Genomic DNA, 57,218 nt, shown 5'->3' with positions numbered 1-57,218 from the left:
ATGTAGTCGGCCGTGGCGCGATCCATGCCGGCCGCGCCGCCCGCGACACCGCGGAAGATATTGCCGCCGCCGATGACCACCGCGACCTGGACGCCGAGCTTCACGATCTCGGCAATGTCGTTCACCATCGCCTCGATGGTGGAGCGGTTGATGCCAAAGGCATCGTCGCCCATCAGGGCTTCACCGGACAGTTTCAGAAGGACGCGCTTGTAGGCTGGCATGTTTACCCTCGGGCAGGAGCAAGTCGCTCGTTTGGGACTGAACACAAATGAGACGATTGATTTTTTGACACCGGCGGCGCGGATCGCGCGCCACCGGCGGGAGAAAGCCGGTTTTCGGGGTCGCCCCGCCCTGGCGGCAGGCGACAGGAAGACGACCGCGAAAACTGACTGCTGCAGTCAACGTGCTGCAAAGTGCAATACGCATCACTGCGCTACTTATGCAGAGGGGCACCTTGCGGCGCCCCTGCGGCATTATAGGCGCCCGGACCGTCCCACAAGGGCCGGCCGGCGCGCCCCTGACATCAGCCCTTCTGGGCAGCGGCCACCTGGGCGGCCACTTCAGCGGCGAAGTCGTCCTGCTTCTTCTCGATGCCTTCGCCCACGACGTACAGGGTGAAGCCCTTCACGGTCGTGTTGGCAGCCTTGAGCATCTGCTCGACGGTCTGCTTGTCGTTCTTCACGAACGGCTGGTTGAACAGCGACACCTCCTTCAGGTACTTCTGCACCGAGCCCTCGACCATCTTGGCGGCGATCTCGGCCGGCTTGCCCGACTCGGCAGCCTTCTGCTCGGCGATGCTGCGCTCCTTGGCGATCAGGTCGGCGGGGACCTGCTCGGCCGACAGCGACACCGGCTTCATGGCGGCCACGTGCATGGCCACGTCCTTGGCGGCGGCTTCGTCGCCGTCGAACTCGACCATCACGCCGATACGGGTGCCGTGCAGGTACGAAACCAGCTTGCCGCCGTTGGCGTAACGGACAAAGCGGCGGATCGTCATGTTCTCGCCGATCTTGCCGATCAGGGCGGCACGGGTGGCTTCCACGCTCACGCCGTCGATTTCCAGCGCCGACAGGGCAGCCACGTCGGCCGGGTTCTGCTTGGCGATCAGCTCGGCAACCTTGGCCGTGAACGCCAGGAAGTCGTCGTTCTTGGAGACAAAATCGGTCTCGCAGTTCAGTTCGACCAGGGCGCCGGTGGTGCCGTCGATGAACGAACCGACCACGCCTTCAGCGGTCACGCGCGATGCGGCCTTGCTGGCCTTGTTGCCCAGCTTGACGCGCAGCAGCTCTTCGGCCTTGTTCAGGTCGCCGTCGGCCTCGGTCAGGGCCTTCTTGCATTCCATCATCGGCGCGTCGGTCTTCGCGCGCAGTTCTGCAACCATGCTTGCGGTAATTGCCGCCATTTGTCACTCCTTGAATGGTTCGCGCCGGGCCCCGGCAGTCGCCCGCGGCACCCGGTCGGTGGGTCTACAGCGCACCCGCGGCAGATATTGCCTGCGGCGGATGACAACAATTCAAATTCGAAAAAAGGGGGCGCCAGATGTGCCCCCTTTTTTTGCCCTGCTGCCGAAGTACCCCGGCTTGCGCCCTGCGCGCTGCCCGGCATGCCGGGCGGCAAGCGATGCTTGCTGTCTTATGTTGACGTGCGCGCTATCGGGTTCCTTTCAAACAGCGGGCCGGAGGCTATCAGCCTTCCTGCACTTCGACGAATTCGTCGTCGCCGCGGGCGGCTTCAACGACTTCCTGCACCGCGTTGGCACGGCCTTCCAGGATCGCGTCAGCCACGCCGCGCACGTACAGGGCCACAGCCTTGCTCGAGTCGTCGTTGCCCGGGATCACGTAGTCGATGCCGTCCGGCGAGTGGTTGGTATCGACCACGCCGATCACGGGGATGCCCAGCTTGTTGGCTTCGGTCACGGCAATCTTGTGGTAGCCGACGTCGACCACGAAGATGGCGTCAGGCACGCCGCCCATGTCCTTGATGCCGCCGATCGACTTTTCCAGCTTGATCATCTCGCGCTCGAACATCAGCGCTTCCTTCTTGCTCATGGTTTCCAGCGCGCCGGCTTCCTTGGCGGCTTCCATGTCCTTCAGGCGCTTGATCGAGGTCTTGACCGTCTTGAAGTTGGTCAGCATGCCGCCGAGCCAGCGGGCGTCGACGTAGGGCATGCCGGCGCGGCCTGCTTCTTCAGCCAGGATTTCGCGCGACTGGCGCTTGGTGCCCACGAAAAGGATGGTGCCGCGATTGGCTGCCAGCTGACGCACGTACTTCATGGCGTCCTGGAACATCGGCAACGTCTTTTCGAGGTTGATGATGTGGATCTTGTTGCGATGGCCGAAGATGAAGGGGGCCATCTTCGGGTTCCAGAAGCGGGTCTGGTGGCCGAAGTGGCAACCGGCTTCCAGCATTTCGCGCATGGTAACGGACATGTGATTCTCCAAAGGGTTAGGTCTGAAGCCCGCCCCGACATTCCTGAAAAGGAACACCCCGGATAGGCGGGCCAGCGATTTCCAAAAACGATTTCCAAGAAACCGTGCAGCAGATGCTGCAAAATACCGGCCTGGCGGATGCAATGCTGCGCCGCAATCAAGTCAGCCCGCTATTCTAGCAAGAAAAGCATCGGGCGCTCAAGCCGCCCGGATCGCAACCGCAGCACCCGCGTTGGAGAGGCGCCGTCCAAAAGCGCCTCGGCACAGGCTGCTATCAGGCTCCGATGGTGCGATAATCCGACATTGACCTTTCGAATTCGGCGCGGCCAGTGGCCCCGCCATCACTTTTGGCGACGCAGCATGAGCATTTACCTGAACACCGCCGAAGACATCGCCCAGATGCGCGTGGCTTGCCGCCTTGCCTCCGAAGTCCTCGACTACATCACGCCCTTCGTCCAGCCGGGCGTCACCACGGGCGAGCTGGACCGCCTGTGCCACGCCTACATGCGTGACGTGCAAGGCACCGTGCCGGCGCCACTGAACTATGCGCCCCCCGGCTACCCGCCCTTCCCCGGCGCGATCTGCACCTCGGTCAACGACGTGATCTGCCATGGCATTCCCGGCGAGCGCGTGCTCAAGAGCGGCGACGCGGTCAACCTGGACATCACCGTCATCACCAAGGAAGGCTACTACGGCGACACCAGCCGCATGTTCATCGCCGGCGAGGGCTCGATCCTGGCCAAGCGCCTGGCGCAGGTGACATACGAATGCATGTGGAAGGGCATCGCCCAGGTACGCCATGGCGCGCGCCTCGGCGACATCGGCCATGCCATCCAGGTGCACGCCGAAGCCGCCGGCTACAGCGTGGTGCGCGAATACTGCGGCCACGGCATCGGCAAGAACTTCCACGAAGACCCGCAGATCCTGCACTACGGCCGAGCCGGCACCGGCGCCGAGATCAAGGCCGGCATGATCTTCACCGTGGAGCCGATGATCAACGCCGGCAAGCGCGATATCCGCACCATGCCCGACCAGTGGACGGTCAAGACCCGCGACCGCAGCCTGTCGGCGCAGTGGGAGCACACCGTGCTGGTCACCGAGACCGGGTATGAAGTGCTGACGGTCTCCGCCGGCACACCGGCGCCGCCGGCCTTCATTACGGAATCCGTCGCGGCCTGAGGTCGCACACCAGCCAGGGCGCCTGAGCGGCGCCCTTATTTTTCCAGCCGTGCCCACGAACCACCCCGCCCTCTCCATGGACACCACGCCGGAACTTCTGCTGGCCACGCGCGTGCGCGAACAGCTCAAAGCCGACAAGCAGGTCCTGTTTGCCGACTTCAATACCAGTGCCAACGTCGGCACGCTGATCACGCGGCTGCGCCGCGCCGTCGACGCCGCGCTGGTAGAGGCGTGGCGCGGGCTGCAGATGCCCGCGGGTGCGGCGCTGGTGGCGGTGGGCGGCTACGGCCGCGGCGAGCTGCTGCCCTATTCGGACGTCGACGTGCTGCTGCTGCTGCCCGCCGATCCCGACCAGGACACCACCGGGCGGCTGGAGCGCTTTATCGGCCTGTGCTGGGACCTGGGGCTGGAGATCGGCTCGTCGGTACGCACCGTGGACGATTGCATCGGCGAGTCGCGCCAGGACATCACCATCCGGACCTCGCTGCTGGAGGCGCGGCTGGTGACCGGGAGCCGCAAGCTGTTCGAGTCGATGCGCACGCGCTACCTCGCCGACCTGGACCCGGCCGCGTTCTTCCAGGCCAAACTGCTGGAAATGCGCCAGCGCCACGCCAAGTACCAGGACACGCCCTACGCGCTCGAGCCCAACTGCAAGGAAAGCCCGGGCGGCCTGCGCGACCTGCAGGTGATCCTGTGGATGACCAAGGCCGCGGGCCTGGGCGACAGCTGGAAAGAACTGTTCGAGCGCGGCCTGCTGACGCAGCGCGAAGCGCAGGAACTGGCGCGCAACGAGCGCCTGCTCAAGACCATCCGCGCGCGCCTGCACCTGGTGGCGGGCCGGCGCCAGGACGTGCTGGTGTTCGACCTGCAGACCGCGCTGGCGGAATCCTTCGGCTACCGCCAGACCACCAACAAGCGCGCCAGCGAGCAGCTGATGCGGCGCTACTACTGGGCGGCGAAGGCAGTCACGCAGCTCAACAGCGTGCTGCTGCTGAACATCGAGGCGATGCTGTTCCCGAGCGAGTCGCAGGTCACGCGCGTGCTCAACGAACGCTTTGTCGAGCGCCAGGGCATGCTGGAGATCACCAGCGACGACGTGTATGAGCGCGATCCGCACGCGATCCTGGAAACCTTCCTGCTGTACCAGCGCACGCCCGGCGTGAAGGGCCTGTCGCCGCGCACGCTGCGCGGGCTGTACAACGCCCGCACCGTGATGACCGCAAGCTGGCGCAACGACCCGGAAAACCGCCGCCTGTTCCTGGCCATCATGCAGGAGCCGCAAGGCATCACTCACGCGCTGCGGCTGATGAACCAGACCAGCGTGCTGGGGCGCTACCTGATCAACTTCCGCCGCATCGTCGGGCAGATGCAGCACGACCTGTTCCACGTCTACACCGTGGACCAGCACATCCTGATGGTAGTGCGCAACATGCGCCGCTTCGCCATCGTCGAGCACACGCACGAGTTCCCGTTCTGCAGCCAGCTGATGGCGAGCTTCGACAAGCCGTGGGTGCTGTGGGTGGCGGCGCTGTTCCATGACATCGCCAAGGGCCGCGGCGGCGACCATTCCAAGCTCGGCACGCAGGACGCGCGCCGCTTCTGCAAGCAGCATGGCATCGCGCGCGAAGATGCCGACCTGATCAGCTGGCTGGTCGAGCACCACCTGACCATGAGCCACGTGGCGCAGAAGCAGGACCTGACCGATCCGGAAGTGGTTCATGCCTTCGCGCGCGTGGTCGGCAGCGAACGCTACCTGACCGCGCTGTTCCTGCTGACGGTGGCCGATATCCGCGGCACCAGCCCCAAGGTCTGGAACGCGTGGAAGGGCAAGCTGCTGGAAGACCTGTACCGGATCACGCTGCGCGTGCTCGGCGGCGCCAGGGTCGATTCGCACTCGCTGTGGGCGCAGCGCAAGGAAGAAACCATCTCGACGCTGCGGCTCAAGGCGTTCGATCCCGAGCTCGGCAAGCGGCTGTGGGCGCAGCTCGACGTGGCCTTCTTCCTGCGCCACGATGCGCGCGATATCGCCTGGCTCACGCGGCACCTGTACGACAAGGTCGACAGCCCCGCCCCCGTGGTGAAGGCACGCATCTCGCCTGCGGGCGAAGGCCTGCAGGTGGCTGTCTACGTGCAGGACCAGCCCGACCTGTTCGCGCGCATCTGCGGCTATTTCGAGCGCAAGGCGTTTTCGATCCAGGACGCCAAGATCCACACCACCCGGCACGGCTACGCGCTGGACACGTTCCAGGTCACGGACCCCGGCATGGCAGGAAATGACAACTACCGTGGCAACTACCGCGACATCATCGCGCTGGTGGAGCACGAGCTTTGCGAAAAGCTGCGCCAGCAGGACGCCCTGCCCGAGCCCACGCAGGGACGCCTGTCGCGCCAGTCGCGCAGCTTCCCGATCAAGCCGCGCGTGGACCTGCGCGCGGACGAGCGCGGCCAGTATTACCTGCTGTCGCTTTCCGCCAACGACCGCACCGGCCTGCTGTACGCCATCGCCCGCGTACTGGCACGGCATCGCGTGTCCGTGCATTCGGCACGCATCAACACCCTGGGCGAACGCGTCGAAGACGTGTTCCTGGTAGACGGCAGCCGCCTGGCCGCCGACAACCGATTGCAGATTCAGCTTGAACAGGACTTGCTCGCCGCCCTCGCGATCTGAGGCGGCGGACAGCATCAACGATATGACCGACAGCAATTCGCCGAAGCGCAAGACGCTAGGCATCAAGGCCGCAAGCGATACCGGCACGGCCGCGCGCAAGACCGGCAACCGCCCGGTGCGGGTTTCGGACCTGAACCGCAACCGCGTGCGGGCCGTGACCGAAGGCATCAAGCGTGCGCAGCAGAATGACGGCGGCAAGAGTGCCGGCCGCCGCGCGCCAGGCGAAGCGCAATCGGGCGGCGACGTGCGCAAGCCGCGTCCGCCGCGGCCCGCTGACGGCGAGCGCCAGGCACGGCCGCGCCGTGCCGAAGGCGAAGCGCGCCCGCCTCGACGTTTTGGCGACGACGACAATCGTCCGCGCCGCTACGGCGACGATCGTGGTGAGGCTCGTCCGCGCCGCTTCGAAGGCAATGAGTCGCGTCCGCCGCGGCGCTTTGGCGACGACGACAACCGTCCGCGCCGCTATGGCGACGATCGCGGCGAAGCCCGCCCGCGCCGCTTCGAAGGCAATGAATCGCGTCCGCCGCGGCGCTTCGGCGACGACGACAACCGTCCGCGCCGCTATGGCGACGACGAAAACCGTCCCCGTCGCCCTGCCCCCACCGGCGAACGCCGCCACGAAGGCTCGGCGCCGGCGCGCCGCTTCAGCGATGCCGCGGACCGCATCCGCACCGCCGGCACCGCCCGGCCGCAGGCACCGGCCCCGCGCCCGCAGCAGGCCGCCCGCGCCGATGCCGCGCCCGAGGCTACCCATGACGACGGCCTGGTGCGCCTGTCCAAGCGCATGTCCGAACTCGGCTTGTGCTCGCGCCGCGAAGCCGATGAATGGATTCCGCGCGGCTGGGTGCTGGTCGACGGCAAGCCGGTGACCGAGCTGGGCAGCCGCATCCGCCCGGATGCCGAAATCGAGATCCTGCAGGAAGCGCGCTCCGAACAGGGCGAGCGCGTCACCGTGCTGCTGCACAAGCCGGTGGGATACGTCTCCGGCCAGGCCGAGGACGGCTACGAGCCCGCCGCGGTGCTGTTCACCGCCGAGAACCAGTGGGAAGGCGACCCGTCGCGCAAGCGTTTCGCGCCGTGGCAACGCAAGAGCCTGGCGCCCGCCGGCCGCCTCGATATCGACTCAACCGGCCTGCTGGTGCTGACGCAGGATGGCCGCGTCGCGCGCGCGCTGATCGGCGAGGATTCGAACGTCGAGAAGGAGTACCTGGTGCGCGTGGTCTGGCACGGCCCGCAAGGTGCGGTCGAGCGCAATGTCAGCGAGGCATTCCCCGCCGACCAGCTCGAGCTGCTGCGCCACGGCCTGTCGCTGGACGGCGTGCTGCTCAAGCCGGCCAAGGTCAGCTGGCAGAACGAAGAACAGCTGCGCTTTGTGCTGCGCGAGGGCCGCAAGCGCCAGATCCGCCGGATGTGCGAGCAGGTCGGGCTGGAAGTGGTTGGCCTGAAGCGCGTGCGCATGGGCCGCGTGGTGCTGGGCGACCTGCCGCCGGGGAAGTGGCGGTTCCTGGGGCAGTTCGAGAAGTTCTGATGTGAAAAAAGCGGCCGCGATGGCCGCTTTTTTTGACAGACTTTGGCAAATTGCCACAGCCTCATGTCTGTACCGATTGCGTGCTCCCTCTCCCGCTTGCGGGAGAGGGGAGCAAACCGGCAGCAGGCGATCACTCGTCGCTATTGGCCGGCAAATCCGGAAACAGGATCTCGGTAAACCCAAACCGCGAAAAATCCCGGATCCGCATCGGGTAAAGAATGCCCTGCAGGTGGTCGCACTCATGCTGCACCACGCGCGCATGGAAGCCCTCGGCAACCCGCTCGATCCGGTTGCCCATGAGGTCGTACCCGCTGTATTTCAGCCGCACATGCCGCGGCACCACCCCGCGCAGGCCGGGCACCGACAGGCACCCTTCCCAGCCGTCTTCCAGCTCGTCCGACAGCATCTCCAGCACAGGGTTCATCAGCACCGTCTTGGGCACCATCGGCGCATCCGGATAGCGCGGGTTGCGGTCGAAGCCGAAGATCACCACCTGCAGGTCCACGCCGATCTGCGGCGCGGCCAGCCCCGCGCCGTTGGCGTGGTCCATGGTGTCGAACATGTCTTCGATCAGCGTGCGCAGTTCGGGCGTATTGAAACGCTCGACCTTCCGCGCCACCTGCAGCAGGCGCGGATCGCCCATCTTGAGAATCTCGCGGATCATGGCTGTTTCCCCGGTCTAATCCTGCGCGGGCGCGGCGCCCGCTTCTGCCAGCAACGCGAGCATGCCGGCCTCGTCCAGCACCGGCACGCCCAGCGCCTCGGCCTTGTCCAGCTTGCTGCCGGCTTCGGCGCCAGCGACCACATAGTCGGTCTTCTTCGACACCGAGCCCGCCACCTTGGCGCCCGCGGCCTCTAGCAATTCCTTGGCGTCCTCGCGCGACATCGTCGGCAGCGTGCCGGTCAGCACGAAGGTCTTGCCCGACAGCGGCGCCGGCGTCCTGGCGGCCGGCTCGCTCTCCGGCCAGTGTACGCCTGCGGCGCGCAGTTGTTCGATGACCTCGACGTTATGCGGCTCGCCAAAGAAGTGCGCGATCGACTGCGCCACCACCGGGCCGACGTCGTTGACCTCGAGCAGCGCGGCTTCGTCGGCGGCCATCAGCCCGTCGAGCTTGCCGAAATGCCTGGCGAGATCCTTGGCGGTGGCCTCGCCCACGTGGCGGATGCCGAGCGCGAAGATAAAGCGGTTCAGCGTCGTCTCGCGCGACGCCTCGATCGCCGCGACGAGGTTGGTCGCCGACTTGTCGGCCATGCGCTCCAGCGCCGCCAGCTTGGCCACGCCAAGCTTGTACAGGTCGGCCGGCGTGCGCACGATGCCCTGGTCCACCAGCTGCTCGACCACCTTGTCGCCCAGCCCTTCGATATCCATGGCACGGCGCTGCGCAAAATGCAGCAGCGCCTGTTTGCGCTGTGCCGCGCAGATCAGGCCGCCGGTGCAGCGCGCGATCGCCTCGTCTTCCAGCCGCTCGATATGCGAACCGCACACCGGGCAGGCCGTCGGCATCACGAAGGCGCGCGCATCCGCCGGACGGCGCTCGGCCACCACCGCCACCACCTCCGGGATCACGTCGCCGGCGCGGCGCACGATCACGGTGTCGCCGATATGGACATCCTTGCGGCGGATCTCGTCCTCGTTATGCAGCGTGGCATTGGTCACGGTCACGCCGCCGACGAACACCGGCTGCAGCCGCGCCACCGGCGTGATCGCGCCGGTACGGCCGACCTGCACCTCGATGTCCTCGACGATGGTGGTCATTTCCTGCGCCGGGAACTTGTGCGCCAGCGCAAAGCGCGGCGCGCGCGAGACAAAGCCCAACCGGTCCTGCTCGGCCAGCGCGTTGACCTTGTAGACCACGCCGTCGATATCGTATGGCAGGTCATCACGGCGCTCGCCGATATCGCGGTAGAAACCGAGCAATCCCTGCGCCCCCTTGACCACGGCGCGTTCCTTGCACACCGGCAGGCCCAGCGCATCGAAGCCGTCGAGCATGGCGCTGTGCGTGGGCGGGCGGTCCACGCCCTGCAGCTCGCCCAGGCCATAGGCGAAGAACGACAGCGGCCGCTTCGCGGTGATGCGCGGATCGAGCTGGCGCAGGCTGCCGGCAGCGGCGTTGCGCGGATTGACGAAGGTCTTTTCGCCGGCTTCCGCCTGGCGCGCGTTGAGCTTGTCGAAATCGCGGCGATACATGAAGACCTCGCCGCGCACTTCCAGTACCGCCGGCGCCTGGCCGCGCAGCTTCAGCGGGATCGCCTTGATGGTGCGCACGTTGACGGTCACGTCCTCGCCGGTCTCGCCGTCGCCGCGGGTGGCGGCCTGCACCAGCCGGCCGTCTTCATAGCGCAGCGACATGGCCAGCCCGTCGAACTTCAGCTCGCAGGAGTACTCCACCGCGTCAGCCGCGCTGAACAGGTCGGCCTCGCCCGCCGCGGGTGCGGTGCGGCCCAGGCCCTGCGCGCAGCGGCGGTCGAAGTTGAGCACGTCGTCGTCGGCGAACCCGTTGTTCAGCGACAGCATCGGCACGCGGTGGCGCACCGTGTCGAAGGCGGCCAGCGCCTCGCCGCCGACGCGCTGCGTGGGCGAATCCGGCGACTGCAGCTCGGGATGCTCCAGCTCGAGCGCCATCAGTTCGGCGAACAGCGCGTCGTACTCGGCATCCGGGATGGTGGGCGCGTCCAGCACGTAGTACTGGTAGCTGTGGCGGTTGAGCTCGTCGTGCAGCCAGGCGACGCGCCTGGCTGCGGCTTCGGGCGGCAAGCCGCCGGCGGGCGCGGAGGCTTCAGCCTGCGCGCCGCGTGGTTTTGCGGTCATGGCAGGCTCCGGCTAGACGCTGAACAAGCGCAGCGCCACCGGCGAGCCGGCCGGCATGCCGCGCGCTTCCAGCTTCTGGTACAGCGTTTCCAGCTGGCTGAAGATGGCGATGAACGAGGCTTCGGTCAGCGGGCGCATATTGTCGTCGACCAGTTGCGCGCCCATGCGCTGGGCCAGCGTGTTGCCGTATTCGCAAACCGTCTTGAACGGCCTGGCGCCCTGGTCCGCCAGCGGCACGTCGAGCAGCAGCGTGATCTGGCGCCCGGACTTGACGGTCAGGTCGTCGCGCAGGAAGTTGGTATCGCCGAACTGCAGCGTGAACAGCGGGCGCTGCACGCCTTCGGCATTGGCCTGATAGCGGATAAAGCGCGTGCCGTCGCGCGACAGCACCAGCCCGTCCTGCGTGGCCACGTTCTGCACGTAGGCGGCCGACCACGGCGCGCCGTCGGAAATCACATTGACGCCCAGCTGCACGTCGCTGCCGGCGGCAAAGCCATCCAGTTCGCGCGCGTTGGCCACGGTCTCGCTCATGTCGGGCAGGTCGGCGGAGGCGTCGAGCGCCTCGGCCAGCGATTCCACCGCGGTGATGAACTCGGAGAACTCCAGCGCATTGAGCGGGCCGCTGCGGTTGGCCAGCTGCACGCCGACCTGCAGGTCTTCGTACTGGTGGCCGGCGGTGACCGGTTCCCAGGCATTGGCTTCGGCGCGCAGACCCTCGATATGGACCTGCTTGGTGCCGGCACGGCGCAGCCGCCCGGTCAGCGGCAGGATGCGGTCGCCGGAGGCCTTGCGCTCCAGGTGCAGCGGCACGATGCAGTCGATCAGCGGATCGACCACGGCCGGCGCGGGCTGGCCGTCGGGAACGGCGGCGAGCGGGGCCGGAACCGGGGCCGGGATCGGTGCCGGCGCTGGGGCGGGTACGGGCGCCGCAGCGGGTGCCGGCGCATCGGCCACCGCGGGGCCCGTCGCCGGGGCGGATTCGGCCTCGGCGTCGCCGGCCGCGGCGCCGGGCTCGGCCTGCACCACGCCGGCAGCCACCGCGACTTCCTCGGCCACGGCCTCGTCAGCATCGGCGGTGCTGGCCGCGGCCGCGGCCGCGGCGGCCACGTGGTTGGGCTGCGACGATGCTGCCGGCGTGCCCGGCGCCAGCGTCGGCTCGCGCCGCTGCACCGACTCGGCGTTGGCCTCGTGCAGCCGCGCCGCGGTCTCCGGGGCAGTGGCCTGGCCGACCACCGGCTCGCGCATCGGCGGCAGGTCGTCCTCGGGGCTCAGCTCGCGCGGACGGCGCGCCTTGCGGATCTGCCACTGGTTGTAGCCAAACAGCAGCACCAGGAATACCAAACCCGCGACGATCAGCGCGGTCTGCAGGTCCATGTTCAGCTTCATGCTGCAATCTCCAAAGCGCCCATGTTGGTCACAGCATTGTGGTCTCGGGGCTCCTGCTTACGGCTCATGCTGCCTCCGCCATCGAAACCGCCGCGTCCATATCCACGGCCACGATCCGCGAAACGCCTTGCTCCTGCATGGTCACGCCAATGAGTTGATGAGCCATTTCCATGGCGATCTTGTTATGTGAGATGAAAACGAATTGAGTCTTGTCCGACATGCGCGCCACCATGTTGGCGTAGCGCTCGGTGTTGGCATCGTCCAGCGGCGCGTCCACCTCGTCCAGCAGGCAGAACGGCGCCGGGTTGAGCTGGAACATCGCAAACACCAGCGCAATCGCGGTCAGCGCCTTCTCGCCGCCCGACAGCAGGTGGATGGTCGAGTTCTTCTTGCCCGGGGGCTGCGCCATCACCTGCACGCCGGCGTCGAGGATTTCCTCGCCGGTCATGATCAGGCGCGCCTGGCCGCCACCGAACAGCGACGGGAACAGCTCGCCGAAATGGTGGTTGACCTGGTCGAAGGTGCCCTGCAGCAGCGCACGGGTTTCCTGGTCGATCTTGGCGATCGCGTCTTCCAGCGTGTTGATGGCGTCGTTCAGGTCGGCCGACTGCGCATCGAGGAAGGTCTTGCGCTCGCGCGCCGCCGCCAGTTCCTCGAGCGCGGCCATGTTGACCGGGCCCAGCGCGTTGATGGCGTTGTTGATGCGCGTGACTTCGCCCTGCAGGTACGACGGCTTCAGGTCGCCGGTGAGCTTGTGCGCCAGCCCGGCTTCGTCGACCTGCGCCGTGGTCAGCTGCTCGCTGAACTGCTCCTGGTTCAGGCGCGCGGCCTGCTCCTTGAGCTGCAGCTCGGTGATGCGGTCGCGCAGCGGCTGCAGGCTGCGCTCGGCGGCCAGGCGCTGCTCGTCGAACTGGCGCAGCTGCGCCGACAGCGCATCGAGTTCGGTGCGCGCGACGGTGAGCCTGGCTTCCTTCTCGGCGCGCAGTTCCAGCGCATCCTGCAGGCCGGTATGCGCGGTCTGCTCGTTGATGGTTTCAAGCTCGGCGCGGGCGTTCTCCAGCGATTCGGCGATGCGCTCGGCCTGGTCCGCCGCGACCTGGATATTGCGGCGCAGTTCGTCGATGCGGCTGGACAGGTTGCGCTCGGCAAAGAGCGCTTCCTGCGCCGCGCGCTCGAAGTCACGCAGCTGGTGGCGCGCGGCCGACAGCTTGCTGTCCAGCGCCTCGAAGGCCATCTGCTGGTCTTCGTGCGAGGCCTGCATCTCGGCCAGCGCGGCGTCGTGCTGCTCGAAGCTGGCTTCGGATTCTGCACGGATCGCGCGCTGCTCTTCGATCTGCGCGTGGATTTCTTCCAGCTCCTCGCGGATCTGGCCGCTGCGCGCGGAATAGCGCTCCATCGCCTGCGACAGCTTGAGCACGTCCATCTGCAGCGCATGCACGCGGCGCGTGGCCTGCTCGGCGCGCGTGCGGGCCTCGCCCAGCGCCTGGCTGGCCTGCGTGTACGCAGCCTCGGCACGTACTGCCTGGGTCTTGGCTTCGTCAGACAGCAGCGCCTGCGCACGCGCCTGCTTCTGCAGGTTTTCGATTTCCTGCTCGCGCGCCAGCATGCCGGCCTGTTCGGAATCGGCGGCGTAGATCTGGATCGCGTTGCGGCCCACCAGGTGGCCTTGGGCCACCACGAACGACGCGCCTTCGGGCAGCGTGCCGCGCGTGGCCAGCGCCTGCGCCATGTCGGTGGCGACGAAGATATCGGCCAGCCAGTCCTGCATCACTGCGCGGATGCCCGGCTCGGTGATCTGCACCAGCGACATCAGCGGACGCAGCCCCGCCGGCGTTTCGAGCGGACGGGCCGCGGCCGGGGGCGAGTAGAACGCGAGCTTGGCCGGCGGCGCGTCGGTCAGGAAGGCCTTGACCCAGTCCAGGTTGGAAATTTCCAGCGCGTTCAGCTTCTCGCGCAGCACGGATTCCAGCGCGTTTTCCCAGCCCGCCTCGATATGGACCTTCTTCCACAGGCGCGGCAGCTCGGCCAGCTCGTGCTTCGCCAGCCAGGGCTGCACCTTGCCGTCGGTCTGCACGTTCTCCTGCAGCTGGCGCAGCGCATGCAGGCGCGCTTCCAGCGACGCGATCGCGGCGGCTTCACTATGCACGCGCGCCTGCGCGGCGCGGCGCTCTTCATCGAGGCGCGGCACGCTTTCTTCGGCATCGGCCAGCACGGCCTGGGCTTCCTCGACCAGCGCCTCCTGCTCGGCCAGCTCGGCGCGGCCCTGTTCCAGCCGGGTTTCATCCGGACGGTCCAGGCCCTTTTCCTCGGCCGACAGGCGCTCGCGGCGCTGCTCCAGCTGCTGCAGCATCTGGTCGGCGCTGCGCTGCTGCGCGGCTTCGAGCTTGAGCGCCTGCTCGGCCTGCATGATGCCGGCGCGCTGCTCGTTGAGCAGCTGCTGGGCATCGCGCCACTGGCCTTCCAGCGTCGGCAGCTCGTCGTTTTTGTGCGCCACCGCCTCCTGCGCCTCGACCGTGCGGCCCTCGGCCACGGCCAGGTTCTCTTCGGCCTGCGCCAGTTCGTCGGTGGCCTGCTCGGCCTTGCCCTGCCACTGCTCGCGTTGCGCCGTCAGCGCGGCAATCTGGGCCTGCACGCGGTTGCGCGACTCCACCACGTAGCGGATCTCGGCCTCGAGCTTGCTGACCTCGGCATTGGCTTCGTACAGCGCGCCCTGCGCCGCATGCATGCCGTCGGATGCGGCATAGTGCGCGGCGCGCATGGTTTCCAGCTCGGCCTCGACATGGCGCAGCTGCGCGGTCTGCGCTTCCAGGTCGATCTGGGCCTGCTCGATGGCGCGCTGGTGGCGTTCCTGCTCGACCTGCGCCTCGCGCTTGCGCAGCAGCCACAGCAGGTGCTGCTTTTCTTCGCCATCGGACTGCAGCGTCTTGAAGCGCTGGGCGACTTCGGCCTGGCCTTCCAGCTTTTCCAGGTTGGTGCCGAGTTCGCGCAGGATGTCCTCGACGCGGGTCAGGTTTTCGCGCGTGTCGGACAGGCGGTTCTCGGTCTCGCGCCGGCGCTCCTTGTACTTGGACACCCCCGCGGCTTCTTCCAGGAAGATGCGCATGTCATCGGGCTTGGCCTCGATGATGCGCGAGATCATGCCCTGCCCGATGATGGCGTAGGCGCGCGGGCCCAGGCCCGTGCCCAGGAAAATGTCCTGGATATCGCGCCGGCGCACCGGCTGGTTGTTGATGTAGTAGGACGAGGTGCCGTCGCGGGTCAGCACGCGCTTGACCGCCACTTCGGCGTACTGGCTCCACTGGCCGGCGGCGCGGCCTTCGGCGTTGTCGAACACCAGTTCGACGCTGGCCCGGCCGGCCTGCTTGCGCGCGGTGGAACCGTTGAAGATCACGTCCTGCATGGACTCGCCGCGCAGCTCCGAAGCGCGTGACTCGCCCAGCACCCAGCGCACCGCGTCGATGATGTTGGATTTGCCGCAGCCGTTGGGACCGACGATGCCGACCAGTTGGCCCGGCACCTGGAAATTGGTGGGATCGACGAATGACTTGAAGCCCGCCAGCTTGATCGAGGATAGTCGCACGGTTTCTCGTGTGGTATCGGCCGCCAGCGGTCCGTCTTGGGTACCGCGCGCAGCCTGGTATCGGGGCTATAGCAATGTTCAGAAGCCGGGCTGCGCGGGAGCCGGCGCGGCGTGCCGCCTGCGCCTCAAAATACCCCCCCGGCCCGAGAATTGGGGCTAATCATACCATCGCAGATGCCTTCGCCGGCCCGTTTGGCGGTTGCCCCGGCGCCATATTCCTACCCCGATTTCCCTTGCTTTTCCGTCCCTTACAGGGGATTCCGCAAGCACTTTGGCATTCATCGGCGGCGTGCCCGGCCGGCACGCCTGTGACGTGGCCGGGAAACTAATTAGGGTAAATGCTAGTCTCTGCACTGTCGGCGTGATCCCGGATTCGCTCCGGGAGCCGCGCACCATGAAAGCCCCCCCGAAGCCCTGCCCTTGCGGCAATTTCCAGGAGGACCAAGCATGCGTGAACTGTCGGCGGCCGCCCGGCCGTGGTCCATCAGCGACATCAATAACCGGCAATCGAGCTAGAGCGCGTCCGCGGTGACCGCCGCCTGTTCTACCCTGCTGGTGTCTGCCTCGTTTATCGAAAGTGGCTCCGATGGGCCTCGTAGGCCTTGAGGTGGCTGTACGCGACTTGCAGCAGCGACAGCGGGCCACGGTAGTACGCACTGTCAAGCACACGCTGGCTGGCTGCGTCCGTCCCATCACGTGCTGCCGCACCAAATGTCCGTTGCACTTTGCATTGGGCAGCCTGCGTACTATGCTTCAGCGACAACCCATAGCATCCTGCTGCGCCTTGCATGTCCGGGGGGAACAACAAGAGTGAGCGCACCGCATGGCGCTGAAAGGCGGGGAAACAGCATGTGTTTCTTTCTTCGCAAAGCTTGCTGCATGCAACTGGCAGTACTCAGCCTGTTCAGCGTCCCCACCTTTGCCTATGAAGTCGCCCCGGTCAGCGGGGGCGGCAAGATCGAAGGCAAGGTCACTTTCCAGGGCACCGTCCCGATCCGCAAGATCATCCCCACCAAGGACCGCGAAGTCTGCGGCGGCCCGCGCGATGAACCACAGATCCGCGTGGGCGCCGGCAAAGGCGTCCAGGATGCCGTCGTGTACCTGAAGGAAGTGCCCAAAGGGAAGGCCTGGGGTACCCCCGACAAGATCCCGGTGCTCGACCAGGAACACTGCATTTTCAAGCCTGCCGTGCAGGTGATCCGAGCCGGCAAGCTTGAAGTCACCAGCTCTGATCCGATACTGCACAATACCCACGGCTTCTACGGACAGCGCACGGCATTCAACCTTGCGCTACCTGAGAAAGGGGTCAAGATCACGCGCGAACTTCCGCGGCCCGGGCTGGTCCGGGTCGAGTGCGACGCGCACGGCTGGATGCTGGCCCACATCTATGTCGCCGATAGCCCGTACTACGCGCTGACCGGCGAAGACGGCAGCTTCCGCATCGACGACGTTCCACCAGGCAATTACACCCTGGTTGCCACGCAGTACTACACCGGCGATACCGAGACGCCAGTCACGGTAGCCGGCGGCCAGACCGCGAAACTCTCGATCGAACTGAAAAAGAAATAGCGCGTTCAGTTTCGCCGCTGCCAACTTCATCATCCCCCGGGGGGCGGAGGACCGCCAGATGAACTCATTCCAACTCGAACGACGCGAGTTGCACCGGACCCTGGCCGGTCCGGGCGATCGCCCGGAAGGCGCAGCAGTATGGACGCGCCGCACATTCCTGCACCAGGCGCTGCTCAAAGGCGTTGCGGGCGCCGCCGCATGCGGGTTCTTCCCGCTCCTGAACACTCTTGAGGTGGCCTACGGGCAAACCGGGCAGAGCTTCCGCTTTGCCTGGGTCTCCGACACGCACCTTTATCCAAGGGAGCTCAACTCCCGCTTCGTGGAAAAGACGGTGCGCGCCTTCAAGGAAGTGCAGGCGATGAATCCGCCGGCTGACTTCATGATCTTCGGCGGCGACCTGGCGCAGCTGGGCGATCCTGTCGAGCTGCAACTCGGCGCCGAACTGCTGAAGGAAGTGAAGGTCCGCAAGGTCTTCATCCCGGGCGAGCACGACTGGTACCTCGACATGGGGTCGACCTGGAACAAGACCTTCGGCAACACGCCCTGGACCTTCGACCACAAAGGCGTGCGCGTGATCGGCCTGAATACGGTCGCTGCCGCACCTGACTTTTGGACGGCACGCAAGATGACGCCGAAAGAGCGCATGGGACATATGGCCACGCTCGACGGCACTCTGGGTGGTGCCTGGTCGGCGATCGGCGAAAAGCAAATGCGCTGGCTCAACAGCACGCTGTCGAACTGGCCCAAGAGCAGCCCGGTCATCCTGTTCACGCATACGCCGCTGTACGAGTACTACCCGCCTTGGAATTTCTGGATCCGCGACTGGCGCGAGGCGCATGAAATCCTCAAGCCCTACGCCAACGTCACCAATATCCACGGTCATACGCACCAGGTGCTCTACAACGAGATCGGCAAGGTGCGCTCGATCGGCATGCTTGCCACGTCGTGGCCATGGCCCTACGCGCCGGAAGGCGTGCCGCTGCTGACCAAGCCGATGATTCGCGCCGATCCGGGCGATCACTTCGACGGCGTGGGCTGGAGCACGCTGACCATGACCCCGCAGGGACGGGTGGAGAACGAATACAAGATGTGGCGCAAGACGGTCTTCGCCGACCAGCCGGCGGATTCCGGCACTGAGGACAACCGCAACCAGGTGCTCAGCCCGCGCGTGGCCGACCGGATCTAGCCCGGCCGGCACCCCTGATCCGGCGCAGAAATGCGTGAGGAGCGAATGATGAAGAACGACAAATGGCATGCCCGGGCCCTGGCGGCTGGGGTAGCCGTGTTGCTGCTGCTCGGCTACGACAGCGACCAGCCGATGGCGCACAAGGAACCCCACACGGCAGATCAGCTGAAAGCGTTTGAAGAGGTGTTCATGGAACAGGTGAAGGTCGGCGACCAGCTGTTCCACGGCGATTCCGGTGCGCAGCAGCGGCTGAACGTCAAGCTGTCGAACACCGGTGTTGCCTGCGCCATGTGCCACCCGTATGCGTCGGACACCCATCCGCATGAGTTTCCCAAGTTCCAGGAACAGATGAACGAGTTCGCCACGCTGCGGGACATGATCAACTGGTGCATCGAGAAACCCAACGAAGGCGAGAAGATCGACCCCAACGGGCCCGCCATGAAAGCGCTCGAGGCGTACATCTACTACTCGAACCGCAACAGCAAGCTCGATCCAGGCAGGCACTGAGCGCGTGGCCGGCTGCGATAACGAAGGGAGATAAAAGCATATGACTGCCGCCCGCGCGACATCGGACCCATCCGAAGCATTTCCTGACCTGGATTCGCTGATCGACCGCGGGCTTATTCTCAAGTGGCTCTACTGGGGATTGTTCTGGCTGATGTTCACGCCCAGCATCGGCGTGACCATCTCCAGCCTGTTCAACTTCCCAGACTACCTGGGGACCTCGCAATACCTGACTTTCGGCCGCTTGCGGCCGATGCATGTCAATGGCGTGATCTTCGGCGCCTTCTCCACGCTGTTCATCGGCTTGTGCTACTACCTGCTGCCGCGCCTGTGCGGCGTGCCGGTATGGAAAGGCCGGTGGGGACACTGGCTGGTATGGGTGTGGAACCTGGGCCTGGTTGCCGGCATGGCGTCGCTGATGCTCGGCTACAACCAGGGCCTGGAGGCCGGCGAATTCCCGCTTGCGATCGACGCCATCATCTTCTTCGTGGTGACGGTCACCACCGTGCAGTTCCTGATGACGATCGCGCACCGGCGCGAGCCGCAACTCTATGTGGCAGTGTGGTACCTGATCGGCGCCTTTGTCTGGACCGTGATGAACCTGGTACTCGGCAGCTTTATCCTGCCGTACACCATCACCGGCATCAACAGCGCCGCCTTCCACGGCCTGTTCATCCACTACATCGTGGGGCTGTGGATCACGCCTGCCGGCTACGTGCTGATCTACTATTTCCTGCCGGCGAGCGTGCAGAACCCGGTCTACAGCCACAAGCTGTCGCTGGTGGGGTTCTGGTCGCTGGCGCTGTTCTATCCCTTCGTCGGCATCCACCATTACCTGTACAGCCCCATCGCCGACTGGGCCGAGACGCTGGCGATCATCACCTCGATGCTGCTGATCGTGCCGGTCTGGACGGTATTGCAGAATTTCTTCGGCACCATGATGGGCCGCTGGCACACCTTTACCCAGAACCTGACCGCCAAATTCCTGATCATGGGTTCGCTGATGTACCTCGCGGGCTGCTTCCAGGGCTCGACCGAGGCCCTGCGCGCGATCCAGCAGCCAACGCATTTCAGCGATTTCGTCATCTCGCACTCGCACCTGACGGTATTCGGCACCTTCGTGGTGTGGGCCATCGGCGGCACGGTCTACGTGATACCCAGGCTGGTGGCGCGGCCGCTATGGTCGGCGCGGCTCGGCAACTGGTCGTTCTGGCTGATCACCTTCGGCATCAGCCTGATGGGACTGGACCTGACCATGGCCGGCCTGCAGCAGGGCTACATGCTGATGGCGGGCGTGGAATGGCTGGACTCGCTGGTAGCCATCCGGCCCTACTGGCTGGTGCGCACGACTGCCGGCATCTCGATGGACATCGGCATGTCGCTGCTGGTCTACAACCTGATGCGCACCGTGATGGCGGCCGAGCCCGCCACGGCACCGAGCGCCACGGGCGCCGCACGCGGAGCGTCAACATGACCCCGCGCCGCCCCGATGGCCGCTATGGCCTGCGCTTCTATGCACTGATCGCGGGGTTCGGCTGCCTCTCGCTGGCCGCCTTCGTGCAGGGCGTGCTGCCGATGCTGGAGCCGCAGTCGCGCACCGACAAGGTCACCCAGGTGGTGCGCACCGACCTGGGCGAACTGAAATGGACGGAAGCACGCGCCACCGACTACACGCCGCTGCAGTTGCGGGGCCGCGAGGTCTATACGCGCGAAGGCTGCTGGTACTGCCACTCGCAGTTCGTGCGCCCGGTCACCGGCGAGACCCGGCGCTGGGGCCCGGTCTCCCAGGCCGGCGAATACGCGTTTGACCTGCCGCACCTGTTCTCGACGCGGCGCATCGGCCCGGATCTCTCGCGCGTCGGCCTGAAGTTCAGCGATGCCTGGCACCTGGCGCACTTCTGGGATCCGCGCATGTTGTCGCCCGACTCGATCATGCCGCGCTTCACCGCGCTGTTCTCCGAGCCGCACACCGCACGGCTGGTGACCGACCAGCAGGGGCGCCGCACCGTCGAGAACACGCCCGCGACCCGGCAGCTGTTCGATTTCGGCAGCAGCAAGACCATCACGCTGACGCCCAACCAGGCCGGCCTGCTCTATGTCCCGGAGCGGGGGAAGTACCCCGTGATCCTGACCCCCAACAAGGAATTCACAGGCGAGACCGTGATCCTGATCGCCGACACGGAAGACCTGCGCGCGCTGGTGGCCTACCTGCAAAAGCTGGGCACCAACCGCGGCAAGTGGCGCGACCGCTTCGAGCCGCAGCAGATGGAGGCCTCGCAGACGAGCATCCCGCGTTCGGAGGAGTGGATCGCGCACGGCAAGAACGTGTATGAGCGTCGCTGCCTGGGCTGCCATGGCGTCAAGGGCGATGGCAACGGACCGGCCGCCGCGTTCATGCAGAAGGACCGCCCGCGCAATTTCACGCTGGGCGTGTTCAAGTTCCGCCTCACGCCGTCGGGCTCCATGCCGGATGACGGCGACCTGCTGCGCACCATCACGCGCGGCGTGCGCGGCACCGCGATGCCGAGCTGGCACGAACTTCCGGAAAAAGACCGGCTGGCGGTGATCCAGTACATCAAGTACGTACTGGCGGCCGACCGCAGCAATCCCGACAAGCCCTACTTCTACTTCCTCGAAGAGCCGCCGCTCGCGCCGATCTTTATCGGCGTGCCGCCCAAGCCCTCGGCCGAAATGATCCAGCGCGGCAAGCAGGCCTGGGACCGCGCCAAATGCTGGGAATGCCACGGGCGCACCGGCAAGGGCGATGGCGAAAAGGCGGCCGGACTCGAGGACGATTTCGGCTTCCCGATCCCGCCGGCCAACCTGACCACCGGGCAGTTCAAGTCCGGGGCATCGGTGAAGGACATCTTCCGCACCATGAGCACGGGGCTGTCCGGCACGCCGATGCCGTCGTTCAGCGACACGGTGTCCGAAGACGATCGCTGGGCGTTGGCCTACTTTGTCCTGTCGCTGTCGGCCTACACCGATCCCCTGACCGGCCAGCCGCTGCCGATCCCGCCCGGGCAGAAAGCCGCGCTGAACGACCCCGGCCTGCGCGCCGACGAATCGCGCCACGCCTATCGCGCGCCGGCGGCGGGCCAACCGGGACAGCCCGGCCAGCCAAGCACCTATGCCGGCGAGGCGTGGGCCAGGCGGCATGGTTTCGCATTTGCCGACGAGCGCTAGCCAGAGGGAACGAGCATGGCCGAACTCACCTTGCTGCAATTCGTGGTGGCCTTCTTCATGAGCCTCGGCGCGGTCTGCGTGTTTATCTGGGCCGTGCTGTCGGGGCTGTTCGAAGACGTCGAAGCCATCAAGTACAAGGCCTACCGGGCCGAAGTCAAGGACGACGAAGCGGAGGCATCCGGCCATGAATGATGAACGCGACAGCCCGCCCGCCGTGCCGGAAGAGCCGCATCACCGGCAGACCCAAGACTACGGCGGCGGCCATATCCAGGCGCGGCATGGCCGCATCAATGTGTGGCTGCTGGTGGTCTACCTGGTGTTGTTCGTCTGGGCGTTGTACTACGGCTATGCCTACTGGGGCGGGCTCGGGCCAGGGCTGGACCTGACGCGCTAAGCCAACCGCCCGCCGACCGTCCGCCATACCATCGGAGCCGACCATGATACCGAGACTGCTGCTCGCGCTGGCCCTGCTGAACCTGGCCTTCCTGTTCGGCGAACTCGCGCTGAACGTGCTCGGCCTGCAGTTCCTATAAGCGGAGCCGGTCATGACCCTTGCCGAAGCGATCGCCTTCTGGATCTTCGTCATCATGACGGTTGGCTTCTTTGCCTGGGTGGCCTACCTGGCGTTACGCAAGTAGCGGGAGAGGCCATGAGCGACCTGTGGCTGGTCTTCCTGGCAGGCGTCGCCGGCAGCATGCACTGCGCCGGCATGTGCGGCGGCTTTGCCTGCGGCCTGGGCCCCGCGCCCGGCGGACGCGTTGCCACCTTGCTGCGGCACCTGGGCTACAACCTGGGCCGCATCGGCAGCTATGCGTTCCTTGGCACGCTGGCCGGCTATCTCGGCATGCTGCTCGTCGGGCACTCCGGTGAAAGCAGCATGGCCAGCATGGTGCAGCGCGGGCTGGCCATCCTGTCCGGGCTGCTGATGCTGCTGATCGGGCTGAACCTGGCCGGGCTCATTGGCCGAGGCGGCCATGCGCTGGGCGGTGGGGGCGCGCAGTGGCTGGCGCAATCGCTGCGCACCTTGCTGCGCCGGCCCGGACCTGGCGCGCCGCTGGCATTTGGCGTGCTAAACGGCTTTCTCCCCTGCCCGCTGGTTTACGCCTTTGCCGCGCAGGCGGCGGCCAGCGGAACCGCACTGGGCGGCCTGCAGATCATGCTCGCGTTCGGGCTCGGCACCTTGCCCACCATGCTGGCGATGGGTGGCCTCGGGCTCTGGTGGCGCGCGCGGCATCGGCCTGCGGGCATCCCGGTGCAGCCCGTCATCGCCAGCTTCCTGCCTGCGCCTGCGGCGCGCCCGGGCTGGCGCATGCAGGGTGTGCGCGCCGCCGGCGCGTTCATCGTCCTGCTCGGCCTGATCACGCTCGCGCGCGGCGTGGTGCCGATGAGCGCCCACCTGCATTAGACAGGCCGCCTATGCCCATCGAAACCTCGCACGCCTGCAGTCACTGCCAGTTGCCGGTCGGACGGCTGGGCCAGCTGCGCGAGCTGGACGGTGAAGCGCACTGGTTCTGCTGCTATGGCTGCTGCCTGGCTTATCAGGTTCACCATGGCGAGCACGAGGAACCGCAGGCCGCCGCCGCGCTGATCCGGTTCGGCGTCGGCGGGTTTCTCGCCATGAACGTCATGTTGTTCAGCTGGCTGCTCTACGCCGATGCGTTTACCGGCGATGAAGCGTGGCTGCGTGGCCCGGTTCACTGGCTGCTGTGGGCGCTGGCGACGCCGCTGGTGCTGCTGCTCGGGCGGCCATTTGCCGAAGGCGCGTGGCAGGCCATGCGGCAGGGACGGCTGTCGACCGACACCCTGGTCTGCATCGGCGTGCTCGCCGCCTACTGCTACTCAGGTTGGCAGGTATCGCGCGGTTCGAGCCTGGTCTATTTCGACACCGCCGCCATGGTGCTGCTGCTGTTTACGCTGGGCCGCCTGCTTGAGGCGCAGGTGCGCGTACGCACCGCGCGCCGCCTCGCGCCGATGCTGGCGGCTGAACGCGCCGAGGCGCGCGTGGTCGAGGGCGGCACCGAAGGCTGGCGCGCCGTCGTCGACATCCGGCCGGGCGAACTGGTGCGGATACTGCCGGGCGAACGCGTGCCCGTCGACGGCATCGTCGTCGATGGCCGCTCGGAGTGCGACGAAGCCGTCCTGACCGGGCAGAGCGAGCCGCAGTTCAAGCCACCGGGGGCGCTGGTGCACGCCGGCAGCATCAACGGCAGCCGCCCGCTGCTGGTCCGTGCCACGGTGGCCGGCTCGCAGACCCGGTGGCAGCAGATCGGCCGGCAGGTGCGTGAAGCGCTGGTGCGCAAATCGCTGGCGGGCGACACCGTCGACCGCACCATTGCCGTGTTCATCCCGGGCGTGCTGGCGCTGGCCGCGGCCAGCGCGTGGTTCTGGGGCAGCCGGGCAGGCGCTCCGGCGCAGGTGGCGGACGCCGCGATGCTGGCCGGACTGGCCGTGCTGGTGGTCGCGTGCCCGTGCTCGCTGGGACTCGCAGCCCCCCTCACGCATGCGTTGGCGATCGGACTGGCTGCACAACGCGGCATTCTCGTGCGCGGCGGCGACGTGCTGGAACGGCTGGCACGGCTCAAGGGCATTGCCTTCGACAAGACCGGCACGCTGACGGCCGACACGCTGCACCCTGTCGGCATGCAGACAGCAGGCGCCAGCCATGCGGAAGTCCTGCGCGTGGCGGCTGCGCTGGCGCAGGCTTCGGACCATCCGGCGGCCCGCGCGATTGCCGCCATGGCCCGCGCCGCGGCATCGCCGCCCGTGGCCTCCAACGAAGTCGAGGCCAATGCCGGCGAGGGCCTGTGCGGTCGATTCGATGGCATGGACTGCGCGCTGGGATCGCCCGCGTTCCTCGGCACGCTCGGTTGGCACGTGCCACCTGCCCTGCTGGCTACGGCGCCACTGGGATGCACGCTGGTACTGGTTGGCTGGGAGGGCCAGGCGCACGGACTGATCGCGCTGCGCACGCTGCCGATGCCGCATGTTGGCGACGTGATCGGCGAGATGCAGCGCCAGGGCCTGGGCACGCTGCTGCTGAGCGGCGACAATCCGCACGCGGTGGCGGCACTGGCCGGCGATTTGCATATCGATGCGTGGCGGGCCAGGCTGCTGCCGCAGGACAAGGTGCTTGCCCTGCGCGACTGGGCTGCCGGCACAGGGCTGGTCGCCATGGTCGGCGATGGCCTTAACGACAGCCCGGTGCTGGCGGCTGCCTCCGTCGGCATCGCCGTGGGCAACGCCTCCGACCTGGCGCGCGAAAGCGCGGACGTCGTGCTGCCGCGCTCGGGCCTGGCCAGCCTGCCGTGGCTGTTGCAGCAGGCGCGCCAGGTACGCCGCACGGTCCGGGCCAACCTGGCCTGGGCCTTCGGCTACAACGCGATCGCGCTGGCGCTGGCCGCCGGCGGGCTGCTGCAACCGGTGCTCGCGGCGGTGCTGATGGCCGGTTCCAGCGTGCTCGTGGCGATGCGCTCGTGGCGTGCCAGCGCAACTGCCGAAGCGAATGCAGGCACTGCCGAGCGCGCAGGCGCCACGGCACCGGGCCATCCCGCTGCATTGCGATCCGGACAGGGAGTTTCACCATGAACCGATGGCTGGCCAGGCTGGCCGCGTGCCTTTTCGCCGTCGCACTGCCGGGCCTTGCGCCGGCCACGCACAACGAGACCCAGCACACCGACCTGTCGTCGCGCGGCTGGCCGGTGGGCGATTTCAGCCTCACCGACCAGAATGGCCGCGCATTTACCCAGGCGCAGCTGCAAGGCCGCTGGACCCTCGTGCTGCTGGGCGACACCCATTGCGGAGCACCGTGCGGCGCTGCGCTGACGGCGCTGACCGGGTTGTACCAGCGCATCAGCACGACGCAGAAGCTTGCCACCACGCAGGTGCTGTTCATCTCGCTGGACCCGCAGCGCGATACCCCGGACGCCCTGCGGCGCTACCTTGCCCCGTACGACGCCCGCTTCATGGGCGCCACCGGCAGCCCGCAGACGCTGGCGCGAATGATCGACGATCTCGGCGCCAGGCCGGGCGTGCCGCCTGCCGCCAACGCAGCCTATCCCGGGTCGCTGATCCTGGTCGGGCCGGATGCCACGGTACGCGGACAGTTCCTGCCGCCGTTCGACGTGCCGCTGCTGACTGCCGCCTATCTGAAAGCACGCGTGCGCAAGTGATTCATACGCCGCAAAGGCGACGGCTTAAGCTGCCAGCCCGGCGTCAGCCACTGCCGAAGCACGCGCCGGCCGGCTGCGGTGCACCAGCCCCGACAGGGCGCCGGCAGCGATGATGCACAGCCCGCCGGCCGCTTCCTTCCAGCTCAGCACCTCGGTCGCCAGCCACCACGCCGATACCGCCGCGATCACGACCTCGAACAGCATCAGCAGCGACACCCGGTTGGCCGGCAGCCGCTGCAGGCCGTATTGCACCACCGAGTTGCTGACCACCAGCACCGCGGCCAGGCCCAGCACCAGCATGGCGACGCTGACCTGCGCGCCCGGCACGATCGCCACCGAGGTACCGTCAAGCAACAGTGCCGCCGGCACGCCGATCACGGTGCAGCCGAGGTACACCACCACGGTACGCACGCGCGCATCCATGTCGGGAAAGCGCTGGCCGGCCCGGCGCGACAGCACGTTGTTGACGGCAAAGCCAATGCCGCCGATCAGCCCCGACCATTCCGCGGCGTTGCCCGGCAGCGGCACGCCGACTTCGGGCGTCCACAGCATCAGCCCGGCGCCAAACAGGGCCAGCGCCACCAGGCCCAGCCCCGCCGGCGAGAGCCGCTCGCCCAGGAACAGCCGGGCGAACAGCGCGGTCCAGACTGGCGTCAGGTAGAACAGGAGCAGCACGCGCATGACATGGCCGTTGACGCTGCCCCAGACAAAGCCGGCGTTGGTCACGCCGGCTGCCAGCCCGACCGCGACAAAGAGCCAGTGCGGGCGCAGCCCGGCCAGCTGGCGGCGGAATGCCAGCAGCGACAGCACCGCGGCGACCGCGCTGACCAGCGCGGCGGCGTGCATGCCACCCAGCCCCCAGCCGGCCAGCACGCGGTACGGAAACCAGGCGATGCCCCAGACCGAGGCCCCCAGCAGGATGGAAAGAGACGCCTTGACCGCATGGCGGTCGGCCGGCGCAGCCTGCGCCGTAATGGGTGTAATGGTTTTCGTGCTCATGAAGGGAATTCTGTTTGAGGCGAGCCGGCGCCTGCTGCCGTAATGCGGAGACGGGCGAGCAGACAAGTCCGGACGGCGCCGGCGGCATCACTGCGAAGTGATTCCCGCCATCCGCGCCCCGGCCGGCCGCGCGGGCGGCTCCGGTGCACGGTAACCCGCGCCGTTCCTCTATAATGCGTCGTTTTAACCGGCCCCGACTGCTACCGTGAATCCGCGCCTCGACCTGCTCCAGCCCTACCCGTTCGAGAAACTGCGGGTACTCTTTTCGCAGGTGACGCCTGCGGCGGACAAGCCGGCGATCAGCTTCGGCATCGGCGAACCCAAGCACCCGACGCCCGAATTCATCAAGCAAGCGCTGGCCGAGTCGCTTTCGGGGCTGGCGAATTATCCCACCACCGCTGGTTCCGATGCACTCCGACAGTGCATCGCCGGCTGGCTGGAACGCCGCTACGGGCTGCCCAAGGTCAATGCCGCCACCGAGGTGCTGCCGGTGACCGGCTCGCGCGAGGCACTGTTCGCCTTCGCCCAGACCGTGGTCGATGGCACCCGGCCGGGCGCGCTGGTGATGTGCCCGAACCCGTTCTACCAGATCTATGAAGGCGGCGCGCTGCTGGCCGGCGCCACGCCCGTGTTCGCCAACAGCGACCCGGCGCGCAACTTCGCCCCGGCGTTCGGCCGTATTAGCGACGACGTCTGGAAGAAGGTCCAGCTGCTGTTCGTCTGCACCCCGGGCAACCCGACCGGCGCCGTGCTGTCGCTGGATGACTGGCAGCAGCTGTTCGCGCTGTCGGACCGCTACGGCTTCGTGATCGCGTCGGACGAGTGCTACTCGGAGATCTATTTCGACGAAGGCCGCGCGCCGCTGGGTGCACTGGAAGCCGCGCACAGGCTTGGCCGGAGCTTCGAGCGATTGGTGATGTTCTCCAGCCTGTCCAAGCGCTCCAACGTGCCGGGGCTGCGCTCCGGCTTTGTCGCCGGCGACGCCGCGCTGCTGAAGAAATTCCTGCTATACCGTACCTACCACGGCGGCGCGATGAACCCGGCGGTGCAGAGCGCCAGCATCGCCGCCTGGAACGATGAGGGTCACGTGCGCGAGAACCGCGCGGCCTACGTGCGCAAGTTCAGCGAAGTGACGCCGATGCTGGCCGAGGTGCTGGATGTGGCGCTGCCCGACGCCGGCTTCTACCTGTGGGCCGATGTCTCGCGCACCGGCCTGAGCGATACCGAGTTCGCCGCGCGCCTGCTGGCCGGGCAGAACGTGACCGTGCTGCCCGGCAGCTACCTGGCGCGCGAAGCCGACGGCATCAACCCGGGTGCCAACCGCGTGCGCATGGCGCTGGTGGCTACGCCGGAGGAATGCCTCGAAGGCGCGCGCCGCATCGTCGAATTCTGCAAGTCGCTGGGCTGAGGCGCTGCCTCGCCCGCCGCATTGGCCAGACCCAAGCATCAATATTCAACCCTGAGAAAACGAACATGACGCAAGCACTGCAAGCCCTGATCGACCAGGCCTGGGAAGACCGCACCAGCCTGTCGCCCAAGTCCGCCCCCAACGATATCCGCGAAGCCGTTGCCAACGTCATCGCCCAGCTGGATGCCGGCACGCTGCGCGTGGCCGAGAAGCAAGGCAAGGACTGGATCGTCAACCAGTGGGTCAAGAAGGCCGTGCTGCTGTCGTTCCGCCTGGAAGACAACGCGCCGATGAGCGCCGGCGGCTTCGCCCAGTTCTACGACAAGGTGCCGACCAAGTTCGCCAACTGGAGCGGCGACGACTTCGCCAAGGCTGGCTTCCGCGTGGTGCCGCCCGCAGTGGCCCGCCGCGGTTCGTTCATCGCGAAGAACGCGGTGCTGATGCCGTCGTACGTCAACATCGGCGCCTATGTCGATGAGGGCACCATGGTCGACACGTGGGCCACCGTCGGTTCGTGCGCGCAGATCGGCAAGAACGTGCACCTGTCGGGCGGCGTTGGCATCGGTGGCGTGCTGGAGCCGCTGCAGGCCAACCCGGTCATCATCGAAGACAACTGCTTCATCGGCGCCCGTTCGGAAGTCGTGGAAGGCGTGATCGTCGAAGAGAACTCGGTGATCTCGATGGGCGTGTACCTGGGCCAATCGACCAAGATCTACGACCGCGAAACCGGCGAGATCCACTATGGCCGCGTGCCGGCCGGTTCGGTGGTGGTGGCGGGCAACCTGCCGTCCAAGGATGGCAAGTACAGCCTGTACTGCGCCGTGATCGTGAAGAAGGTCGACGCGCAGACCCGCGCCAAGACCAGCCTGAACGACCTGCTGCGTGACTGATCGCGTCTGATCGGTCTGACCGCGCTGGCGCGGCCTCGCTGCGCCAGCCCGTCCCGGGGCCGGTCCCCGGGACCGCAATACCCGTGTTACCGCTGTTCCCGCTGTCACCTCCCGCCTGGCCAGGCTCAACATGCCTTCCCTCCGCAAGCGACTCATGGCCCTGGATCCCGCCACCGTCAGTACCGTGCTCTCCCTGTTGCCCACCATTCTCGAGCAGGCCAACAAGACCATCGAGAAGATCAAGAAAGGCAAGCGCAAGGACGATGCGCCGGAAGGCGCCGTGGCCGAGACGCGCGATCCCGCCGCCCGCATTGCCGAACTGGAAGCCGCCGCCGTGCAGCAGGCCGAAGCGGTCAAGCTGCTGGCCGAGCAGCACGCCATCACCATCGAAGCGCTGCGCAAGGAAGCCGCGCGGCTGGACCGCCGCCTGCGCCTGATGACCGCCGTTGCCATGGGTGGCGTGGCGCTCGGCCTGGGCAGCCTGGTGATTGCGCTGAACCTGCTGTTCCGCTGAGCCCGAATTCAACAAAGACCAAGCCATGACCGTCCTGCTCTACGGCATTCCCAACTGCGATACCGTCAAGAAAGCCCGCACCTGGCTGGACGCCAACGGCGTGGCCTACACCTTCCACGACTTCAAGAAGCAGGGCGTGGATGAAGCCATGCTGCGCGGCTGGCTCAGGCACGTGCCGCTGGCCACGCTGCTGAACCGCAAGGGCACCACGTATCGGGCGCTGTCGGATGCGGACAAGGCCCGCGCCGAGGAAGAAGCCGGCGCGATCGCGCTGATGCAGCAGAGCCCGTCGCTGATCAAGCGACCGGTGCTGGCCCATGCTGGCAAGGTGATGGTGGGTTTCTCCGCCGACCAGTACGCCAGCCAGTTCTGATTTCCCCCGATTCCCCTGCCGATTTCCCTGATTTTCGCCGCCGTCACATGACCGCCACCCTCGCCCTCACCGAAGACCTGATCCGCCGCCGCTCCGTCACGCCCGCCGACGAAGGCTGCCAGGCCATCCTGGAAACCCGCCTGAAGGCGCTTGGCTTCGACTGCGAAGCCATCGTCAGCGGTCCGGACGATTTCCGCGTGACCAACCTGTGGGCGGTCCGGCGCGGCACGCAGGGCACGGCGGGCAAGCTGCTGGTGTTCGCCGGCCATACCGACGTGGTGCCGACCGGCCCGCTGGAGCAGTGGCACTCCGACCCGTTCGAGCCGACCCATCGCGACGGCAAGCTGTACGGCCGCGGCGCGGCCGACATGAAGACCTCGATCGCCGGCTTCGTGGTGGCGGTGGAGGAATTCGTCAAGGCGCATCCCGCGCATGCCGGCTCGATCGGTTTCCTGATCACCAGCGACGAAGAGGGCCCGGCGCATGACGGCACCATCAAGGTCGTCGAAGCGCTGACCGCGCGCGGCGAGCGCCTGGACTACTGCGTGATCGGCGAGCCGACCTCGGTCAACGCGCTCGGCGACATGGTCAAGAACGGCCGCCGCGGCTCGCTGTCGGGCAAGCTGACGGTCAAGGGCATCCAGTGCCATATCGCCTACCCGCACCTGGGCCGCAACCCGATCCATGACGCCGCCCCGGCGCTGGCCGCACTCGCCGCCGAAGTCTGGGACGAAGGCAACGAGTACTTCCCGCCGACCAGCTGGCAGATGTCGAATATCCACGGCGGCACCGGCGCCACCAACGTGATCCCGGGCCACGTCACCATCGACTTCAATTTCCGCTTCTCGACCGCGAGCACGCCCGAAGGCCTGAAGGCGCGCGTGCATGCGATCCTGGATCACCACAGCCTCGAATACACGCTGGACTGGACCCTGGGCGGAGAGCCCTTCCTGACGCCGCGCGGCGACCTGTCCGACGCGCTGTCGTCCGCAATCAAGGCAGAAACCGGCTTCGACACCGAGCTGTCGACCACCGGCGGCACGTCCGACGGCCGCTTTATCGCCAAGATCTGCCCGCAGGTGATCGAGTTCGGCCCGCCCAATGCCAGCATCCACAAGATCGACGAGCACGTCGAGGTGCGCTTCATCGACCCGCTGAAGGATGTTTATCGCGGCGTGCTGGAACGCCTGATCGCCTGATTTTTTTCGCCGAAAGACACTGACATGGCAACACCCTCTCCCTTGCGCACCGTGCGCGACCTGCTGCGCCTCGCGGTCTCGCGCTTTACCGCCGCGCGCCTGTCCTTCGGCCACGGCAGCGCCAACGCCTATGACGAGGCGGCCTACCTGGTGCTGCACACGCTGAACCTGCCGCTCGACACGCTCGACCCGTTCCTCGACGCGCGCCTGCTGCCCGAGGAAATCGACGCCGTGCTGAAGGTGATCGACCGCCGCGTCAACGAGCGCGTGCCGGCCGCGTACATCACGCACGAAGCCTATATGCATGGCCTGCGCTTCTACGTGGACTCGCGCGTGATCGTGCCGCGCAGCTTTATCGGCGAACTGCTGCAGGAAGGGCTGGAGCCGTGGGTCGGCGAGACCGGACAGATCGGCCCGGTGCTGGAGCTGTGCACCGGCTCGGGCTGCCTGCCGATCCTGGCCGCGCACGTGTGGCCGAATGCGAAGATCGATACCGTCGACATCTCGCCCGATGCGCTGGCCGTGGCGCGCCGCAACGTCGCCGACTACAAGATGGACGACCGCATCCGTCTCTACGAAGGCGACCTGTACGCGCCGCTGCCGCATGGCGCGACCTACGACGTGATCCTGACCAACCCGCCGTACGTCAACGAGGCCTCGATGCAGGCACTGCCGGCGGAATACCAGGCCGAGCCGCGCATCGCGCTGGCCGGCGGTGACGATGGCATGGACGTGGTGCGGCGGATCATCGCCGGGGCCAAGGCGCGGCTGAATCCCGGTGGCGTGCTGGTGGTCGAAATCGGCAACGAGCATGCCAATGTGGAGGCCGCCTTCCCTGACCTGGAAATCGTCTGGCTGCCGGTCAGCGCGGGCGAGGAGCAGGTGTTCTTGCTGACATACGACGCGCTGCCGGGGTAAATCAGCTCACCAAATGTGTGCTCCCTCTCCCGCAAGTGGGAGAGGGAGCACACATTCGGCACGGGACACCCGCGCAATCTGGGCGAACACCGGCCACCCGTTGATCAGGCAACGCGCGCAGGCTCTACACTCGCTGCAGATATTGCGCCACTGACGCCGTGACCGCCAGCAACTCCCCCCTCCCCGGGTCCCCACCCGGTGCCAACGCCCTGCCCGCCCGGGCCGCAACCACGCACGCCGTGCGCGGCATTGCCATCCTGACCTTCGCGTTCGCGCTCAGCCAGTTTTTCCGCTCCTGCCTGGCAGTGATGGCGCCGGAGCTGCAGCACGATTTCGGCCTGTCGCCGGCGGGGTACGGCGCACTCTCTTCGTCGTTCTTCCTGGCCTTCGCCGTGGCGCAGATCCCCGTGGGCATTGCGTTCGACCGCTACGGTGTCGGCCGCCCGACCGCGCTGCTGCTGGCCGTGGGCGCGCTGTCGTCGATCGTATTCGTGCTGGCGCCCAACGGCACCGCAGCCACGCTGGCGCAGGTGGGGCTGGGGCTGGCGTGCGCGCCCGTGTTCATGGGCCTGCTGCATTTCGCCTCGGAACAGCTCTCGGAGCGCGATTACACCCGCGTGGTCAGCCGCTCCAACGCCACCGGCATGATCGGCTCGCTGTGCGCGACCGCGCCGCTGGGCTGGGCCATCTCGCTGATCGGCTGGCGGCCGTCGATGGCGGTATCGGCGCTGGGCATGGTTGCGGCCTGCTATGGCGTGTGGCGCTTCGTGCGCGACCATGGCCATGCCGAGGCCCGCGGCGCCTCGTGGCCGGCGATGCTGTCGGAAAGCACGCAGCTGCTGAAACTGGCGCCGCTGTGGACGCTGATCCCGCTGTGCGTGGCCATGGCCGCCGGCACCGCCTTCCGCAATGCCTGGAGCGGGCCCTACCTGGCCGAGGTATTCGGCCTGGGCTCGGCACCGCGCGGCGTGGCGCTGACGCTGCTGAGCCTGGCCGGCTTCCTGACGGCATTCCTGCTGCCGGTGCTGGTCCGCCGCAGCACGCTCAAGACCGCCATCGCCGGCTGGTCCTGCTTTGCCATGTCGGGGGCAATCCTGCTGGCGCTGTGGCCGGACACCGGCATCGGCTACGCCGTGGCGATGATGGCACTGCTGTCGACCATTGGCATGCTGCATCCGCTGGTAATGGCGCAGGGCCGCGGCCTGATCCCGCCATCGCAGCGCGGGCGCGGGCTGGGGCTGCTCAATACCTTCGTGTTCCTCGGCTCGGCGCTGACATCGTGGGCGTTCGGGCTGATCGCCAATGCGGGGCATGTGCGGCAATGGCCGGTGGCATCGACTTATGCGGCGATCTTTGTGTCCGCGGCGGTGCTGGTCGCGGTGTCGCTGATCCCGTATTTCTTCAGTCCGCCGCATCCGACCAACTGAGCGCCATGTCGGACGGCGTCCTTGATGCAGCCGCGCGGCGTGCGGATCACCAGGACGATCGCCCCGGGCTTCGCCTACAAAAAGCCAGACTTATCAATTTAAGAATTCCGCTGCCGCGCATCCCGCTTTACCGTTTGTGACACCGGCGTCCCAGCCCGCAACATGGGACGGCGGCCGCGCCCGCGGCCGCACAACAAGGAGACACATCGATGGCATCATCCCTGCGCCCCGTCCGGGGCCGCCGTGCATGGCTCGTGCAAGGCCTGGCCGGCATGCTGGCCGCCGGCTCGCTGGCCGTGCCGTTCACCGCCGGCGCCGAGACCTGGCCCGCGCGACCGATCCAGCTGCTGATCCCCTACCCGCCCGGCGGCAGCGCCGACCTGCTGGCGCGCCCGGTGGCCGCCAGGCTGCAGGAAAAGCTGGGCCAGCCGGTGGTGCTCGACTACCGGCCCGGCGCCGGCGGCACCATCGCCACGCAGGCGCTGGCGCGCGCCAAGCCGGACGGGTACACGCTGATCATGGTCCTGGCCGCGCATGCCATCAATGCCAGCCTCTATCCCAAGCTGCCGTACGACACCCGCAAGGACTTCGCGCCGGTGTCGCTGGTGGCCAACCTGCCGATGATCCTGGCCGGCAGCTCGTCGCTGCGCGCGAACAACGTGCAGGAGCTGATCGCGGAGGCCAGGGCCAACCCCGGCAAGCTGACCTTTGCTTCGGCCGGCAACGGCAACACCGGGCACCTGGCGGGCGAGTTGTTCGATTCCGTCGCGGGCATCAAGATGACCCATGTCCCGTACAAGGGCAGCGCCCAGGTGGTGACGGCGATGCTGTCGGGCGAGGTCCAGCTGACCTTCGACAGCATCTCCACCACGCTGCCGCACGTGAAGAGCGGCAAGCTGCGCGCGCTGGCGGTGACCGGCAGCCAGCGCGCCGCGGTCGCGCCCGACGTGCCGACGCTGGCCGAAGCCGGCGTGCCGGGCATCAGCATCACTGGCTGGTATGCGGTACTGGCGCCGGCCGGCACGCCGCAGCCGGTGGTCGACCGCCTCAGCACCGAGATCGCCACCGTGCTGCGCCAGCCCGAACTGAAGGCCTCGCTGGCAACCAATGGCTATGAACCGGTCGGCTCCACGCCGGCGGCGCTGCGCACGCATATCGATGCCGAGATCAACCGCTGGAGCAAAGTGGTAAAGGACTCCGGCGCGCAGATACAGTAACCGCTTCCCGGCGGGCGCCGCGATGCCGGCGCCCGCTCCGTTCTTGCGACATGAACTTGCCGACATGACCCAGACGCCCAACCAGCCCACGCAGCCCACCCAGCCCGCGCCGCTTGCCCGCCCCTTCACCACCATGTCCGTGCTCGTGCGCGAGCATGCCACCGAACGCCCCACGCAGCGCGCGCTGATGCATGACGGGCGCGTGCTCGACTATGCCGGGCTGGACGCCGCCATGGACCGCATCGCCGCGGCGCTGGCGCGCGACAACGTGCGCCCGGGCGAGGCCATCGCGATCTGCGCGAACTCGTCGATCGAATACGCCGCGGTCTATCTCGGCGCGGTGCGCGCGGGCGTGGTGGTGGCACCGCTGGCGCCATCGTCCACGGCGGAGAGCCTGGCCGGCATGGTCGCGGACTCCGGCGCGCGCATCCTCTTCACCGATGCCGCGGTCGCTGCCGCGTTGCAGCCGGTACGCGCGCAACTGGCGGGCACGCCCCTCGTCACGCTCGATGGCAGCGATGGCGGCCAGCCGTATGCGGACTGGCTCGCCCCCGCCGGCACGCCGGTGCAGGAGCCCGAGATCCGCGCGGAAATGCCGCTGAACATCATCTATTCGTCCGGCACCACCGGCAAGCCCAAGGGCATCGTGCAGTCGCACGGCATGCGCTGGGCGCACGTGTCGCGCGGCGCGGCCACGGGCTACGGCACCGACGCCGTCACGCTGCTGTCGACGCCGCTGTACTCCAACACCACGCTGGCCAGCTTCTTCCCGACCATCGGCCTGGGCGGCACGGCGATCCTGATGGCCAAGTTCGATGCGGGCAAGTACCTGGCGCTGGCGCAGCAGCACCGCGTCACGCACACCATGCTGGTGCCGGTGCAGTACCAGCGCCTGCTGGCGCATCCGGACTTCGACCGCCACGACCTGTCGTCCTTCCGGCAGAAGTTCTGCACCAGCGCGCCGTTCAGCCCGGCGCTGAAGGCCGAGGTGCTGCGCCGCTGGCCCGGCGGGCTGACCGAGCTGTACGGCATGACCGAAGGCGGCGGCAGCTGCCTGCTGCACGCGCACCAGTTCCCCGACAAGCTGCACACGGTGGGCCGCCCTGCGCCGAACGCCGACATCCGCATCATCGACGACGAAGGCCGCGAGCTGCCGCCGGGCAGCACCGGCGAAGTGGTCGGCCGTTCGCCGGCGATGATGAACGGCTACCACAACCAGCCGGAAAAGACCGCCGAGACCGAATGGCACGATGCGCAGGGCAATCGCTTTATCCGCACCGGCGATATCGGCCGCTTCGATGAAGACGGCTTCCTGGTGCTGCTCGACCGCAAGAAGGACATGATCATCTCGGGCGGCTTCAATATCTATCCCAGCGATATCGAGGCGGTGGTGCGCGAGCACCCGGCGGTCGCCGAGGTGTCGGTGGTCGGCGTGCCGTCGGAGCGCTGGGGCGAGACGCCGGTGGGCTTCGTCGCGCTGCGCGCGGGCAGCGGCGCCACGGCGCAGGACGTGCTGGCCTGGGCCAACGAGCGGCTGGGCAAGACCCAGCGACTGGCCGAACTGCACGTGGTCGACAGCCTGCCGCGCAGTGCCATCGGCAAGGTGCTCAAGCGCGAATTGCGCGACCGGCTGACGCAGGCCTGAGCTCTCGATGCAAAGCATGCTGACGCGGTGCGCGCAGCACAATCGCAGAAAGTTTGCGAAGGTGCTTGCGCAATCGCGGGGGCATACCTATAATCTGCGGCTTCGCTAGGCTCGTAGCTCAGCTGGTTAGAGCACCACCTTGACATGGTGGGGGTCGTTGGTTCGAGTCCAATCGAGCCTACCAACGCACAAAGGAAACGGACGGTACGCAATCGCGCACCGTCCGTTTTTCTTTTTCCGCGCGGCAATGTCAGTCGCTGAGGGTCAGGCGCTGATGCCGAACTCCGCCAGCACCGCTTCGGTGTGCTGCCCCAGCGTGGGCGCATTGCCCTCGGGCCGCACCATGCCTGCCATCCCCGGCAGGTTGGCCCAGGGCACCTCGCCAATCCCCTCTAGCGCCAGGCGGCCGAAGACCCCTGCCTGCCGGCATTGCTCGCTCCCCAGGAAATCGCTGGCGTGGCTGACGCGGCCGAACAGCACGTCATGCTCGGTCAGCTGCGCTTCCCAGTGCGCGAGCGGCTGCGCGGCCACCGCCTGCGCCACGCGCCGGTTCAGTTCCGCCGCGCGCGGCAACCGGCCGGCACTGGTGCGCAGCGCGGCATCGCCGAGCCAGTCGTCAAAGCCCAGCAGGCGTGCCAGCCGCACGAACATCGCGTCGTTGAGCATGCTGATATAGAGCATGCCGTCCGTTGCGGCGAACAATCCCGTCGGCGCATTGGCCGCGGCCATTTCCGCGTCGTGAAACATGGCATCGTCCACCAGCAGGTACGACTGAAGCGCAGCGCTGGTCTCCAGCAGCGACAGCTTCACATGGCGCCCCTTGCCATGGCGCGCGGCCCTGAACAATGCCGCGCAGGCATGCTGGGCGGCATAGAGCCCGGTGCTGAGATCGATCAGGAAGAACGGGATACGGCGCGGCTGGCCCGCGCCGTCGCGGTTCAGGTGCATCAGTCCGCTGACCGCCTGCACGGTGGTATCGACCGCGGGCAGCGCCGCCATCGGGCCGGCATGGCCGTAGCCGGTGATCGACACATAGACCAGCGCCGGGTTGCGCGCCGCCAGCGCCTCGTAGCCCACGCCCATGCGCTCGGCCACGCCGGGGCGGAAGTTCTGGATCACCACGTCGGCACGTGCGGCCAGCCGTGCGATGGCGGCGCGGCCGCTGTCGGTGCGCGCATCCAGCAGCACGCTTTGCTTGCCGGCATTGCACGCGACCGCGATCGCGGTCTGGCCGGCGCGGATGCGGCCCATATTGCGCGACCAGTCGCCGCCCGGCGGTTCCACCTTGATCACGCGCGCGCCCTGCTGGCGCAGCACCAGCCCGCAATACGGCCCGGCGATCCCCTGGCTCAGGTCGAGCACCGTCAGGCCGTCGAGCAGCGCGGCGTCTTGTTCGGATTGCATCTGGTCCTTCCTCCGCGTTTCAGATATCCAGCATGACCTTGCCGATGGCGCGGCGCGACATCGTGGTGTCGACCGCCGCCAGCCAGTCGCGCAGCGGGAAGTGCTGCAGCACCGGCGGCGCCAGCTTGCCGCTCGCCACCGCCTGCATGATCTGTTCGACCACCTGCTGCACGCGCGGCGCGAAGCGCTGGCGCTCGTCGGTCAGTCCCCAGCCGATGTAGTAGCCGTAGTTGAAGCCGATCATCGACAGGTTCTTGACCAGCAGCAGGTTCGCAGGCACTTCCGGGATGCGGCCGCTGGCATAGCCGATCGACAGCAGCCGCGCGCCCGGTGCCGCGCAGCGCAGCGAGGCATCGAACAGGTCGCCGCCGACCGGATCGAACACCACGTCGGCCCCGCCCGCCGGGCACAGCGCCTTGACCGAGGCCGCCAGCGTGGCCGCATCGGCAGGCAGCGCGTGCGCCGCGCCGTTGGCCAGTGCCGCCTCGCGCTTGGCATCGGTGCTGGCGGTGGCAATCACGCGCGCGCCCATCAGCTTGCCCACCTGCACGGCAGCCGTGCCGAGCGCGCCGCTGGCGCCGTGCACCAGCATGGTCTCGCCGGGGTGCAACGCGGCGCGCCACGCCAGCGCGGCCCACACTGTGCCGTAGGTGACCGGCAACGCCGCGGCGTGCGCCAGTTCAAGCCCGTCCGGCACCGGATAGACCGTGTCGGCAGTCGTCACCACTTCTTCGGCAAAGCCGCCCCAGTCCAGCGCCGCCGCCACGCGCTGGCCCACGCGCAGCCGCGTCACGTCCGGCGCCACCTCCAGGATCTCGCCCGCCCCCTCGGTGCCCGGCGTGAACGGCAGCGGCGGCTTGCGCTGGTACTTGCCCGACACGAACAGGCTCAGCGCAAACCCGACGCCCGCATGCCGCACGCGGATGCGCACCTGCCCCCGCCCGAGCGGCCGGCGCGGGATGCGCTGCAGTTCGAGTTCGCTCCAGTGGCACCAGCGCGAGCAGACCAGCCCCAGGTAATCGTCCTCTTGCATCGTCAGTCCTGTCATTCCAGCGTAATGCCGACATCGCGGATGATGCGGCTCCATTTGTCGCGGTCGCTCTTCAGCACCGTGGCAAAGGCTTCCGGCGTGCCGCCGACCGGCACCAGGTTCAGGTCCTGCATTTTCTTTGCGATCTCCGGCATGCGCACGATGCGCGCCACTTCGCGCGACAGCGCCTCGACCCGCGCCTTCGGCACGCCCGCCGGGAACAGCAGGCCCATCCACGCATCCGGCTCGAAGCCCTTGTAGCCCGCCTCGCGGAAGGTCGGCACCCCGGGCAGCAGCGCCGAACGTTCAGCCCCGGCCATGGCCACCGGGATCAGCTTGCCGCCCTGCAGCAGCGCCATCGCCGTGCCCACCGGCACAAAGCCGATCTTCACATGCCCGGCGGCCAGGTCCGTGACCAGCGGCACACCGCCCTTGTAGGCCACGTGATCCATCTGCAGCCCGGCCTCGCGCTTGAACAGTTCGCCCAGGATATGGCCAGTGGTGCCGGCACCGTACGAGCCGTACGGGTACTTGTTGGGATTGGCCTTGACCAGCGCCACCAGCTCCGGCAGCGTGCGCGCCGGGAAATCCGGCGACACGGCGAGGATGGTCGACGAGATCGCGACCTCGCTGACCGGCGTGAAATCGGTGATCGGGTCATAGCCGATGCGCGGGTACAGCGACGGGTTCTGCACGTGCGCGGTGAAGGTCAGCAGCGCGGTATAGCCGTCCTTCGCGGCGCGCGCGACGTGCTTGGTGCCGGTGGTGGTGCCCGCGCCCGGCTTGTTGTCGACGATGACCGGCTGGCCCCAGGTCCTGGTCAGCTCCTGGCCAATCAGCCGCGCCACGGCATCGTTCACATTGCCGGCCACGGACGGCACGACGATGGTCAGCGGCCGCGACGGATAGGGATCGGCATCGGGTGCATCGGCCGCGTGCGCAGAGACTGCGAACGTGGCCAGCACGATGGCGGGCATGGCGGCGCGCAGCCGCGAGCGAAGAGTCGGCATGGTCGGTGTCTCCTGTCGTGGCTCCCTTCTGTGATACTCGCCAGCCGCTGGCGATGCGAGGGATGCCAGCGCAGTCTAGGGCACCAGCGCGGCACGATCGATTCCTGCGCGGCACAGTTCGAGTCCTGCCAGGCATGGCGCAGTGCGTCAATGCCGCGGCGCGGCCCCCTCGCCGCGCTACAATGGCCGGCACTCTCCGCACGCTGCCAGGCCGGCACCTATCCCATGCGATTCGAGGATCTAGAAGCCTTCCTGGTAGTCAGCGAACACGGCAACCTGCATCGCGCGGCCGACACGCTCGGCATGACCCAGTCCGGCCTGTCCAAGACGCTGGCGCGGCTGGAGGCCGAGGCCGGCATGCCGCTGTTCGAGCGCACTCCGCGCGGGCTGGTGCCGACCAGCGTCGGCAAGACGCTGCTGGCCCATGCGCGCAAGATTTCGCTGGCGGCGACCGACCTGCGCAACGAACTGGCCGAGCAACGCCTGGCGCGCGCCGGCACCGTGCGGCTCGGCGCCATCCCGTACCTGGTGCCGTCGCTGCTGTCGCCGCTGCTGGCGCAGTTCTTCGTCAGCCGCCCGCTGGCGGTGTTCTCGATCGAGACACACCTGAGCGCGCGCCTGATGGCGGTGCTGCAGAACGGTGACGCGGACCTGATCCTGGCCGCGCGCCCGGCCAGCGTGCCTGAGGACATCGACTGGCTGCCACTGGGGCCGCTGACCATGCAGATCGTCTGCCGCGCGGCGCATCCGCGCCGCGACAGCTTCCGTACGCTGGCCGACCTGACCGAAGAGCGCTGGGCCGTGCCGGCCAGTTCGCTGTACCTGCGCCAGTGGCTGGAAGAACGATTCACCTCGGTGGGCCTGCCGCCGCCGCGCGTCGCGGTGGAAAGCACTGCCTCGCCGGTCGCGTTCGGCGAGTTGCTGCGGCACTCGGACCTGCTCGGCATCATGCCGCCGCGCATCCTGAAGCAGGCCGAGGGACAGGGATTGCAGGCGATCGCCGGGCCGGGCATGTCGTGGCAGCATGAACTGGCGGTGCTGTGGCGCGCCGGCGGCTACCTGTCGCCGATCTGCCAGGACTTCCGCGACGCGGTGGTCAAGTGGTGCGAGGAAATGGAGATCTGAAGGCGCGGCTCAGGGCACCCACCAGTAGCGGGTGATATGGAAGAACACCGGCGCGGCGAACACCACCGAGTCGAGCCGGTCGAGCATGCCGCCGTGGCCCTGGATCATGTGGCCCCAGTCCTTGATGCCGCGGTCGCGCTTGATCGCCGACATCACCAGCCCGCCCAGGAACCCCATCAGCGCGATCGCCAGCGCGATCAGCCCGGCCTGCCACGGCGTGAACGGCGTGATCCACCACAGCGCCGCGCCCAGTGCGGTGGCGCTGGCCACGCCGCCGACAAACCCTTCCACCGTCTTTGACGGCGACAGCAGCGGCGCGATCTTGCGCTTGCCGCACAGCTTGCCCCACACGTACTGCAGCACGTCGCTGCCCTGCACCACGATCACCAGGAAGGCGATCAGCAGCAGGTTGCGGCCCTCGAAGCCCGGGATCGGCAGCGTCAGCAGCGCCGGCACGTGCGAGATGCAGAACACGCAGATCATCACCGCCCACTGCACCCCGGCGCAGCGCTCCAGGAAGCGCGTGGTCTCGGACGACAGCGCCGCCAGGATCGGCAGGAACAGGAAGGCATAGACCGGGATCAGGATCGAGAACATGCCATACCAGCCGGTGTAGACCAGCACGTACTGCAGCGGCAGGAACACGAAGAAGGCGGCGGCGATGGCGCGATGGTCGCCGCGGCGCGTGGTGGTGATGGTGACGAACTCGCGCAGCGCGAAGAACGACAGCAGGAAGAACAGCACGATCACCGCGGTGCGGCCCAGCGCGAAGGCCGCCCCCATGACGCCGATCATCCACCACCAGGCATTGACGCGCTGCGCGAGGTTGTCGATCACCGCGTGCTGCCCGCCGCCGGCCACGCGCCAGCGCAGCAGCGCGGTCACGGTGGAGGCGAGCAGCAGCACCGCAAACAGGCCGCCGAACAGCAGCCAGGTTTCATGGCTCCAATGCAACGTTGGCGTGGTCGGCATGGTCATCAGTCCAGTTCGGGGGCTAGCGCGAGCAGGCCGTCGCGGCAGCGGGACAGGAAGCTCTCCTTGTCCTCGCCGTCGGCCACCAGCAGCGGCTGGCCGAAAGTCACGGTGCACAGCAGCGGCACCGGCACCACTTCGCCCTTGGGCATCACGCGGTTGAGGTTGTCGATCCAGACCGGCACGAACTCCACCGCCGGGCACGCGCGCGCCAGGTGGTAGATGCCGCTCTTGAACGGCAGCAGCCGTGCATCGGTGGTATTGCGCGTGCCCTCGGGGAACAGGATCAGCGAATCGCCGCCTTCCAGTGCGCCGCGCATCAGTGCCACCGGATCGCTGCCGGGATCACTGTGCGTGCGGTCGATCAGCAGCGCGCGGAATACGTCGCGGCCGATAAAGCGCCGCAGCGGCGAACAGTCCCAATAGTCGGCGCCGGCCACGGGCCGCGTGCCGGCGCGCAGGTCGGGCGGCAGGCAGCCCCAGATCAGCACGAAGTCGCCATGGCTGCTGTGGTTGGCAAAGTACACGCGTTGCACCGCGGCGGGAAAGCAGCCCTGCCAGTTGGCGCGCATGCCGGTCAGCAGGCGGGCGAAAGCGATGATGGCGCGCGCGGTGGCGCGGGCGATCCACATGGTGTTGTTTACCTCAGCAGCAAGATCAGCAGGGACAGGCACAGCTGGACTGCGGCCAGTGCCACGCTGGCGCGCACCAGCCGCATCGCGCCGCGCGCGCGTTCGGGCAGCGAACGGCCAGTGCGGCCGGGTGTGATCCAGCCCAGTCCGGTCAGCGCGCCGTCGAGTCCGGCCAGGTCCGCCTGGCCCTCGCGGTCGGCCGAAGCGGCCAGCGCATCGAACAGGTGCCGGTCGATCGCCACGCGCAGCAGCAGCCAGAGTTGGGCCGGTGCCACCAGCAACGGCAGTGCAGACAGTGCGGGGCCGGCAGACAGCCAGGCAGAAGCCAGCGCGAAGGCCAGTCCGGCCACGCCGATCCATAGCGCACCGGACAGCGCGCCGGTGACGGCGTGCGCGATCCAGGCCTCGGAGGAACCACTGTGTGCGGCGTCAGTGGCCATCGGCAGCCTCCGGGGTCGGATATTGGTCGAGCCACGCCTGCAGCGCCTCGGCGTGCTCGCGCCCCAGCACCACCGCGGGTCGGTGTGCACGTAATGCGGCCAGTGCCGCCGGGGCGCCGCGCAGTCCCTGCCGGCGCGCCATCCATGCAGCCGCCACCAGCGCGCTGCGCGAATAGCCCAGCGCACAGCTCACCAGTATCCGGCGCGCTTGCGCGTGCCACGCGTCGAGTTGCGCCACGGCCTGCTCCAGTTGCTGCGCGGTCGGCACGGTCAGGTCCAGCACCGGCACGCAGCGATAGGCCAGCCCCGGCTCGGTTGCGGCGCGCGGCAATTCGGCGCTCAGGTCCAGCACGGCGTCAGCGCCCAGTGCGCGCAGTTCGGCATCGGTCGGGAAGCGGCCGACCCAGACGCCGTCTGCGATGCGGCTGGCCTGCGGCGCGCGCCGCGTCCACCAGCGCGAATTCAGGAACGCGCCGAGCAGGTATGGCGCCAGCACCCAGCATGCCGCCTGCGCCATCGTGCCGTCGGCATGCTTCTGGAACCAGGCCGGCGCGGCCAGCGCGTAGATGCGGGCAACGCAGGCCAGCGCCAGCGCCGCCCACAGCAGCAGGAACGCCAGCGTCACGGAGGCTCCCACCGCCAGCACCGCGCACAGCAGTGCCACGACTGCGCCAATCCCATAGCGCCGCGAAAGCTGGCGCGTGCGCGCATCGGGCACTCCCATCGCAACGCCCGGCAGCCGCATCGGGAACAGGTAAACGCACAGCCAGCCGGCCAGCGCCCCGGTCGGCACGTCGATCACGTGGTGCTGCCACGTGGTCAGCACCGACACGCCGATCAGCGCGAACCAGCCATGGAGCAGCCAGCGCCAGCCGCCGCGCAGGTGCGCCGCGTACGCGACCCACAGGATCACCAGCAGGCTGATATGCAGCGACGGCGCCTGGTTGAACGGCAGGTCGAAGCCGCCCAGCAGCGCGAACAGCTGCCCCGGCAGCCCCTCCGCCTGCGGCCGCTCGAAGCTGAAGCGCAGCGGGAACGCGATAAAGCACGCCACCGAGACCAGCTGCGCCAGCACCAGCCGCCTGACGTGCACGACCAGCGCAGCGCGCGTGCGCCACAGGAAAAAGGAGATGCCGTACAGCAGATCGATCGACCAATACGGGATGATGGTCCACGGCAGGAACGGGATGCCGCGCTCCCAGCCGAAATAGACTGACGGCACCTGCGCGCGCTGGCTCGCAAGCCAGTTGGCAAAGCCGTAGCTGGAAAAGAAAAACGCGCCGGCCAGCGCCAGCAGCAGGCAGGCCAGCCGCCACGGACGTTCGCCGCAGGATGCCGCGGCAGCCGCCTCAGCCGCGCCAGCGGGCAGCGTGCTCATGCTGCGCGCCTGCGCGCCAGGCTGACGGTGAAGATGCCCCACGGGTCGATACGCTGGGTCACCTTGTCGAAGCCGGCGGCGCGCACCAGTTCTTCCATCTCGGCCTGCGAGCGGCGCCGCATCACCCACGCTGCGCCGCCGCGGTGGCTGGTCAGCGCGCGGGCGATGAATTCAAGCTGCGGATGCCAGGGCTGGCCGGTGTAGACCAGATAGCCGCCCGGCGGCAACGCGCGCGCCAGGCCTTCCAGCGAGCGGCGCACCATCGCGTTTTCCGGGAACAGCTCGTACAGGCCCGATACCACGGCCAGCGTCGGTGCCGGCGTCAGCGCGGCCAGGCCGTCGCCGTCGAAGGCATCGCCCTGTTCGAAGCGGGCAACTCCCTGCAGTCCCTTGGCCGCGATCAGCGCCCTGCCCTGGTCGACGTTGAGCTGGCTGTAGTCGCGCAGCAGGATCGATTCCACCGCGGCCGCACCGCCGTCCAGCGCGTCCAGCGCCTCCAGCACATAGCGACCGTGCCCGGCGGCGATGTCGACCATGCGCACCGGCATGCCGGCCGCATGCAGCCGCCGCACAGCCTGGGCGATCAGCGCTTCGGCGTGGACCTTGCGCTGGCGGATCCCGCGCCAGCCGATGGCGCCGAGGTATTGCTCGTCGGCCAGCCGGCCCAGTGGGCCGCGTCCCGACGGCGTATTGCGGTAAACGTAGTCGAGCGTCGAGCCCGAGTCGAAACCGGTCTCGTGCCCAAGCCGCACGCCGTCCGACAGCATCCCGCCGAGCTTCAGGCTGGCGCGCGCCGCGCGCCAGTACCACGCCGCCAGCCCGCCCGGCGCCGACGCCAGCCGGTCCGACTCCTCCCGGAACGGGCCGATCTGGTCGGCATCGAGCAGCGAGCGCGGCGCCGACGGCGTGTCGAACTCGCGCACGATAAATCGCCGCGCCGCGTCCACCGCCAGCTTGCGGTCGCGCTCGCCCAGCGTGTCGTGGAAGAACCCGTCCAGCACGATGCGTTCCTTGGTGCGCGCGCCCAGCCGCTCGTAGAAGCGGTCCTGCGGCCCGCGGTGCACCACCCAGTCCGCGCCGGAGATCAGCAGCTGCGTCGGCACCGTGATCGCGGCGGCATCGGCGACGATGCGCTCGGCGGTCTCGTACAGGTCGAGCAGGATATTGACCGCGATCGGCCGTGTGATCAGCGGGTCGGTGTCGTAGCTGGCGATGCGTTCGGGATCGTGCGTCAGGAACTTCGCCTTGACGTAGCTGTTGACAAAGAACCTGCCGCGCAGCCGGTGCATCAGCTTCAGCCCCGGCCGCGCGAACGGCACGTACAGCTTGACCTTGAACGCCGGCGAGGCCAGCACCAGCGCGCGGATCGGCGGCGCGTAATCGTGCACCCAGGTGGCGGCCAGCACTGCACCGACGCTTTGCGCGATGACCGCGGTGCGCTCCAGCGGGATGCCGTGCGCCTCGGCGATATGGTGGGTAAATGTCTGGATGTCGCGCACCGAGTCCGCCAGGCTGGGGCTGTAGCCACGCTCGCCTGGCGAGCGGCCGTGGCCGCGCGCGTCCCAGGCAAAGATGTCGTAGCCCGGCAGGTTCAGCTCGTCGGCCAGGTGGGCGACCCGGCCGGAATGCTCGTGGCCGCGGTGGAACAGCACCACGGCGCCGCGCGCCGGGCCCTCCACCGCCGGCCAGTGGCGGTAGAACAGCGCCTGGCCGTCATGGGTCTGGAAATGCCGCTCCTGCGGCTGGCGGATAGCGGCTCGGTCCATGGGCTCAGCCTGCGGTGCGGGCACGCGCCTCGGCAACGCCGCGGCGCACGCGATTGGTGATGGTGTACAGCGACAGCAAGGACAGCGCGAGCCACAGCCACGAAGCGGCACCGCCGAAACCCAGACCGAGCCCCGCCCACAGCGCGATGGCCCCGACCGCGAAGGCACGGTCGCTCTTGCCGAGCGGGCCGTCGTAGCGCCGGCTGGCGCCGGCAAGCGGGCCGACCAGGCCGGCGGCCTCGACCATCACCGCCAGCAGCGCAAAGGTGCCGACCTGCGCCAGCCCGAAGTCCGGCAGCGCCGCCAGCGGCAGGATCAGCGCCAGGTCCGAGACGATGTCACCGAGTTCGTTGAGGTAGGCACCGAGCGCGCTCTGCTGGCCGTGCTCGCGCGCGAGCATGCCGTCGATGGCATTGAGCGCCATGCGCAGGAACAGCCAGAGGGGAAACAGCAGGAACAGCGCCGGGCTCTCGCTCACCAGCATGCCGATGGCGGCCAGCACGCCGACCGCGAGGGAACCGGCGGCCGCGGCGACCGTGACCTGGTTGGCGGTGGCGCCGCGATCGGCCAGGTCCTGCACCACCGGGCGCAGCCATGCCTGGAACCTGGGCTTGAGTTCGTAGAGCGTCATCGCGCCGGCCTCCCGCCGAGCTGATGCCGGAAGCGGCGCCGCTGGCAGGCCGGGAACCCCTTCCGTCTTGTTCTTGTGGCGTTTCTTGTGGCGTTTCGTCGTGACTGCCCGGCCCGCGCTGACGCGACCCGCCAGCGGTGCCTTTGGCGGCACTCTACAGCCAAGTCCGAGACATTACCAGAAGCGGCTTACGCCCTGTAGTGAAGGATTTCGAATGCGCAGGCTGAGTGCCATCCGGCCGCGCTCTAGCCACGATCAAGCCGCGGCCAGCGTGCTGCGCACGGCGTCGGTCACCTGCGCCACCACGCCGTCGCGCCAGTCGTCGGCATCGCCGTAGAAGGCCTGCCACATCGCCCGGCGCACCAGCGCGCGCTGGTTCTCGTCCGCCTCGGGGTGCTGGTGCAGCCAGTGGTCGCCGCGCAGCGCGTCCAGCACCTCGCCCACCGGCAGCGTGCCGAACTCCAGCGCGATGCCGGCATAGTCGATCCCCGGCAGCGTCTGCGGCACCGCATGCCAGGCCAGCCCGGTCAGGTTGGCCGAGGTCGACGAGCCATCATAGATCGACGTCACCCGGCTGCCCCAGATCGCGCGCGTGCGCGTCAGCGACTCGGGCGTGTCCGGGCCCATGTGGATCGGCTCGCCGTAGCCCCACGGCCCCAGGCCGGTGTGCACGTCGATCCAGCGCAGCGCCCCGCGCCCGGCGCCGAAGCGCGCCAGGATGCGGCACAGCGTGTAGTTGCTCCAGGTCGCCTTGTTGCCGCCGAAGAACATGCCGTCCGGGTCCTGGTACTGGCCGCCGCTCAGCGCGGCCTGGTACCACGCCATGCCGCGCTCGGCGACGGTCTTCATCAGCTGCGCCTGGTCGGCGTCCGACGGCGGCCATTGCGCCGGCAGCAGCAGCGGCGCGATCTCCGCATAGGGCCCGTTGTGCGGCAGCGGCTGCGAGAAATCCATGAAGTTGCGGTTCAGGTCGACGTTGTCTTCGTTGACCCGGCGCAGGTGCGAGAAACCGTAGGGATTGATGGCATGGACCAGCAGCAGGCTGGTGCCGGCCGCGGCGCAATCGGCCAGCAGCGCGGTGTCGTTCAGCATCGCAATCTGCGCGCCGGAGCCGGCGAAGCCCTCGGCGCCATGGGTGCCGGACGTCACCATCAGGCACTGCCGCGCACCGGGCGCGCCCACCTGCGCCACGTCGATCGCCAGGTCCTCGCCGGCGCTGCCGCGGCGGGTCGGATGCGGGAACTGCGCCAGGTCGGCCCCGGCCGCGCGCGCGGCATCGAGGAATTTCTGGCGGGCTTCGGCGTAGCTGCGCGAAAAAGGGCTCATGGCGTCACCGGCGGATGGCGATGCTGGAGATTAGACGCCTTTTCCGCCGGTTCTGCCAGCCGTGGCTAGAACAGCGAGCCGTTCGGGTCGGCCGGCGCCGAGTGTGCCGGGACTGCCGGGCCGGCCGCTTCCGTCCCCGCGCCCCAGATGCCGGGCGAGGTGAAGGCCTGCGGATGCATCTCGATCCCTGCCGCGGCCAGCTGGCCGGCGGTCAGCACCAGGTGGCGCGCCAGCCAGTCGTGCAGGCCGCGCAGGAAGCGGATGTTGTCGACGCTGTTGGACGCGGCGATCAGGCGCTCCAGCTTGACGTGGGCGGTATAGACGTCGAGCAGGTTGGTGGCGCGCAGCCGCGGCGGCGTGCTGGGCGCACGCTCGATTGCCAGGATCCGGCGCACCTGCGCGGTGGCCACGTCGCCGGTGCGCAGGTATTGCTCGTAGACGGGGTCCAGCGCGGGAAAGCGCACGGTGGGCTGCACGCGAGGCACGGCGGCCACTTTTTCCATGCGCAGCACGAGGTAGCGGATGGCGGCCAGGCGCTCGGCCGCCGCGGTTTCCGCCGCGCCGCGCCGTCCGCCCCCTCCGCGCCGGGCGCCGGCGGGGACAGGATCGGGCAAGGCTGTGCGGGGCACCACGTCGCGCTCGGTGTAGTCCGGCACCTGCAGCAGCAACCCGGGATGCGCCACCGCGGCGCGGGCGCAGTCCTCGCCGAACGGGTACTCGTGCCCGGCGGCGTCGCGCAGGATATAGGCCTGCCCGTGCGGGAAACCGTGGTGCCGGCGGCTGTTGCCGCGCGCCTGGCAGCGGGTGTCCACGTCGACGAAGTCCTTGCGTACGGGGATCCAGCCCCCGTCGTGTGCCTGGGTCATGCGAATGCGTAGCGCCGGTTGGCTGGGTTGGCTGCGGACCCGCTATTGTCGCCGATCCGCGCGATCCGCACGATCCGCTGCCGAGCAGGCGCTACTTCAGCATGAACGACATCGCCGACAGGCAGTTGAGCATGCGCACGGCGGCCTGCACGGAATCGGCGTGGAAGCCCAGGGTCACGCCGTCCAGGCGCTCCAGCGTCGGCCACTGGCAAAACAGGTCGGCATGCGCCGGCGTCAGGGTCTGCAGCCGGGCACTCACCCGCGCGTCGGCCGGCGTGTCGAGCCGCAGGCATTGCGCCTGTGCCGCGGCGCGCACGCCGTCGGCCGCGGCCGCCTGGATCGCCTCGCGCGCCGCCGCCGGCGACAGCGTGGTGCCGCTGCCGAAGCCGCCGGCGCGCTTGGTCTCGGCAAAGCGCACCCACGGCATCAGCGGCCGGGTCTCGTGCACGAAGACATCGTCGCCGCTGGCCATCAGCACCGGCACGCCCAGCTCCCCGGCCATCGCGCCGTAGAGTCCCGCCTCGCCCAGTTCCATGCCGTTGAGCCAGACCCGGGCAAAGGCGCTGCTGTTGATGGTGTGCGCCAGCACGCCGCGGCTCTGCGCGCGGCCGTGGTAGCCGATCATCAGCACGCCGTCGGCGCCGTCCTCGATGCCGGCCATCATGCCGAGGTAGCGCGGCTTGCCGAGCACCAGCCGCGCGCGCGGGTCGAGCTGGTCTGGCAACAGGTTGCGGAAGCCGCCATGCGAGTCGTTGACCAGCACTTCGGTGGCGCCGCCGGCAAAGGCGCCGGCGACGGCGGCATTGGCCTCGGCGGTCATCCAGGCGCGGGCGCGTTCGTACTCGCCGTTGCCGGGGCGGGTCTGCTCGGCGTGGAAGACGCCGGCGACGCCTTCGATATCGGTGGAAATCAGGATCTTCATCAGGCCGACTGGCGCAGTTCTGGCATGGCCTCCAGCAAGGCGCGGCGGGCATGGCCGTCGCGGCCCTGCACCGTCGCCGCATGCCAGAGCGCATGGACGATGGCCTGCTCGACACTGTCCGCGGCGGCGCGGAACAGCGGGTCGAGCAGCGTTTCGTGGAGCATGGCGACCGATGGCATCGCACGGTCCGCCTGGTGCGGGACGGTATAGGCGGTCGAGAAGGCCAGCGCGATATCACCCGAGCCATGCCCGAACACCGACCCCGTGCGCGCCAGCCCCGCACCCGCGCGCAGCGACAGCCGGCGCAGCTGGCGCGCGTCCAGCGGCGCGTCGGTGGCCACGACCATGATGATCGAGCCCTTTTCAGGCTGTGCCCCAGCGTCGGGCTGCGCCAGCCGCTGCACCAGCTGCGGCCCGAGCAGCTTGCCCGCCAGCGTCAGCGATTCCGGCGTGCCGAAGTTGGCCAGCACCAGCGCGCCGACGCAATAGCCCGACGCGACGCACGACACCATGCGCGAGGCCGTGCCGATGCCGCCCTTGACGCCGAACGACGACATGCCGCGCCCGGCGCCGATCGCACCCTGCGCCACCTCCTGGCCGGCAGCGGCCAGCGCCGCGTCATAGTGGCTGCCGTCCACCACCATGCGCTGGATATCGTTCAGGTAGCCGTCATTGCATTCGAACACCAGCGGATTGATGGTCGGCCACGCGCGCCCGATCTCCGGGTTGGCGGCGACGGCGGCGCGGATCTGCGCCTGCGCCACGGCGCCGACCGAGAAGGTGTTGGTCAACGCGACCGGCGTCTCCAGCACGCCCAGTTCCTCCACCTGCACCAGCCCCACGCTCTTGCCGAAGCCGTTCAGCACGGTAGCCGCAGCGGGCACCTTGTCGCGATACACATCGCCGCCATGCGGGCGGATCACGGTGACGCCCGTTTGCACTGCATCCTGCGCCAGCGTGCAGTGGCCCACGGTCACGCCCGGCACGTCGGCGATGCTGTCGCGCGGTCCCGCCGGCAGATTGCCGATGCGCGGCACGCCCTGCGTCGATGTCTGCATGGCTTTAGCGGCGGTCGATCTTGGGATCCAGCGCGTCGCGCAGGCCGTCGCCAAGCAGGTTGAACGCGAGCACGGTCAGGAAGATCGCCAGGCTCGGGAAGATCGCCACGTGCGGCGCGGTCACCATGTCCGCGCGGGCCTCGTTCAGCATCGCGCCCCACTCCGGCGTGGGCGGCTGCGCGCCCAGCCCCAGGAACGACAGGCTGGCCGCGGTGATGATCGAGGTGCCGATCCGCATCGAGAAATACACCACGATCGACGACACCGTGCCCGGCAGGATATGGCGCATCAGGATGGTCCAGTCCGACGCGCCGATGCTGCGTGCGGCCTCGACGTAAGTCAGCCGCTTCAGCATCAGCGTATTGCCGCGCACCAGCCGCGCGAACGCCGGGATGCTGAAGATCGCCACGGCAAAGATCACGTTGGTCATGCCGTTGCCGAGGATGGCGACGATGCCGATCGCCAGCAGGATGCCCGGGAAGGCGAACAGCACGTCGGAGATCCGCATCACGATGCGGTCCCACCAGCCCTCGTAGTAGCCGGCCAGCAGGCCCAGCACGGTGCCGATCACCGCGCCGATGATCACCGACAGGAAACCCGCTGCCAGCGAGATGCGCGCCCCGGCCAGGATGCGGCTGAAGATATCGCGCCCGAGCGAATCGACGCCCATCCAGTGCGCAGCCGACGGGCCGGCGTTGAGCGCGTCGTAGTCAAAGAAATTCTCCGGGTCGTATGGCACGATATGCGGCGCCAGGACGGCGACCAGCACCAGCAGCAGCACGAACACGCCGGCGCCGAGCGCCAGGTGCTGCTTGCGGAATTTGCGCCAGAACTCGGTCCAGGGCGTGCGCACGGCCTCCGGCACCGGGGCCGTTGCGGGTGCCGCTTCGCTTGCGGCGGGCGTGGAAAGCTCAGTCATGCCGGCCTCACTTGTAGCGGATGGTGGGATTGATCACGGTGTAGAGCATGTCCACCACCAGGTTGATCAGGATGAATTCGAGCGAGAACAGCAGCACCTCGGCCTGGATCACCGGGTAGTCGCGCATCTCGACGGCATCGACCAGCAGGCGGCCGAGGCCGGGCCAGTTGAACACTTTCTCGACCACGATCGAGCCGCCCAGCAGGAAGCCGAACTGCAGGCCCATCATCGTCACCACCGGGATCATCGCGTTGCGCAGGCCATGCTTGGCCACCACCGCCGTCTCGCGCACGCCCTTGGCGCGGGCGGTGCGGATAAAGTCTTCCTGCAGCACCTCGACGAACGAGGCGCGGGTAAAGCGCGCCATCACCGCCGCCACCGCGGCGCCGAGCGTGATCGACGGCAGCACGTAGTGTTTCCAGGTGTCGGCGCCGATCGACGGCAGCCAGCCCAACTGCACGGAGAACACCTCCATCAGCAGCATGCCGAGCGCAAAGGCCGGGAAGGAGATGCCCGAGACCGCCAGCGTCATGCCCAGCCGGTCCGGCCAGCGGTTACGCCATACCGCCGAGCCGATGCCGATCACCATGCCGAACATCACCGCCCACGCCATCGACGCCACCGTCAGCAGCAGCGTGGGCATGAAGCGGTCGCCGATCTCTTCGCTCACCGGGCGCTTGGTGCGCAGCGAATTGCCGAACTCGCCGCGGATCGCATTGGAGAAAAAGTTGACGAACTGCTCGGGCAGCGGCCGGTCCAGGCCCAGGTCCTTGCGCACCAGCTCGACCGTAGCCGAGTCGGCCTCGGGGCCCGCCGCCAGCCGCGCGGGATCGCCCGGCAGCAGGTGGACGAACAGGAACACCAGCACTGCCACGATCAGCAGCGTGGGGATCACGCCCAGCACTCGTTTGAGGAAGTAGTTCAGCATTGCACACCATGAAGAAAGGCCGCAGGCCACCTGCCTGCGACCCCGCGACGCGGGCAGGCGGCCACCATCGGCTTACTGCTTTACTGCTAGGTTGGGTGGGTTGTGGCAGAGCGCGGCTTCGCGGTGCTGCAAGCGCCTGCCCTCACACCCCTCACTGCTTGATATCAATCTCATCAAAATTAAACGACCCGTCCGGCATCACATACGCCCCGGTCAGCCGCTTGCTGCGCGCGAACAGCACCTTCTCCGTCACCAGGAAGGCCCACGGCGCATCCTTCCAGATGCGTTCCTGGGCGTCCTTGTACAGGCGGGCCTTCTCGCTGCGGTCGGTGGTGCGCAGCGCGCCGGCGATATCCGCATCGACCTGGTCGTTCTTGTAGTAGGCGGTGTTCAGCAGCTTGGGCGGCATCGACTCGGAAGCCAGCAGCGGACGCAGCGCCCAGTCCGATTCACCGGTCGACGACGACCAGCCCACGTAGTAGATGCGCACGCCGGCGTCTTCCGGCTTCTGCACGCTCTCGACCTTTTCGACGCGCTGGCCCGCTTCCAGCGCCTGCACCTGCGCCTTGATGCCGACCTGCTGCAGCTGCTGCTGCACGAACTGGATCACCTTCTGCGCGGTGGTGTGGTTGTACGCCGACCACAGCGTGGTCTCGAAGCCGTTCGGGTAGCCGGCTTCCTTCAGCAGCGCGCGCGCCTTGGCCGGGTCATACGGCCACGGGCCCAGCTTCTCGGCAAAGTCCACGCCCGGGGGCACCACGCCTTCGGCCGGCACGGCATAGCCGGCGAACGCCACCTTGGCGAGTGCGTCCTTGTTGATGGCGTAGTTGATGGCCTGGCGCACCTTCGGGTCGTTGAACGGCTTGACCGTGGTATTCAGGCTCAGGTAGCGCTGGATGATCGACGGCGACGAGATCAGATCGACCTTGGCGCTGCTCTTCAGCACCGCGGCCTGCTCGAACGGGATGCTGAAGGCAAAGTCCGCCTCGCCGGTCTGCATGATGGCGGCGCGGGTGTTGTTGTCGACCACCGGCTTCCAGGTGATGGAATCGATCTTCGGGTAGCCGGTCTTCCAGTAGCCGGCGAACTTCTTGCCCTTCAGGTGATCGGGTTGCTTCCATTCGACGAACTCGAACGGGCCGGTGCCGACCGGATGGAAGGCAATTTCCTTGCCGTACTTCTGCAGCGCGGCCGGCGAGATCATCACCGCCGACGGATGCCCCAGCACGTTGATGAACGGCGAGAACGGCTCCTTCAGCGTGACCTTGACGGTATTGGCATCGACCACGTCGGTCTTGGCGACACGGTTGAACAGCGTATAGCGCTTGAGCTTGTTGGCCGGGTTGGTGACGCGGTCCAGGTTGGCCTTGACGGCGGCGGCATCGAAGGTAGTGCCGTCGTGGAACTTGATGCCCTTCTTCAGCTTGATGGTGTAGACCAGGCCATCCTTGCTGACGTCATAGCTGTCGGCCAGCACGTTGACCAGCTTCATGTCCTTGTCCATGCCGAACAGGCCCTGGTAGAAGGACTTGCTGGCTGCCTGCGACAGCGTGTCGTTGGCGTCGTACGGGTCCAGCGTGGTGAAGGTGGAATACACCGCCATCACCGCATCCTTGGCCGCGAAGGCCGGCGCGGCGGCCAGCATGCCGAGCGTGCCGGCGGCAAAGGCGCCGGCCATCCATCGGGGCGAAACCATACGTGCAGACATCGTCGATTCTCCTTGGTAGCTTCGTTATTTCCAGGACTTCAATAGGCGCCGCCGACGGCATGCCGGGCGACATAGTGGCCAAGCGCGCCGCTGCCGGCGACCTGCACCAGCGGCTGCACCACCGGCTCGTCGCCGACCGCGCGGATCGGGCTGGGAATCTCATCGTTCAGCGGCTCGCGCCGCAGGTGGCGCCGCGCCGGATCGGCGATCGGCACCGCCGACATCAGCTTGCGCGTGTACGGGTGCTGCGGGTTCTCGAAGATCGCGCGGCGCGGGCCGATCTCGACGATCTGGCCCAGGTACATCACCGCCACGCGGTGGCTGACGCGCTCGACCACCGCCATGTCGTGCGAGATAAACAGGAAGGCGATGCCCAGCTCGCGCTGCAGGTCGAGCATCAGGTTGACGATCTGCGCCTGGATCGACACGTCCAGCGCCGACACCGACTCGTCGGCCACCACCACCTTGGGGTTCAGCGCCAGCGCGCGCGCAATGCAGATGCGCTGGCGCTGGCCGCCGGAGAACTCGTGCGGATAGCGCGCCGCGTGCGACGGATCCAGCCCCACCTTGTCGAGCAGCCAGGCCACGCGCTGCTCGGCCTCCTTGCCGCTGGCCGCCTTGTGCACCAGCAGCGGCTCCATGATCGAATAGCCCACCGGCACGCGCGGATCGAGCGACGCGAACGGGTCCTGGAAGATGAACTGGATATTGCGGCGCAGCGTCTGCAGCGCCGGCCCTTCCAGCTTGCTGATGTTCTGGCCGTTGAACTCGATGGTGCCGCTCTGGCTTTCCACCAGGCGCAGCAGCGAACGCCCCGTGGTGGACTTGCCGCAGCCGGACTCGCCCACCAGTGCCAGCGTTTCGCCGGGGTAGAGATCGAAGCTGACCTTCTCCACCGCATGCACGCGGCGCGTGACACGGCCGAACAGGCCGCCGGGCACGTCGAAACGCGTGACCAGGTCCTGCACGCGCAGGATCGGCGCGATGCCGGGCTTGACCGTGTCCTGCGGCGCGGCCTGCTCCGCCCTGGCGCTGTCCAGCCGCAGCAGCGGGAACTTGGCCGGGAGGTCGGTGCCGCTCATGGCGCCCAGGCGCGGCACGGCCGACAGCAGTGCGCGCGTGTACGGATGCGCCGGCGCGCGGAACACGTCGTCGGAACTTCCCTCTTCCACCTTCTCGCCGCGGTACATCACCAGCACGCGATCGGCCACCTCGGCCACCACACCCATGTCGTGGGTGATGAAGACCACGCCCATGTGCATCTCGGCCTGCAGGCTGCGCACCAGTTGCAGGATCTCGGCCTGGATGGTCACGTCCAGCGCGGTAGTGGGCTCGTCGGCGATCAGCAGCGCCGGCTTGCATGACAGCGCCATCGCGATCATCACGCGCTGGCGCATGCCGCCGGAGAGCTGGTGCGGATAGCGCTCCAGCACGCGGCGCGCCTCGGGGATGCGCACCAGCTCCAGCATGCGCAGCGCTTCGGCGCGCGCCGCGGCGCGGCTCTTGCCCTGGTGCAGCCGGATCGATTCGGCGATCTGCTCGCCCACCGGGAACACCGGGTTGAGCGAGGTCATCGGCTCCTGGAAGATCATCGCCACGTCGGCGCCGCGCACGCTGCGCAGGGTCGCGTTATCCGCGCGCGCCAGGTCGATCACCTCGCCGCCGCGCCGGCGCAGCAGCATGCTGCCGCTGGCGATCTTGCCGCCGCCATGCTCGACCAGCCGCATCAGCGCCAGCGACGTGACCGACTTGCCCGAGCCCGACTCGCCCACCACCGCCAGCGTCTCGCCGCGGTCGACATGGAACGACAGGTTGCGCACGGCCTCGACGGTACGTTCGGACGTGGCAAAGCGCACGCTCAGGCCGTCGACCGAGACGACGCGCTCGGGCGGCAGGATGATGCCGGAGGCGGAAGCGCGCGATTGCGCAGGGGTAGTGGCCACTAGGTACTCCTTGTTTGCTGCGAGTGCTGAGACTTGCCGGTGCGGCGCGGGTCAGCCGTAGATCGAGACGCTGACGGCCTCGCCCACGCGGGCAAAGCCGCGGTACATGCCTTCGGTGTTGAACGGCAGCGTGACGTTGCCGTCGCGGTCTACCGCAATCAGGCCGCCGCGGCCTTCGATGGCGACCAGCTTTTCCATCACCACGCGCCGTGCCGATTCCTCCAGCGGCAGGCCGGCATAGCGCATCTGCGCCGAGACATCGTGAGCGGCCACGGTGCGGATAAACATCTCGCCGGTGCCGGTGGCCGACACCGCCACCACGTCGTCGGCATAGCAGCCCGCACCGATCACGGGGGTATCGCCGACGCGCCCCACCC

Annotated in this window: 49 protein-coding genes and 1 tRNA gene (2 of these 50 cut by a window edge); 24 read left to right on the top strand and 26 right to left on the bottom strand. The window is 68.0% G+C overall.

The genetic code is table 11. From position 1 onward, the window contains the following. The 3 genes from pyrH to rpsB form a co-directional block, all read right to left on the bottom strand. Positions 1–221, bottom strand: the start of a protein-coding gene (pyrH, locus tag IPF36_RS06880) for a UMP kinase (protein ID WP_063237869.1). It extends 490 nt beyond the left edge of the window; only the first 221 of its 711 coding nucleotides appear in the window; its start codon is at positions 219–221; its stop codon lies off the left edge, out of view. 302 nt (positions 222–523) lie between these two features. Next, positions 524–1,402, bottom strand: coding sequence for a translation elongation factor Ts (gene tsf, locus IPF36_RS06875; protein WP_133096308.1), 879 nt, complete (start codon positions 1,400–1,402; stop codon positions 524–526). Positions 1,403–1,685: 283 nt separating this feature from the next. Next, the gene (rpsB, locus tag IPF36_RS06870) at positions 1,686–2,429 is read right to left on the bottom strand and encodes a 30S ribosomal protein S2 (protein ID WP_029045850.1); all 744 of its coding nucleotides are present in this window, start codon (positions 2,427–2,429) and stop codon (positions 1,686–1,688) included. Between the two features lie 360 nt (positions 2,430–2,789). Here rpsB and map point away from each other — a divergent pair, with 360 nt between their 5' ends. From map to IPF36_RS06855, 3 genes are all read left to right on the top strand, one after another. Next, positions 2,790–3,608 carry a type I methionyl aminopeptidase gene (map, locus tag IPF36_RS06865; RefSeq protein ID WP_133096309.1) on the top strand — a complete coding sequence of 273 codons (819 nt, stop codon included), beginning with the start codon at positions 2,790–2,792 and terminating at the stop codon, positions 3,606–3,608. Positions 3,609–3,684: 76 nt separating this feature from the next. Beyond that, the gene (locus tag IPF36_RS06860; RefSeq protein ID WP_135705371.1) at positions 3,685–6,276 is read left to right on the top strand and encodes a [protein-PII] uridylyltransferase; all 2,592 of its coding nucleotides are present in this window, start codon (positions 3,685–3,687) and stop codon (positions 6,274–6,276) included. 22 nt (positions 6,277–6,298) lie between these two features. Further along, on the top strand, positions 6,299–7,804 hold the full coding sequence (locus tag IPF36_RS06855; protein WP_195427625.1) for a pseudouridine synthase: 1,506 nt from the start codon (positions 6,299–6,301) through the stop codon (positions 7,802–7,804). A 130-nt stretch (positions 7,805–7,934) separates the two neighbouring features. On the opposite strand, the gene def is transcribed toward IPF36_RS06855, so the two are convergent. The 4 genes from def to smc form a co-directional block, all read right to left on the bottom strand. Further along, on the bottom strand, positions 7,935–8,468 hold the full coding sequence (def, locus tag IPF36_RS06850; RefSeq protein ID WP_133096312.1) for a peptide deformylase: 534 nt from the start codon (positions 8,466–8,468) through the stop codon (positions 7,935–7,937). 15 nt (positions 8,469–8,483) lie between these two features. Continuing rightward, positions 8,484–10,613, bottom strand: a complete 2,130-nt coding sequence (ligA, locus tag IPF36_RS06845) for an NAD-dependent DNA ligase LigA (RefSeq protein ID WP_195427624.1) — start codon at positions 10,611–10,613, stop codon at positions 8,484–8,486. A 12-nt stretch (positions 10,614–10,625) separates the two neighbouring features. Next, the gene (locus IPF36_RS06840) at positions 10,626–11,999 is read right to left on the bottom strand and encodes a cell division protein ZipA C-terminal FtsZ-binding domain-containing protein (protein WP_135705375.1); all 1,374 of its coding nucleotides are present in this window, start codon (positions 11,997–11,999) and stop codon (positions 10,626–10,628) included. A 64-nt stretch (positions 12,000–12,063) separates the two neighbouring features. Next, positions 12,064–15,579 (bottom strand): chromosome segregation protein SMC, encoded by a 3,516-nt coding sequence (gene smc, locus IPF36_RS06835; RefSeq protein ID WP_195427623.1) that lies wholly within the window; start codon positions 15,577–15,579, stop codon positions 12,064–12,066. An 879-nt stretch (positions 15,580–16,458) separates the two neighbouring features. Between smc and IPF36_RS06830 the strand changes: the two genes are divergently transcribed. The 10 genes from IPF36_RS06830 (at position 16,459) to IPF36_RS06785 (ending at position 26,193) form a co-directional block, all read left to right on the top strand. Then, positions 16,459–17,148: a carboxypeptidase regulatory-like domain-containing protein gene (locus tag IPF36_RS06830; protein ID WP_205751632.1), complete on the top strand. Its 690-nt coding sequence runs from the start codon at positions 16,459–16,461 to the stop codon at positions 17,146–17,148. Between the two features lie 58 nt (positions 17,149–17,206). After that, positions 17,207–18,334 (top strand): metallophosphoesterase, encoded by a 1,128-nt coding sequence (locus IPF36_RS06825; protein ID WP_133096317.1) that lies wholly within the window; start codon positions 17,207–17,209, stop codon positions 18,332–18,334. Between the two features lie 45 nt (positions 18,335–18,379). After that, entirely contained in the window at positions 18,380–18,841 is a 462-nt protein-coding gene (locus IPF36_RS06820) for a hypothetical protein (RefSeq protein WP_205751633.1), read from the top strand. A 40-nt stretch (positions 18,842–18,881) separates the two neighbouring features. Next, positions 18,882–20,312, top strand: a complete 1,431-nt coding sequence (locus IPF36_RS06815; RefSeq protein ID WP_135705377.1) for a cbb3-type cytochrome c oxidase subunit I — start codon at positions 18,882–18,884, stop codon at positions 20,310–20,312. Then, positions 20,309–22,024 (top strand): cbb3-type cytochrome c oxidase subunit II, encoded by a 1,716-nt coding sequence (locus tag IPF36_RS06810; RefSeq protein ID WP_195427622.1) that lies wholly within the window; start codon positions 20,309–20,311, stop codon positions 22,022–22,024. Before IPF36_RS06815 ends, IPF36_RS06810 begins: the two co-directional genes overlap by 4 nt. Positions 22,025–22,039: 15 nt before the next feature. Next, a complete protein-coding gene (gene ccoS / locus IPF36_RS06805; protein ID WP_133096320.1) occupies positions 22,040–22,216 on the top strand; it encodes a cbb3-type cytochrome oxidase assembly protein CcoS in 177 nt (58 codons plus the stop codon). Then, positions 22,209–22,418, top strand: coding sequence for a hypothetical protein (locus IPF36_RS06800; protein WP_133096321.1), 210 nt, complete (start codon positions 22,209–22,211; stop codon positions 22,416–22,418). Before ccoS ends, IPF36_RS06800 begins: the two co-directional genes overlap by 8 nt. A gap of 255 nt (positions 22,419–22,673) precedes the next feature. Beyond that, a complete protein-coding gene (locus IPF36_RS06795; protein ID WP_135705379.1) occupies positions 22,674–23,429 on the top strand; it encodes a sulfite exporter TauE/SafE family protein in 756 nt (251 codons plus the stop codon). A gap of 11 nt (positions 23,430–23,440) precedes the next feature. Then, positions 23,441–25,609 carry a heavy metal translocating P-type ATPase gene (locus tag IPF36_RS06790; RefSeq protein WP_135705380.1) on the top strand — a complete coding sequence of 723 codons (2,169 nt, stop codon included), beginning with the start codon at positions 23,441–23,443 and terminating at the stop codon, positions 25,607–25,609. Then, the gene (locus IPF36_RS06785) at positions 25,606–26,193 is read left to right on the top strand and encodes an SCO family protein (RefSeq protein WP_133096324.1); all 588 of its coding nucleotides are present in this window, start codon (positions 25,606–25,608) and stop codon (positions 26,191–26,193) included. Before IPF36_RS06790 ends, IPF36_RS06785 begins: the two co-directional genes overlap by 4 nt. A gap of 24 nt (positions 26,194–26,217) precedes the next feature. Here the strand turns inward: IPF36_RS06785 and IPF36_RS06780 are convergent, their stop codons facing one another. Beyond that, complete coding sequence (locus tag IPF36_RS06780; protein ID WP_135705382.1) at positions 26,218–27,192, bottom strand: DMT family transporter; 975 nt, start codon at positions 27,190–27,192, stop codon at positions 26,218–26,220. A 205-nt stretch (positions 27,193–27,397) separates the two neighbouring features. On the opposite strand from IPF36_RS06780, the gene dapC reads away from it, so the two are divergent. The 10 genes from dapC to IPF36_RS06730 all read left to right on the top strand — a co-directional run bounded on the left by dapC (position 27,398) and on the right by IPF36_RS06730 (position 36,967). After that, positions 27,398–28,600 (top strand): succinyldiaminopimelate transaminase, encoded by a 1,203-nt coding sequence (dapC, locus tag IPF36_RS06775; protein ID WP_135705383.1) that lies wholly within the window; start codon positions 27,398–27,400, stop codon positions 28,598–28,600. A gap of 65 nt (positions 28,601–28,665) precedes the next feature. Then, entirely contained in the window at positions 28,666–29,490 is an 825-nt protein-coding gene (gene dapD, locus IPF36_RS06770; protein ID WP_135705384.1) for a 2,3,4,5-tetrahydropyridine-2,6-dicarboxylate N-succinyltransferase, read from the top strand. 154 nt (positions 29,491–29,644) lie between these two features. Next, positions 29,645–30,004 carry a hypothetical protein gene (locus IPF36_RS06765; protein ID WP_240745875.1) on the top strand — a complete coding sequence of 120 codons (360 nt, stop codon included), beginning with the start codon at positions 29,645–29,647 and terminating at the stop codon, positions 30,002–30,004. A gap of 25 nt (positions 30,005–30,029) precedes the next feature. Further along, positions 30,030–30,377 (top strand): arsenate reductase, encoded by a 348-nt coding sequence (locus tag IPF36_RS06760; RefSeq protein ID WP_133096328.1) that lies wholly within the window; start codon positions 30,030–30,032, stop codon positions 30,375–30,377. A 47-nt stretch (positions 30,378–30,424) separates the two neighbouring features. Beyond that, positions 30,425–31,576 (top strand): succinyl-diaminopimelate desuccinylase, encoded by a 1,152-nt coding sequence (gene dapE, locus IPF36_RS06755; RefSeq protein WP_195427621.1) that lies wholly within the window; start codon positions 30,425–30,427, stop codon positions 31,574–31,576. A 24-nt stretch (positions 31,577–31,600) separates the two neighbouring features. Continuing rightward, on the top strand, positions 31,601–32,494 hold the full coding sequence (prmB, locus tag IPF36_RS06750) for a 50S ribosomal protein L3 N(5)-glutamine methyltransferase (RefSeq protein ID WP_135705385.1): 894 nt from the start codon (positions 31,601–31,603) through the stop codon (positions 32,492–32,494). Positions 32,495–32,652: 158 nt separating this feature from the next. After that, complete coding sequence (locus IPF36_RS06745) at positions 32,653–33,921, top strand: MFS transporter (RefSeq protein ID WP_135705386.1); 1,269 nt, start codon at positions 32,653–32,655, stop codon at positions 33,919–33,921. 209 nt (positions 33,922–34,130) lie between these two features. Further along, positions 34,131–35,138 (top strand): tripartite tricarboxylate transporter substrate binding protein, encoded by a 1,008-nt coding sequence (locus IPF36_RS06740; RefSeq protein ID WP_135705387.1) that lies wholly within the window; start codon positions 34,131–34,133, stop codon positions 35,136–35,138. A 64-nt stretch (positions 35,139–35,202) separates the two neighbouring features. Then, complete coding sequence (locus IPF36_RS06735; RefSeq protein ID WP_135705388.1) at positions 35,203–36,783, top strand: class I adenylate-forming enzyme family protein; 1,581 nt, start codon at positions 35,203–35,205, stop codon at positions 36,781–36,783. A gap of 107 nt (positions 36,784–36,890) precedes the next feature. Then, a tRNA-Val gene (locus IPF36_RS06730) sits at positions 36,891–36,967 on the top strand. Positions 36,968–37,047: 80 nt separating this feature from the next. On the opposite strand, the gene IPF36_RS06725 is transcribed toward IPF36_RS06730, so the two are convergent. From IPF36_RS06725 to IPF36_RS06715, 3 genes are read right to left on the bottom strand one after another with little or no spacing between them, the layout of a single operon-like run. Beyond that, positions 37,048–38,187 (bottom strand): CaiB/BaiF CoA-transferase family protein, encoded by a 1,140-nt coding sequence (locus IPF36_RS06725; RefSeq protein WP_195427620.1) that lies wholly within the window; start codon positions 38,185–38,187, stop codon positions 37,048–37,050. Positions 38,188–38,206: 19 nt separating this feature from the next. Beyond that, a complete protein-coding gene (locus IPF36_RS06720; RefSeq protein WP_195427619.1) occupies positions 38,207–39,220 on the bottom strand; it encodes an NADPH:quinone oxidoreductase family protein in 1,014 nt (337 codons plus the stop codon). 11 nt (positions 39,221–39,231) lie between these two features. Next, a complete protein-coding gene (locus IPF36_RS06715) occupies positions 39,232–40,227 on the bottom strand; it encodes a tripartite tricarboxylate transporter substrate binding protein (RefSeq protein WP_135705390.1) in 996 nt (331 codons plus the stop codon). A gap of 225 nt (positions 40,228–40,452) precedes the next feature. Here IPF36_RS06715 and IPF36_RS06710 point away from each other — a divergent pair, with 225 nt between their 5' ends. After that, positions 40,453–41,352: a LysR family transcriptional regulator gene (locus tag IPF36_RS06710; protein WP_133096337.1), complete on the top strand. Its 900-nt coding sequence runs from the start codon at positions 40,453–40,455 to the stop codon at positions 41,350–41,352. A gap of 9 nt (positions 41,353–41,361) precedes the next feature. On the opposite strand, the gene IPF36_RS06705 is transcribed toward IPF36_RS06710, so the two are convergent. From IPF36_RS06705 to IPF36_RS06635, 15 genes are all read right to left on the bottom strand, one after another. Continuing rightward, positions 41,362–42,324, bottom strand: coding sequence for a phosphatidate cytidylyltransferase (locus IPF36_RS06705; RefSeq protein ID WP_135705391.1), 963 nt, complete (start codon positions 42,322–42,324; stop codon positions 41,362–41,364). A gap of 5 nt (positions 42,325–42,329) precedes the next feature. Next, entirely contained in the window at positions 42,330–42,956 is a 627-nt protein-coding gene (locus IPF36_RS06700; protein ID WP_133096339.1) for a 1-acyl-sn-glycerol-3-phosphate acyltransferase, read from the bottom strand. Between the two features lie 8 nt (positions 42,957–42,964). Continuing rightward, positions 42,965–43,396, bottom strand: coding sequence for a hypothetical protein (locus tag IPF36_RS06695; RefSeq protein WP_195427618.1), 432 nt, complete (start codon positions 43,394–43,396; stop codon positions 42,965–42,967). Next, on the bottom strand, positions 43,386–44,774 hold the full coding sequence (locus IPF36_RS06690; protein WP_195427617.1) for a phosphatase PAP2/dual specificity phosphatase family protein: 1,389 nt from the start codon (positions 44,772–44,774) through the stop codon (positions 43,386–43,388). Before IPF36_RS06690 ends, IPF36_RS06695 begins: the two co-directional genes overlap by 11 nt. Continuing rightward, the gene (locus IPF36_RS06685) at positions 44,771–46,540 is read right to left on the bottom strand and encodes a bifunctional alpha/beta hydrolase/class I SAM-dependent methyltransferase (protein ID WP_195427616.1); all 1,770 of its coding nucleotides are present in this window, start codon (positions 46,538–46,540) and stop codon (positions 44,771–44,773) included. The genes IPF36_RS06690 and IPF36_RS06685 overlap by 4 nt, the downstream gene beginning before the upstream one ends. 4 nt (positions 46,541–46,544) lie before the next feature. Beyond that, on the bottom strand, positions 46,545–47,171 hold the full coding sequence (locus tag IPF36_RS06680) for a CDP-alcohol phosphatidyltransferase family protein (RefSeq protein WP_133096343.1): 627 nt from the start codon (positions 47,169–47,171) through the stop codon (positions 46,545–46,547). Positions 47,172–47,426: 255 nt separating this feature from the next. Then, a complete protein-coding gene (locus IPF36_RS06675) occupies positions 47,427–48,497 on the bottom strand; it encodes a M14 family metallopeptidase (RefSeq protein WP_135705395.1) in 1,071 nt (356 codons plus the stop codon). Between the two features lie 65 nt (positions 48,498–48,562). Beyond that, on the bottom strand, positions 48,563–49,363 hold the full coding sequence (locus tag IPF36_RS06670) for a hypothetical protein (RefSeq protein ID WP_195427615.1): 801 nt from the start codon (positions 49,361–49,363) through the stop codon (positions 48,563–48,565). 91 nt (positions 49,364–49,454) lie between these two features. Continuing rightward, a complete protein-coding gene (locus tag IPF36_RS06665; RefSeq protein ID WP_135705397.1) occupies positions 49,455–50,285 on the bottom strand; it encodes a M55 family metallopeptidase in 831 nt (276 codons plus the stop codon). After that, positions 50,285–51,343, bottom strand: coding sequence for a P1 family peptidase (locus IPF36_RS06660; RefSeq protein WP_135705398.1), 1,059 nt, complete (start codon positions 51,341–51,343; stop codon positions 50,285–50,287). Before IPF36_RS06660 ends, IPF36_RS06665 begins: the two co-directional genes overlap by 1 nt. 4 nt (positions 51,344–51,347) lie before the next feature. Next, positions 51,348–52,262 (bottom strand): glutathione ABC transporter permease GsiD, encoded by a 915-nt coding sequence (gene gsiD / locus IPF36_RS06655; protein ID WP_063237910.1) that lies wholly within the window; start codon positions 52,260–52,262, stop codon positions 51,348–51,350. Positions 52,263–52,269: 7 nt separating this feature from the next. Further along, a complete protein-coding gene (gene gsiC, locus IPF36_RS06650; protein ID WP_195427614.1) occupies positions 52,270–53,190 on the bottom strand; it encodes a glutathione ABC transporter permease GsiC in 921 nt (306 codons plus the stop codon). Between the two features lie 151 nt (positions 53,191–53,341). After that, positions 53,342–54,898 (bottom strand): glutathione ABC transporter substrate-binding protein GsiB, encoded by a 1,557-nt coding sequence (gsiB, locus tag IPF36_RS06645; protein WP_133096349.1) that lies wholly within the window; start codon positions 54,896–54,898, stop codon positions 53,342–53,344. A 38-nt stretch (positions 54,899–54,936) separates the two neighbouring features. Beyond that, positions 54,937–56,841 carry a dipeptide ABC transporter ATP-binding protein gene (locus tag IPF36_RS06640; RefSeq protein WP_135705399.1) on the bottom strand — a complete coding sequence of 635 codons (1,905 nt, stop codon included), beginning with the start codon at positions 56,839–56,841 and terminating at the stop codon, positions 54,937–54,939. Positions 56,842–56,892: 51 nt separating this feature from the next. Beyond that, on the bottom strand, positions 56,893–57,218 hold the end of the coding sequence (locus IPF36_RS06635; protein WP_133096351.1) for an isoaspartyl peptidase/L-asparaginase family protein. 643 nt of this gene lie beyond the right edge of the window; only the last 326 of its 969 coding nucleotides appear in the window; the start codon falls outside the window, past its right edge; the stop codon is at positions 56,893–56,895.

This window comes from Cupriavidus sp. IK-TO18 (genome assembly GCF_015549295.1).
In the GTDB taxonomy this organism is placed as follows: Bacteria; Pseudomonadota; Gammaproteobacteria; order Burkholderiales; family Burkholderiaceae; genus Cupriavidus; species Cupriavidus oxalaticus_A.
This window is presented reverse-complemented; position numbering and strand designations above follow the sequence as displayed.

Excerpts from the sequence above, each read along its gene's own strand:
- IPF36_RS06810 (WP_195427622.1), top strand. The coding sequence starts at position 20,309 with ATGACCCCGCGCCGCCCCGATGGCCGCTATGGCCTGCGCTTCTATGCA.
- IPF36_RS06825 (WP_133096317.1), top strand. The coding sequence starts at position 17,207 with ATGAACTCATTCCAACTCGAACGACGCGAGTTGCACCGGACCCTGGCC.
- IPF36_RS06720 (WP_195427619.1), bottom strand. The coding sequence starts at position 39,220 with ATGCAAGAGGACGATTACCTGGGGCTGGTCTGCTCGCGCTGGTGCCAC.
- IPF36_RS06685 (WP_195427616.1), bottom strand. The coding sequence starts at position 46,540 with ATGGACCGAGCCGCTATCCGCCAGCCGCAGGAGCGGCATTTCCAGACC.
- prmB (WP_135705385.1), top strand. The coding sequence starts at position 31,601 with ATGGCAACACCCTCTCCCTTGCGCACCGTGCGCGACCTGCTGCGCCTC.
- IPF36_RS06815 (WP_135705377.1), top strand. The coding sequence starts at position 18,882 with ATGACTGCCGCCCGCGCGACATCGGACCCATCCGAAGCATTTCCTGAC.
- IPF36_RS06785 (WP_133096324.1), top strand. The coding sequence starts at position 25,606 with ATGAACCGATGGCTGGCCAGGCTGGCCGCGTGCCTTTTCGCCGTCGCA.
- IPF36_RS06840 (WP_135705375.1), bottom strand. The coding sequence starts at position 11,999 with ATGAAGCTGAACATGGACCTGCAGACCGCGCTGATCGTCGCGGGTTTG.
- IPF36_RS06795 (WP_135705379.1), top strand. The coding sequence starts at position 22,674 with ATGAGCGACCTGTGGCTGGTCTTCCTGGCAGGCGTCGCCGGCAGCATG.
- gsiB (WP_133096349.1), bottom strand. The coding sequence starts at position 54,898 with ATGTCTGCACGTATGGTTTCGCCCCGATGGATGGCCGGCGCCTTTGCC.
- gsiD (WP_063237910.1), bottom strand. The coding sequence starts at position 52,262 with ATGACTGAGCTTTCCACGCCCGCCGCAAGCGAAGCGGCACCCGCAACG.
- map (WP_133096309.1), top strand. The coding sequence starts at position 2,790 with ATGAGCATTTACCTGAACACCGCCGAAGACATCGCCCAGATGCGCGTG.
- rpsB (WP_029045850.1), bottom strand. The coding sequence starts at position 2,429 with ATGTCCGTTACCATGCGCGAAATGCTGGAAGCCGGTTGCCACTTCGGC.
- IPF36_RS06700 (WP_133096339.1), bottom strand. The coding sequence starts at position 42,956 with ATGTGGATCGCCCGCGCCACCGCGCGCGCCATCATCGCTTTCGCCCGC.
- IPF36_RS06830 (WP_205751632.1), top strand. The coding sequence starts at position 16,459 with ATGCAACTGGCAGTACTCAGCCTGTTCAGCGTCCCCACCTTTGCCTAT.
- def (WP_133096312.1), bottom strand. The coding sequence starts at position 8,468 with ATGATCCGCGAGATTCTCAAGATGGGCGATCCGCGCCTGCTGCAGGTG.
- ccoS (WP_133096320.1), top strand. The coding sequence starts at position 22,040 with ATGGCCGAACTCACCTTGCTGCAATTCGTGGTGGCCTTCTTCATGAGC.
- IPF36_RS06660 (WP_135705398.1), bottom strand. The coding sequence starts at position 51,343 with ATGCAGACATCGACGCAGGGCGTGCCGCGCATCGGCAATCTGCCGGCG.
- IPF36_RS06860 (WP_135705371.1), top strand. The coding sequence starts at position 3,685 with ATGGACACCACGCCGGAACTTCTGCTGGCCACGCGCGTGCGCGAACAG.
- IPF36_RS06760 (WP_133096328.1), top strand. The coding sequence starts at position 30,030 with ATGACCGTCCTGCTCTACGGCATTCCCAACTGCGATACCGTCAAGAAA.
- IPF36_RS06670 (WP_195427615.1), bottom strand. The coding sequence starts at position 49,363 with ATGACCCAGGCACACGACGGGGGCTGGATCCCCGTACGCAAGGACTTC.
- IPF36_RS06710 (WP_133096337.1), top strand. The coding sequence starts at position 40,453 with ATGCGATTCGAGGATCTAGAAGCCTTCCTGGTAGTCAGCGAACACGGC.
- IPF36_RS06740 (WP_135705387.1), top strand. The coding sequence starts at position 34,131 with ATGGCATCATCCCTGCGCCCCGTCCGGGGCCGCCGTGCATGGCTCGTG.
- IPF36_RS06715 (WP_135705390.1), bottom strand. The coding sequence starts at position 40,227 with ATGCCGACTCTTCGCTCGCGGCTGCGCGCCGCCATGCCCGCCATCGTG.
- gsiC (WP_195427614.1), bottom strand. The coding sequence starts at position 53,190 with ATGCTGAACTACTTCCTCAAACGAGTGCTGGGCGTGATCCCCACGCTG.
- IPF36_RS06780 (WP_135705382.1), bottom strand. The coding sequence starts at position 27,192 with ATGAGCACGAAAACCATTACACCCATTACGGCGCAGGCTGCGCCGGCC.
- IPF36_RS06765 (WP_240745875.1), top strand. The coding sequence starts at position 29,645 with ATGGCCCTGGATCCCGCCACCGTCAGTACCGTGCTCTCCCTGTTGCCC.
- IPF36_RS06800 (WP_133096321.1), top strand. The coding sequence starts at position 22,209 with ATGAATGATGAACGCGACAGCCCGCCCGCCGTGCCGGAAGAGCCGCAT.
- IPF36_RS06705 (WP_135705391.1), bottom strand. The coding sequence starts at position 42,324 with ATGCCGACCACGCCAACGTTGCATTGGAGCCATGAAACCTGGCTGCTG.
- IPF36_RS06790 (WP_135705380.1), top strand. The coding sequence starts at position 23,441 with ATGCCCATCGAAACCTCGCACGCCTGCAGTCACTGCCAGTTGCCGGTC.
- dapD (WP_135705384.1), top strand. The coding sequence starts at position 28,666 with ATGACGCAAGCACTGCAAGCCCTGATCGACCAGGCCTGGGAAGACCGC.
- IPF36_RS06725 (WP_195427620.1), bottom strand. The coding sequence starts at position 38,187 with ATGCAATCCGAACAAGACGCCGCGCTGCTCGACGGCCTGACGGTGCTC.
- tsf (WP_133096308.1), bottom strand. The coding sequence starts at position 1,402 with ATGGCGGCAATTACCGCAAGCATGGTTGCAGAACTGCGCGCGAAGACC.
- IPF36_RS06665 (WP_135705397.1), bottom strand. The coding sequence starts at position 50,285 with ATGAAGATCCTGATTTCCACCGATATCGAAGGCGTCGCCGGCGTCTTC.
- IPF36_RS06695 (WP_195427618.1), bottom strand. The coding sequence starts at position 43,396 with ATGGCCACTGACGCCGCACACAGTGGTTCCTCCGAGGCCTGGATCGCG.
- IPF36_RS06735 (WP_135705388.1), top strand. The coding sequence starts at position 35,203 with ATGACCCAGACGCCCAACCAGCCCACGCAGCCCACCCAGCCCGCGCCG.
- IPF36_RS06820 (WP_205751633.1), top strand. The coding sequence starts at position 18,380 with ATGATGAAGAACGACAAATGGCATGCCCGGGCCCTGGCGGCTGGGGTA.
- IPF36_RS06690 (WP_195427617.1), bottom strand. The coding sequence starts at position 44,774 with ATGAGCACGCTGCCCGCTGGCGCGGCTGAGGCGGCTGCCGCGGCATCC.
- IPF36_RS06675 (WP_135705395.1), bottom strand. The coding sequence starts at position 48,497 with ATGAGCCCTTTTTCGCGCAGCTACGCCGAAGCCCGCCAGAAATTCCTC.
- IPF36_RS06680 (WP_133096343.1), bottom strand. The coding sequence starts at position 47,171 with ATGACGCTCTACGAACTCAAGCCCAGGTTCCAGGCATGGCTGCGCCCG.
- ligA (WP_195427624.1), bottom strand. The coding sequence starts at position 10,613 with ATGACCGCAAAACCACGCGGCGCGCAGGCTGAAGCCTCCGCGCCCGCC.
- dapE (WP_195427621.1), top strand. The coding sequence starts at position 30,425 with ATGACCGCCACCCTCGCCCTCACCGAAGACCTGATCCGCCGCCGCTCC.
- IPF36_RS06855 (WP_195427625.1), top strand. The coding sequence starts at position 6,299 with ATGACCGACAGCAATTCGCCGAAGCGCAAGACGCTAGGCATCAAGGCC.